Below are 56,634 nucleotides of genomic sequence, written 5' to 3'. Positions count from 1 at the left end.
AAATACGTTTAATGTACGAAAGTGAAAAGTTTGAACGTTTTAAAGAAAGGGATTGTATAACTTTCTTATTTTTACAAAAAAAATCTCCACCCGCTCTATGAGTACATCTTTTGAAAGGTATCAAAAACGTAGATTGATCTCTTCTTATTTTTCTGTAGTTATAAGTATATCTCTCGTATTGTTCTTACTGGGTTTGCTGGGACTTTTAGTACTGAACACCAAGAAGGTGGCAGATCATTTTAAGGAACAAATAGCCCTCACCGTTTACCTGAAAGATACCGCAAAGGAAGTGGAAATAGAACAGCTGAAGAAAAGCCTGGCTATGGCTGAATATACTAAAACCAGCACCTATATTTCCAAAGAAGATGCAGCTGAAGAGCACAGCAAGGAAATTGGAGAAGATTTTATGGAATTCCTGGGATACAATCCGCTGCAAAATTCCATAGATGTTTACATGAAGGCAGACTATGTTTCCCCGGAACAAATAGATGAAATTGCTGAAGACCTTACCGCAAAGAATTTTGTAGACGAAGTGGTATACGACAAACCCCTTATCGCCCTGCTTAATGACAACGTGAAAAAAATAAGCTTCTGGATCCTGGTGGTAAGCGGGATCTTCACTTTTATAGCTGTGCTATTAATAAACAGTTCCATTCGCCTTGCCGTATATTCCAAAAGATTTATCATCAAGACCATGCAAATGGTGGGTGCTACCAAGAATTTTATTAGAAGCCCGTTTATCTGGCAAAGTGTAAAGCTGGGAATTATAGGCGCAGTTCTGGCCTTAATAGGGATGGGAATAGTGCTTTACTACCTAAACAGTACCTTTCCGGAACTGGAATTATTGAAAGACCTTAGTTTACTTTCAGCATTGTTCATCGGTATCTTTTTAATGGGAATTTTGATCACCTGGCTTAGTACTTTCTTTGCTACTTCCAGATTTTTGAATCTTAAGACAGATGAGCTTTATTATTAAGGGTTTTTTAGCCACTAATGCACGAATGTTTTTTGGAAAGGTTCTCCTGGAGAATTAAAAAACGAACTAAATTGGTTATAAATTAAAATAAACATCTTGTTTTTTAATTTATTAGCCACTAATGCACGAATGTTTTTCTAGTAGCTTCTTCTGAAGGTTGGTGCACAAAACGGAAAATTTATTGCAAATGAGTAATCTACTGTATAAGGAAGAAAGTTACAATATACTGGGAGTCCTGTTTGAGGTTCATAATAATTCACCCACACCCACGATGCTCATATAGCTCAGTGTATTAATTATCTAAAAATTTCAGGAAAGAAACTAGCCATCCTGGTCAATTTCGAGGCAGATAAATTGATCCACCAAAGAATCATTTTATGAGGCCTCAGGCCGAATAAGATAAAAAAACATTCGTGCATTCCTGGCTAACTTTTTTTTTCAGTAAGGATTAAATTCAAAAATCACGAGAAGAATCCAAAAGAAGTTCAGACATTTAACAGCGAAAAAAAATTGAATCACTAATTTTGCACCTGAGTCAAACTAAAACCCGGAAGTTGTGCCTAAAAACAGAGAAATGAACAAACAGAAAAAACCATTACACAGGCAGGATCTAAATTTTGTATTTGGGAAGAAAAATTATGTCGTGATGTTCATTGGGCTGGCTGTGATAGCGCTTGGTTTTATTCTTATGGCAGGCGGGGGAAGTGATGACCCCAATGTCTTTAATGAAGAGATCTACAATTTTAGAAGGATTCGATTGGCTCCCACTCTTGTTCTTATAGGCTTTGCTATTGAGGCTTACGCGATTTTATTAAACCCCAACAAAAAGTAATCATCCTTGAGCGAATTTGATGCTATCATCCTTGGAATCATCCAGGGATTAACTGAATTTTTACCTGTTTCTTCCAGCGGACACCTGGAACTTGGAAAAGCCATTCTTGGTGATACCAGTGTCCCCAGTGAATCTTTACTTTTCACAGTTGTGGTCCATTTTGCTACAGCATTAAGTACAGTTGTAGTTTTTAGAAAAGATGTTGCTGATATTTTTAAAGGATTGTTTCAGTTTAAATGGAATGAGGAAACCATCTTTTCTCTTAAGATCATTATTTCAATGATCCCTGCGGCGATTATTGGGGTGATGTTCAGCGAAGAAATGGAAATACTTTTTAGCGGGAATATATTGCTGGTTGGTTTTATGCTCATCATCACTGCGTTGTTATTGTACCTGGCAGACAGGGCTAAAAGCACCGGCAAGCCGGTAAGCTACAGGAATGCTTTTATAATAGGGGTTTCACAAGCATTAGCCCTACTTCCCGGGATCTCCCGTAGTGGGGCAACTATTTCCACTTCTGTACTTTTAGGAAATGATAAGAACAAAGCAGCAAGATTTTCATTTCTTATGGTAGTGCCGCTTATTCTTGGAAAGATAGCGAAGGATCTTTTGAGTGGAGAGTTGGCAGGCAGTAGTACAGATAGCTCTATTCTCATCCTGGGATTCCTGGCAGCCTTTATTTCAGGTATTGCTGCCTGCACCTGGATGATAAGTATAGTGCGTAGGAGCAAACTCACCTGGTTCGCGATATACTGTTTTATAGTTGGAATTATTGCAATAGGATTTGGATATGCGGGATACTAAATACACAGCTGAAGATTTCATGGAAGGACAGGTATTGCTTTTTGACAAACCCCTTGGCTGGACCTCCTTCCAGGTGGTCAATAAAGTGCGGTGGCTTATAAGGAAAAGCTGCAAAATTAAAAAGATAAAAGTTGGTCATGCCGGAACCCTGGATCCTCTTGCCAGCGGACTTCTAATTATCTGTACCGGGAAATTCACAAAGAAAATTGATGAATACCAAGGACAGGAAAAGGAATATACCGGCACATTTACTATGGGTGCCACCACCCCGTCCTATGATCTGGAGACTGAAATAGATAAGACCTTTCCAATCGATCATATCTCCCAATATGATATAGATGTTGCAACAGCAGAGTTCATTGGGGAAATTGAACAAATCCCTCCTGTATTTTCGGCATTGAAAAAAGATGGAAAACGCCTTTACGAATATGCCCGAAGCGGCGAGGAGGTGGAGGTAAAGGCCAGAAAAGTGGAAATTACAGATTTTGAGATCACAGCGAACCGAATGCCTGAACTTGATTTTAGGGTCGTATGCAGTAAAGGTACATACATACGCAGCCTGGCCAATGATTTTGGACTCGCTTTAGGAACAGGGGCTCATCTCTCTGCACTTCGCCGTACAAAAATAGGCACGTTTCATGTTGATGATGCTATGGACATACCAACATTTGAAAACTTTCTACCTTAGGCAGGAATAAAAGCCAATTTTGGTAGTTTTACATCTATGGACTTCTTTGACCGCCATAAAGCCCTTATCATAACCCTGTTAATATTTGGAATATTAATATTGGGGTTGTATAATTTTAATCTTTCCAACAGTAATAAAAAAGCACGGGAGTTCCTAGTAGACCTCGATAATTACCGGCTGGAAGAGCAGGTAGAAAAGGAACCTGAGACTGAAGAAGTAGAACAGCAACCTCAAACCCGGCCCTCCAGGCAAACCCATAGGGCTTTTAATGAAGAGCAGGAAGCCAGGAACGAGAATTTTGACAGGCAGCTCAATGAGATCCTGGAACGAAATAGCGCAAACAGGGAAGAGGCTTCAGAAAACGAAAACAAATCATCTACCGGAGATTATAACATAGCCAATACTCCCAGGGAGAAGCCACAACAACGATCTGACGGGAATAACACCAGTGATCAAACTTCTACTCAAAGCAGTGGGATAGACAACAGCTCCATCAGTTTCTCCTTGCTGGGTAGAACCGCATTACATATCCCCAATCCTGTTTATACCTGTGACCGTGCTGGGAAAGTAGTAGTTAATATCACAGTAAATGCACAGGGAAGGGTAACTTCCACCTCCCTGAACAAAGGAAGTTCTACATCTTCCAATGAATGTTTAACAGAGAATGCCCTGCAGTACGCGGCAGGGGCTGTTTTTAGTCAGTTACCGGGGAGAAATTCACAGCCGGGAACAATAACTTATTATTTTCAACCCTAAATTATGGAAAAGAAAAAACGTTGCGGCTGGTGTGAGGGCGACGATCTTTACGAGCTATACCACGATAGAGAATGGGGTGTACCTGTATACGATGATGAAAACATCTTCGAATTTCTTGTTCTGGAAACATTTCAGGCGGGGTTAAGCTGGATCACGATCCTAAGGAAACGGGAAAACTTCCGTAGGGCTTTTGATGATTTTGATTACAGGAAAATTGCCGGATATTCCGAAGATAAAATACAGGAACTGCTTGGAGACGCAGGAATTATACGAAATAAGTTAAAGGTGAGGGCAACCGTTTCCAACGCCGCAGCTTTTATGAAGGTGCAGGAGGAGTTCGGTAGTTTTAGCAAATACATCTGGGGGTTCGTTAACCATGAACCTAAGCAAAACCAAGTGGTGAATTATAAAGAAGCACCACCAACAACTCCTACCAGTGATAGGTTGAGCAAGGATCTAAAAAAACGCGGATTTAAATTTGTAGGCTCAACCGTGATCTACGCGCATATGCAGGCTACAGGAATGGTGAATGACCACGAAATAAGCTGTTTTAGATACGATGAAGTGCAATCTTTACAGGGTATTAAACCCGGAAAGGGTAATAGGTAAGATTTGGTTATTCCAGAAAGTGCAAAAATTCCTTTCTTGAAATTTCTTCGGCCCCAAGGCTTTCCAGATGGGCAGTGTAAACCTGGCAATCAATGAGCCTCACCCCATCTTCCCTCAACTTGCGCACAAGGCTTATAAAACCGTATTTGGAGGCATTGCTTTTCCTTGCAAACATACTTTCACCACAAAATATTTTCTTCTCCTTAAGATAAATTCCATACAGTCCTCCCACGAGTTCGCCATCCTGCCATACCTCGACAGAATGGGCAATATTCAGCTTGCTCAGGGTAACGAAGGCTTCCTGAAGTTCCGGGGTGATCCAGGTTCCCTGCTGCCCTTCCCTTTTAATTTGTGCACAGTTTCTTATCACTGCTTCAAAATCCTCATTAAAAGTGACGTTGAAAGCTTCTTTTTTAAATAACTGCTTCATGCTTTTCGAAACCTTCAAATTATCAGGAAATAGGACCATGCGAGGATCGGGGCTCCACCATATCACAGGCTGGGAAGGGTCATACCAGGGAAAGATCCCCTTACAATAGGCATCCAACAGTCTCTTTGGTGCCAGCCCGCCACCAACTGCAAGCAAGCCATCACTGTTGGCTGCCTCCACAGGCGGGAAATCCTCATGTTCCTTCAAAAACAACATTGGGTTAGATTTTAAGTTTAATTTACATCAAACCTTATAAAAATAAAAGCTTAGAACCGCAACGCAGTACTAAGCTTTTACTAAATTTTTTCCTGGATCTAAACAGGAGAATTCCCTAGAAAGGAAGATCGTCGTAATCCTCATCATTAAGATCCTGTGCAGGCTCAAATTGATCTGCCGGTGGTGGAACGTTTCCTCCCGGTGCACCCTGCTGCAGGTTCTCGATTCTCCATCCCTGGATTGAATTAAAGTATTTTGTTTCACCCTGTGGATTTACCCACTCACGGCCTCTTAAATTCACTCCTATCTTTACAGGCTGCCCTACCTGAAAATTGTTCAAAAGGTCTGTCTTATCCTGCACAAATTCCACCATAATATGTTGTGGGTATTGCTCCTCTGTAGTCACCACTACTTCTCTCTTCCTGAAACCGTTACTTCCAAAGGTTTGGGTTTCTCCAATCATTTTGATCTTTCCTTGTACTTCCATTTTAAAATTGTTTTGCTAATAATAATTTCCAGGCTTTTGCCGGTTCGTTGTTCTCAAGATATTTTTGAGCAGCCAGATGTAATTTTTCTGTATCTCCTGTTTGTAACAGGCTTGCTGCATTCTCTTCTTCTTTTAAAAATACTGAAATTTCTTCTTCTGTGGGCAGTGCTTCCACATTTCCTAATTTCCCATAATCATTCCCCGTGAGTATGGTACTCTCCCGAATTTCCCTTGGAATACTATCCACCCCTATACCCAGGGTAGATAAAGGTTTTGGAACCTCAAACATTCCCATATTGGCACGCGAATACCAGTTTCCTCCCATACGGGCCACCTGGTCTATCTTATGTTGATCTATACCTCCCGTTTCATCCAGGATTGATTCAAGAAAATGCATTTTCACGACCTCGCATATTACAAGATTCCCCGCACCGCCTTCTTCTCCCAGCTCGATTACCTCATTAATTTTGCATTCAAACTGTGCCGGAGATTCTGCTACGCGAAAAGGCTTAACCTTATCTGATTTCAGCATTGTAAATCCTGCTTTCTCAAATTCATTCACCCCTGCATCATACTCTGTACTTGACAGTGACATTTGCTGCACCATATCAAAATTGACAATATTGATCACCACTTCCCGGGTTGCCTTTGCATTGAGATAAGTGTGTTTCACTGTATTATCCCTTCCCCTTCTCGCAGGTGAAAATACCAGAATTGGAGGATTTGCACTAAAAACGTTAAAGAAACTGAAAGGGGAGAGGTTTGGTCGACCCTGCTCATCTAATGTACTGGCAAAGGCTATTGGGCGTGGCCCAACAGCTCCAAGGAGATATTGATGGGTTTTTCCCGTGCTAATTTCTTTTGGATCAATGGAAAGCATTCAGCGATTTTTGACAAAGGTAACGAATAGCCGTAGTATGGAAAAACCTCATAGCAACAATAATATTAACAGAAAGTGGTTATCTTTAATCTACATTAAAACTGTTGCATGAATTTTACTGACGAACGAAACCTGGCACGTTGGTTCATAATAATTTCCTCCCTCTTCATTGTCGCACTCATCCTGTGGAATACTTCGATATTTTTTGAAAGACTTAAGGAAGATGAACGGGATAAAATGGAAATTTGGGCGAGCGCCCAGGCCTTCCTGGCCGAAACAGATAATGAATCTGAAATTGCGCTTACCCTGCAGGTTTTAAACAGTAATACCACCATCCCCACCATTTGGGTAGATGAGAAAGGGGAGATCATTGACGGGCTAAATCTTCCTGAAGGTGTAAACAGGAACGAGGATGAGCTAAAAAACTACCTCAACAGGCTGGAAAAAGAAAATGAGCCTATTGAAATGTATCTTGGGCAGGACCAGGTACACAGGATCTACTACGGCGACTCGCCGCTACTAACCAAGATCAAATATTATCCAATAGGTTTGTTACTCATCATTTTCCTATTCATAGGAGTGGTATATTTTTTCTATACCACCACCAAATCCAGTGAACAAAATAAGCTTTGGGCCGGGATGGCAAAGGAAACTGCCCATCAAATAGGAACTCCCCTTTCCTCATTGATTGGCTGGACAGAGATTCTTAAAACCGAAAATGTAGACCAGAGCTACATAACAGAAATGGAAAAGGACGTGGACAGGCTGCGCACAATTACAGAGAGGTTTTCCAAAATAGGATCTTCTCCTTTGCTTTCTAAGACAGAACTCGTGCAGGCTACCAGGGAGAGTTTTGAATACCTAAAATTACGTAGCTCAGATCTTATTGAATTTAAACTTACCACTCCATACACTCCTATTTACGTTAGCCTTAATGAATCCCTTTATAGCTGGACGATAGAAAACCTGGTGAAGAATGCCGTTGACGCGATGAGAGGAAAAGGTAAATTGTCCATAGAGATCAAGCAGGATAATACGTGGGTGTATGTTTATATTAAAGATACCGGAAAAGGAATTCCCAAAAGTAAATACAGGACTGTATTCGAACCGGGATACACCTCCAAAAAAAGGGGATGGGGTCTTGGTTTATCGCTGGCCAAAAGGATAATAGAACAATATCATAAAGGCCGGATCCAGGTACAGCACAGCGAACTTAATAAAGGTACTACCTTCCAGATCGCCCTTAGAAAATTACCTCCTGAATCATAAACCGCTAATCCTTTGGAATATAAGGAATAATCTTACCGTTTTTTATCAAAAATGCCTTTTCTGCACGATCAAGTATCTCCTCCTTGCTATCTGAGTATGCCTCAATGATCCTGTAGGGTTTTCCTTTGAGAAACAGCTCCAGGCGCCTTATTTTCTCCTCATCTTTACAGGCTTTCCCCAATACTTTGTAGGTCTCTCCTGTATAGGAGACCTGGGTACCGGCGAAACCGTCAATTTTATAAATCCCAAAAAGAGGTTTTACGTATAGTTCAAAACCACCCGTGGCACAAAAAAGAGGCACACCCTTCTTTCTAAATTCATCAAACCTTTCCAATAATGCCCGGTTAAACTGCTGCGGAAATTCTCTTTCCCAAAATTCCTGCGCATATTGTTTAACCTCTGGCGGCGGGATATCATCGAGATAATTGAAGAAATTTTCCTTGAATTCGGTTTGCTTGATTTGATGTAATTTGAGCTGAAGATAATAATAGCTCATTTCCCATAGATACTTTAATCGACTGGGATTTTTACTCACCAGGAATTTATAAAATTCTTCTTTTGAGCTTCTATTGTAAAAGGTTCCGTTAAGGTCGAAGACAACGACTTCTACCGGCTGCTCACCTGTATCTTTTATCATTATAAGCCGCTGTTATTAATTTTTTAGAAGATCAAATTTGAATGTTAGCTTTGATCTTTTTTGTAAGCGCTTCGAATTCCTCGTCAGTCATATTCTTTTTCCTTGAAAAATCCATATCTCCCATTGAATTAAGAGGAATTAAATGCACATGTACATGAGGAACTTCCAAACCAACCACAGCCATACCTACTCTTTTACAGCTTACACTCTTTTCAAGGCCAATTGCGACCTTTCTCGAAAATTCCATAAGTCCGCCATAAGTATCTTTATCAAGCTCAAAGATTTTATTGACTTCCTCTTTAGGAATACAAAGAATGTGTCCCTTTGCATTGGGATTAATATCCAAAAAGGCCAGGAATTCCTCTGTCTCTGCAACCTTATATGCGGGTAACTCCCCGGTGATGATCTTTGAAAATATGGAAGTCATAAAATTATTTTTTGAGTTTACTTCATTCAATAAAAAATCCTTTTCGAAAAGGACAGTTCCAATTGTGAAAAGGATTCCATAAAAAGGAAAATTATTCCCTCCAGATCTTAAGGATCTCAAATTTCAGGTTGCCGTTGGGCACAGAGATCTCTGCTACATCTCCCTCCTTCTTTCCAAGCAATCCTTTCCCAATAGGGGAATCTACAGAGATTTTCCCGGTCTTAAGATCGGCTTCGCTTTGGGCTACTAGTTTATAATTTACCTCCATCTTATTGGCAAGGTTCTTTATTTTGACGTGAGAATGCACCAGAACTTTGGAGGTATCCAGCTGGGACTCATCAATAAGCCTCGCATTGGCAACTATTTCTTCCATTTTGGAGATCCTCATTTCCAATAGGCCCTGGGCCTCTTTGGCCGCATCATATTCGGCATTTTCGCTCAAATCACCTTTATCTCTGGCTTCTGCTATTGCTTCTGAAGCTTTGGGTCTTTCTACATCACGTAATTGATTAAGTTCATCTTTCAGTTTTTTGAGACCTTCAGCTGTATAATAAGATACTTTGCTCATAATTTTATCGTTTAAGATTAGAGTCCCGGGATTTTTATATCCTTTTCTCTAACACTGTCTTTAATTTTATTTGATTTTATTAAGACCAATACCTGTAAGTTAAAGGAATGGTGAGATCTTAAAAAGATCGTTTATGTATAAAAAACTATTTTTGTAGCTGTCAATAAATACAAAAAATCCCACGTATGACGGGATTTATCCTAACAAATATAATAAATATAAAGATTGAAAACAATTAAATTCGTCCCCTTGAAATTATCCCAAAAAGCCCTGTGGCCGTTAATTTTTAGCCTGGCTTTTCTATTATTAACCGGTTGCTCGCAAGATGATAATATAAGGTACAATAATCCTTATCTTCCTAATGAGAGCTTTCGACTAAATCTTAACCTAAGCCTCCCTGAATATAATAACCTTAATTTCCCGGGAAACAGCTTCACTACTTACAATTTTGGCATCAACGGCGTTGTAGTCTACAATATCAATAACAACCAGTATACGGCTTTTGAATTAAGCGACCCAAACCATCCCCTTCAAGATTGTTCAAGATTAACAGTTGAAGGGATAATTGCCAAATGCTCCTGCGGGGACGGTAATTCCTATAATATACTTACAGGGGAGCTTAGTGCCGGCACAGGACAATATCCATTAAAACCCTACAGGGTTCGCAAAAACGGCAATGTTTTAGAGATATTTAATTAAACCGGCTGCTAAAAGCAGCCGGTAATTAAATATTAGAATTTAAGGGTGGCCCCTACAAGGAAGTTGATTTCTGCCTGCGGATAAAAGCCCGCTCCTTCTATTGTTGTAATTGATCCCGGATTTGACCAGTCATCATCATAAGTGAAAAAATATCCATTGGATACATACTTCACGTCAAAAATATTATTTACAAGCCCCGAGAACACAATAGACCTAAACACCGGCACATTTGTAAGCTCATAATTGATATTGAGATCATTGATAAAGAAACTATCCAGCAGGGAAGCCTCACTGTCTATATTCCCCATATATTGCTCACCTACGTATTTAGAGAGTAATCCTACCTGAAAATTTCGGGAAGGTTGATACACCAGCATATTTGAAGCTACAACTTCCGGAGAAAAGGATATATTGGTTTTCCCGAGATTTCTTAATTCTCCATCAATGGAAGCAACAAAATCCCTGTTCTTATTGGAGCTAAAAGCTACGTTTGGCTGCAACCTCCAATTAGGGTGCAGTTGGATAACTGCATCAATTTCCAAACCTATACGATAACTGCTGCCACTCGTTGTTCTCAATGGGGCACCAACATCATTCAACTCACCAGAGAGCACAAGCTGATTCTCGTAATCCATGTAGAATACATTGGTGTTAAGCTGAAATCCAGGGGAATTATAGCGATAACCAAATTCATAATCATCCAGTTTCTCTGCCGTGGTAATTCCTTCTTCAAAATCATTCCTTGTAGGCTCACGGTGGGCACGCCCGTAATAAGCGAATAATTGATGTTGCGAATTAAAATTATAACTCACACCAGCCTTGGGATTGAAAAACTCATAAGTAGCTCCCACATCAATTGGAACAACATCTGAGGTTATACCCCCGGTATGATAGTCAATAAATCTTCCCTGAAGATCTCCAAATACCTGCCACTGGTCATTGATCCTGTAGGTAGCTTTGGAGAATATGGTATATTCATTCTTTGAAGCATCGCTAAAGTAATACCTGTCATTTATTTCAGAATCTGAGGCGTACCTGGTCCATATCACTTCTCCAAAGTGGTCACCGGCATAATGGCTGTAGAAAGCGCCCGAGGTTAATTCAAACCCGTTATTCCTGTAGGTGACATTGGCATTGAGCACATAATAATCATTCTCCAGCCATCTCCTTCGAATAAGATCTGTCCTGTCAATTGTTTCACCTCCTATTTCAATTGGAGTAAAGCTATAGGTCGAAAACCTTTGGTTTTCCCTGTATTGTTCAAAAAAACCTCTTCCATAGGTATAGTTAAGAGCGAGATTACTGGACCACCTGTTATTAAATCGCTGGTTCCAGTGGAACTGAAAATGGTCCTGCTTATAATCATCTACTTCATTCTCATGGAATCGTATATTACCATCTGCATCTGTATACATTCCGGCAGAATTGAACGTCCTGTTGGTCTCCAGGGTTTCACGATCAATCCCATTCCAGGCCTGGTAGGTTACTTCGTGTCCTCCAAAGGTAATAGCCTTAATTAAAGTGTTATCATCAACATAGGAAGCCTGCAGGAAATAGGATTTAAGATCTGAAGAAGCCCTGTCAATATATCCATTTGATGCTATTGCTGAAAGTCTTCCGGCGATTTCCACCCTGTTATTAAGCAACCCGGTGCTGAATTTCACATTGTGCCTGCGGGTATTAAAGGAGCCAAAAGAATTTGTAATCTCCCCGTATGCTTCAGGAGAAACAGCATCTGTAAGCAAATTAAGGCTGGCACCAAATGCACCCGACCCATTGGTAGATGTCCCCACCCCACGTTGTAACTGAAGGTTTTGTACAGATGAGGTGAAATCTGGCAAATTGACAAAGAACGAGCCCTGGCTCTCCTGGTCATTAAAGGGAATTCCATTTAGGGTAATATTAACCCGGGAGGCATCGCTTCCACGAACCCTAAAGGAAGTATAACCAATCCCGGCACCGGCATCGGAAGTACTTACAACAGAGGGTAAGAAATTAAGCATAAAAGGAATGTCCTGGCCCAGGTTACGTTTTTCCAGTTCTTCTTCGGTCAAATTGGAATGGGTAACGGGAGAGTCGGCATTAACCCGTACAGAGCGAACCAGGACCTCATCGAGAACTTCCTGCGTTTTGGGAAGCGTATCCTGTTCTGTGGTTTGTGAATACCCGCTAACAGAAATTATAAGTAAAGCAGATAAAAGGAATAAAAGTTTCATTCGTAAAATGTAAATTATACGAATAAAAGGGGCTGTTATTCTTTGATTAGTGATTAAAAAAAGTCATTTGAATAAAAAAACCCTATCAAGACCTCTCGAGCGATCTAAACAGGGAGCGTATCCAAATGGCAAAATCCTTTGGATTTTGCTATCCCTTGGCAGCATTACCTGCCCAGGTTCTTTGGGTATGATCTCAGCTTTCCCCCGGTAAATTACCGGAAGTAGGCACCCCTTTGAGATGTGGCGCAAATGTAATAAGGATTTTTGAATTCCCTAAGCTTTTATGGTTTAAAAAGAATTGGCGTAATTTTAGCAAGAATTTTCAAAAAGTATCGTTTAGAATAAATATTTCGGCGGCTTAAAATTTATGGAACACTCCAGGAGATCATTAACTTTCAAGGTCATAATTGGTTATCTGCTCGTAGCCATTCTTGCCGGTGCTGCAGTATGGTATACTTATAACCAGGTGGTGACATTTACCAAGGTAACCCAATCAACCAGCTTAAGCAACCAGCAGCTGGTCCTGGTGAGCGAAATAGCAACAGAGCTTTATGAGACTGAAAGTATGGGCCGCAAGTTCATCCAATCTGGCGACACCACAGATCTTCAAATCTATAACACGCAAATCGAGGATATCCAAAGCAGTATCAATTCCCTGCGAAGAACCTATAAGGATTCCTCCCTGGCATTAGAGCTGGATAGTATCACCTCGCTCCTTTCCCGAAAAAGTGAGAACCTTGAAGAGTTGCTGGAACTGCGAACCCGGGACCGCAACACAAATTATTACAGGGAGGTTATAAGGGAACTTCAAAAGGTGGACGAAACCTTTAACCTTCCAAATTATGACAGGCGTTTTGCCAATATGGAGCCCCACCAGCGAAGGGTACTTATAAAATTGCTGGAATTCTCCCAGGAAGAGCAGCAAATCTCAACCGTAAGTGCAGATTCCCTAATCCAGTCTGTGAGACAGGTTTTAAGTGAACTGGAACAGGAAAACCAAAAATTCAGGGAGGTCATCAATAAAAAGGAGAATGATCTTCTTGTTAACGATATGGTTCTCAATGAACAGCTGCGCAATCTCTTAAGGACGATAGAACAGGAAGAACGAGAGATCTCTGTAGCCAGGGTTGAGGATTCCCAGGAGCTGCTTAATGATATAGTAATGACTATTATCGTTGTTGGGATTGCCTGTATCATAATTATTCTCTTATTCCTTTTTCTTATCGCGAGTGATATAAGCCGCAGCCAGCGATACAGGATGCAACTGGAGGAGGCAAAATCCTTTACCGAAGCTTTAATGCATCGCCGGGAACAATTCATCGCCACGATAACCCACGACCTCAGGTCCCCACTCAATACGGTGATGGGATATACCGAATTAATGGACAGGACAGACCTTTCCTCAAAACAGGAGCATTACCTGGGGCACCTAAAGAAATCAACTTCCTATATTCTTCACCTTGTAAATGATCTTTTGGACCTCTCCAAACTGGAGGCAGGAAAGATGCTGGTGGAGAACCTGCCCTTCAATCCAAAGAATTTACTGGAAGACACCTTTTATAATACAATTCCAGAGACCGATAATAAAAACCTGAAACTCACAGTAGAGGCAGGACCCGAAACAGATTGCCAGGTTTTAAGCGACCCTTTTAGAATAAAACAGATCCTTTCCAACCTTATAGCCAATGCCTATAAGTTTACAGATTCCGGAGAGATCAAAGCCAGTATTTCACTTGAAAAGAAGATCGAAGACAGCTGTGTCTTGATTTTTATCATAAAAGATACAGGGATAGGCATCTCCCGGGAGAAGCAAAAGGAGATCTTTGAAGAGTTTTCCCAGGAACACGGGGAGATCGAAAAAAAATATGGGGGCACCGGCCTTGGACTGGCAATTACCAAAAGACTGGCAAAACTCCTGCAGGGGGTGGTAGAGTTAAAAAGTGAGCGAGGTAAGGGAAGTGAATTCATTGTAAAGATCCCGGTAAAAAAAGTAAAAACCGTGACCTACGATGTCCCTGCACCACAATTACCAGAGGTAGACCTTACCGGAAAAAAAGTACTGGTAGTAGATGATGAGTCTTCACAATTGGCATTAAGCAAGGAGTTAATAAAATCTCTTGGCTTAAAATGCGAAACCGCACCCAATGGGAAAGAAGCTCTTAAAAAACTTAAAAATGACAGGTACCACCTTGTACTTACAGATATTCAAATGCCGGTAATGGATGGTTTCCAATTGGTAGAAGCAATCAAAGCTAATTCCAGGATCTCGCATATACCGGTTGTAGCTATCTCCGGAAGGACTAACGTTCCTGCTGAAAAATATGAAGAAGCGGGATTTGCTGGAAATTTGCTGAAACCCTATAAACCTACAGATCTTCTCTATAAAATTGGAGAGATCCTGAAGATCGAACTCGAGAGAAAAGCAGGAAAAACAGCAGAGGCCAATCCTTCAATAACAGATTATTCGCTCGAAGAGATCTCAATGTTTGCAGGTGATGACCGGGTTGCCTTAGATACAATCCTGGTTGCGTTTATTGATAGCACAAGGCTTAACCTTAAGGATATAAAAGCAGCGGCAAAAATAGATAATTGGGAAAAAATCGCTCAAATTGCCCATAGAATGCTTCCTATGTTCAAGCAATTAAAAGCGAGAGATATTATTCCTAAACTGGAACTGCTGGAAGAAAGAAAGACTAATGCGTTCCAGAATGGGGAACTGCAATATCTAATCAAAGAAATAGACCAGTTTCTTCTCCTGCTTGAGCAGGAGGTTAAAGCTTAATATTGTATTGCTTTAATTTATTATACAGGGTCTTCCTGTCTATGGATAATAGCCTGGCGGCCTTACTTTTATTCCCATTGGCTTTTTCCAGGGCATCCAGAATAAGAGATTCCTCATTCTTATTTTTAAACAGGCCGTAATTTTCTTCTGTTTGAGGAGTATGTGCTATCTCGTGCGGCAATACCTTTAAGGGAATAATGGATTCCTGGGTTAACAACACAGCCCTTTTCACCATATTCTTAAGTTCTCTAAGGTTCCCGGGCCAGCCATAATTTTGAAAGGCTTCAATGGCCTCATCGCTGAAGCCCACCACATCCTTTTCAAGTTCCTCATTGGCCTCATCAAGGAAGTGTTCAGCAAAAAGCATAAGATCTTCCCTTCGTTCTCTTAATGCAGGAACTTCTATGGAAAACTCATTAAGCCGATGATAAAGATCTTCTCTAAAATTTCCTTCCTTTACTGCCTGGCTTAGGTCTTCGTTTGTAGCGGTAACTACTCTAATATCTACCTTTATCTCATTATTACTGCCCACAGGTTTTATTTTTCTTTCCTGTAGTGCTCGTAAAAGCTGTACCTGAAGGTCATATCCCAGATTTCCTATTTCATCCAGAAACAATGTACCACCATTTGCAGCTTCAAAATGCCCTGTTTTGTCCTGTATAGCTCCTGTAAAAGATCCTTTTAAATGCCCAAAGAATTCACTGGATGCGATCTCTTTTGGAATTGCACCACAATCTACTGCAATAAAAGGTGCTCCCTTTCTTTTACTTTTATCATGAATACTCTTTGCTACCTGTTCTTTCCCTGTACCACTTTCGCCAATGATTAAGACAGACATGTTCGTTGGTGCTACCAGGTCAATATAATCATTGAGTTTACGCGCCGGGTCACTTACTCCCCTAACAAACTCAGAGTCTCTTACGGGTTTAGCTGAAGATCTTTTAACCTCAGCCGGGGAAGCCTCATTATTCGGACTTACCGCTGCAGTTTTTTCCACAGTAGCAGTTCTTTTATTTAAAGCATTATTAATGGTTTGCAGGATGGCTTCAGGCTGGAAAGGTTTGGAAACATAATCAAATGCACCATTTTTCATTGCCTTGACTGCCATATTTATTTCGGCATAATTGGTCATTACGATGACCTGGGTATTGGGGTAATTTTCCTTTACCCTAAAGAGGATCTCCAGTCCATCAAGATCTGGCAGGCGAACATCTGTCAATACAATATCAAAAGATGATTCACTAAGCTTACTAAGACCTTCGGCGGCAGAGAATGCACTATCTACTTTATAATCCCTTTTTTCAAAAAATGTCTTTAACATCGTAGCAAACGCCACATCGTCTTCAATTATAAGTATTGACACCATAGATCCTTAATTGCTATAAATAACAAATTTACAAATTAAGAACCTTAGACCCGTCACATATTTAACAAAAAAAGCTGCCCCATTTAGAGAGGGCACTGAAAAACTATCTCTTTTGAGATGAACTTATTGAAGCGATCAAGCAAAAATCTATTTTTGACTCGATCGCTTTTTTATTTAGGATTTCCGGTGGCGGTTTTTTTATTGATGACCAATCCCTTAGGATGATTAATCTGAGCTCTTAAAGCTCATTTTATTTCGAATCTGAAACTTATATGGTTAATTTAAGGATTCTCTTAAGGTTTACGGTGAATATTGCCAAAGCCCCCTGCATTTGCATGCTATTAATGCCATATGCTATAGCACGATCATAACCGTGAACATTTTTTAGTTCGCTATTTTTAGCCTCGATCTTATAGCGGTGTTTAGATTTTTCTTTATAATATTCAGACTCCTGAAACACTATCTGTTCCTGGTGTAAGCTTGACTTTATAGAGACCGAATAAGTTTTAGTTTTAGCTCCCGGTTTATAACAGCCATCTCGTAATGGACAGGTCTTGCATTTCTCTACATCAAAATAATAAGTATCTACCTGGTTCTTGCCTCGTTCCTTTTTCCCTTGTCGTGCTTTTCTGATGGCCAGGTGTCCTGCCGGACACACAAACATATCAGCATCCTTGTTATAATCAAATTTATCCTCATTCTTTCTAGAGCCTTGTGCGATTGCAGGGTTCAGCTTTGCTACGATTTTAATATTCTGATCATCTTTATCCTTGAGCTTAAGGTTTTCCTTACCTGAATATGCGCTATCACCAATTACTGTATCCACCTGAATTCCATTGTTCTGGCTTATTTTTACAAGCATTGGCAACTCAGGACCATCACCTTTTTCACCCGAGGTGACAACTGCAGCCGTAATAATGCGTTCCTCTGTCATGGCCAGATGGGTCTTGTAACCAAAGAATTTACTGTCAGCTGATTTATGGCCGGTTTTGGCATCTGTATCCTTAGAAAGAATGTAGTTTTCCTGGGTATCTTCCACAGTCTCCTTTAACAGGTTCAACTTCTCTTTGACTGCAGGAATTAAACTTAATGTTTGGTCTGATTCAATACACTTCTCCAGTTCCTTGCAATAAGCAAGTTCCTTTTCCAACTCACCCGAAGCGTTCTTTTCCGGGAAGCGTTCTTTCATATTTTCATCTACAGCGTAAACCACTTTGCGAAGCAGCTTTGAACGCTCTCTCAGGACCTCAAGTGCTGAATATGGATTTGATCTGGATAGAGAATGTGTGGCATCAACAATAAGGGATTTAGATGTAATGATTCCCTTTTCAATGGATATTGAGACAGTTTTATTTATAAGCAGATTCAATAAATCGGTATCTTTTAAACGCAGCTTACGAAACTTAGTCAATGAACTGGAGTTTATGACTGCATCCTCGGGTGCCATTTCAAGGAAATATTTGAAGGACATATCATATCTGGAACGTTCAACTACATCAACATCTGAAATGGTATAGATCGTTTTTAATAGTAAATACTTGAACATCCGGATAGGACTTTCTGCGTTACGCCCATTATTTAAACAATAGTTGTTCACTAGTTCATCGTAGATGAAAGTAAAATCTATTAATTCGTTGATTTTTCTAAGAAGATTATCTTTGGGTATAATTAAAGCATATAAATCAGAATATGCACTTAATTGCATTTTTTGCTGCGGTAACAACATATGGGAGACATTAGAAATCAGTCATGAAAATACAAAAAAGGAGCGAAACCATTATGATTTCGCTCCTTTTTATTTATCCTAAAATGTAATTATTTAGAGGACTTTTTCAGTGCCCTCCATTTAGAGCAGCTTTTTTTTTAATCCTAATAGTAGGGTACTAGGATCTATCTTTATCCTTTTTATCTTTCATGTCGATCCAGTTTCCTTCTTCATCGGCATAAACTTTCTTCTCTTCTCCGCTTACATTAAGTTTGATCTTGTAAACTTTTTTGTCATCTTTCTCTTTTACCCAGGCTTCCTGAACGGTAGCTCCGTCGAAATCTCTTGTAATGGCTTCATTCACTGCAGCCGGGATCTCAGTAACATCAATTTCCTCAAAATCATCACCTACTACGGCTACTTCTGTTTGAGAATCTACGTACACATCTGTATTCGCCTCAGCTACCTGTGCTTGTGTGGTCGTAATGAATAAACCAAGAGCTGCGAAGGTTAAAACTAACTTTTTCATAATCTTTGTTTTTTATTGTTTGTAATAAGTTTCAGTTACCAGTTATAAAGGAAGAATTGTACCAAAACAATTTTAAGATTGATGAACGCGGTAAAAGCCTGTATTCAAAGGCCTTCAAGATTTGTTAATTAACTCATTAACAAAATATTATGTAGAAGATTGATAATTTAAGAGTTTTTATGTGGTAATTTTCTACATATCTCAATGAGCAAAGACTTTTATTGAGGATGTGCTGCAAAGAGAAGAATTTAAAGAGAGGGCTTTTGGCGGTTGCTTTTCTTTTCTGAAAGGGCTTTCTTCTCTCTTAAACGTTTAAGTTTTGAAGCTTTTGAAGGTTTGGTCTTCTTTCTGGGTTTGGGTTTTTTAAGCCCCTGGATTATTACCTGGCGCAGCCGGTCCAGCCCGAGTTCTCTATTTTTATGCTGGCTTCTGGAAGAACTGCTCTCAATTATTAGGATATGATCCCCGGTAAGCCTGGAATCCAGCTTTTTAATGAGAAGTGCTTTTTCGTCCTCTGTGAGAGCAGATGAATTAGGTATATCGAAATTAAGGACCACCTTGGAGGCCGTTTTATTTACATGCTGTCCACCCGGACCAGAACTTTTTACAGCTTTCCAGGACACTTCCTCCATTAAAATTTCGAAATTGGCCATTACCTCACCTGGTGTGAAGGTTTTAAAAGGTCGGCTACAGTTTTTACAGGGTTGAATGTCTCTACGGGAACCTCCACGAAGACAGTATTCCATTTCGCCATAGCTCCATTCCATAAGCCTGGCAGCTCGAGGGCTTTTAAAGGCTTACCATCCTTTGTTTTATTGGCAATAAAACTGGTAGAGGGATCTATGAATTGCTCCAGGTCGAAGATCTCCCCACGGTAATTTTTGAATCCGCATACAATATCCACAGGATTAAAGTGCGTGGCATGACGTGCAATTTTTTCCTGTTCGGGATTATTAGTATCGATTTGTGCGCCCTCGATGATCTGTAAGGATTTGGTTCCGTTTGGCATATTTACCAGGAATGGTCCTCCTCCCGGCTCACCTTCATTCTTTACCATGCCGCATACCCGTATTGGCCGGTTGAGCCTGTCAATTATTTTCTGTATCCTCTCTTCTTCTGAGAGGGTTTCAAAACCTTCAGCAAAAGCCGCAAAAAGCTCTTTATTGATAAATTCAGTTATTTCCACCAGCTCTTCAGAAGTTGTATTCCCTTCTTCCAGGCGATTAAGATACCTGAAACTTTTTTCCTGAAGTTCAAGCATTTTACCTCCCAGCATCTTTTTACATTCTGCCAGTTTATTAATCCTGGAGGAGATTACGACATTATCAATGTTTTTAATGAAAACAACATCGGCTTTTTGCTCGTTGAGATTTTCTATTAGAGCCCCGTGTCCACCAGGCCTAAAGAATAATTCCCCCTGCTGTGTACGAAAAGGATCATTGTTCTCATCTACGGCAATAGTATCGGTTTTTGGGTTTTGAAAGGAATAAGATACAATGAATCTCACTCCTGTCTTTTCCTCTACCCGGGAGCTTATCCTGTCACATTCCTCCTCGAATTTCTCTTTATCCCCGGGGGCAACAGTAAAATGTAATTTGGCAACTTTATTGGCAGCAGCATATTCCGCAGCTTCATAAAAATGTTCTTCAAATGCAGTGGCTGTATACTCACCGTAGTTATGGAAAGGCACAAGTCCTTTGGGAAGCTCACTAAGACCAAGGCCGGGAGTAGACATCATAGCCTTTACAAGATAGTATTTCTTTTCATCACCATTGAGATGCTGAAAGTTCCCAGTTAATTCTTTCGCTTTTTTAAAGGCCTCTTCATAAAAAGGCAAATTCTCTATTCCCTGAAAAAAGGACCTCAGGCTATTGTCGCCCTTTTCATCTATATAGTTATTGAGGTTGTCCTCACCCGGTTCAAATTCATCAAGAAAGAGATGAAGGGCTTTGAACATCCTGGTTGCAGCACCAGAAGCCGGCACAAATTTGAGAATATCAAGATCTTCCATCCTCTCATTATACACCTTTACGAGCTCCTTCATCTGCTCCCTGGTATATTGATTTATCCCATTCCCCACCGTTGCAGCTGCTTCTATATTTACCGGCACGTTTCCTCTCTCGAAGATCTTTAACTGCTCCTTTATCCTATCTGGATCTAACCCATTCTTTTCTATACTTCCAATATCTTCCTTTGTAAGTTTCAAATTTTTGGCTTTAAAAGTTCATTAATTGCTGAAACGGCTTTTTCAAAACGCTCGTCTTCACTACCCGTAAGGGTAATATATGGTCTTTTATAAAGCTGTAGGGTGCTTTTAAACCTTTTGAACATGCCTTCCCTGTCGTGAGGTTTGTCCCTTAAATCATCGGGAACCCAGGGTGTGTCAATATTAGTTAAAAAGTATATATCATACCAATTGTTTAACGCATGTTTAAGAAGCACAGGGTTGCAATAACCGTTATAGTAAGCTTCAGAATAAACTACAATCTCCAGTAGGTCTGTATCACAAAAAAGTATTTTGTTGGCATCCTTTGCGAGTTCGTTTTCCCGGTGCATTTGTCCTTCAGCAATAGGAAGAAGATCGCCGGGCCGGCATAACCTGTTATATTTATCCCATTTCTTTTGCAGGTAAATGCGCATATATTCCTCTACCCAGGTTGTATTAAAATGCTTTGCCAGCCTGGCTGCCAATGTAGTTTTCCCGGTAGATTCAGGTCCAAAAAGGACCGCTTTCATGCAGTTAGTGGGTTGTTGTGATAACTTTTCTTCCATGCTCTGTAACCGTAAAAGGCAATTATGGTGAATAAAAGGTATTGAAAACTGGTAAAAGTGAGGCCTTTATAGAAATAAAGTGGGATAGAGATTATATCTCCTATGATCCAGTAGATCCAGTTCTCTAGTTTTTTGCGCGCCATAAGCCACATTCCCACGAAAAAGATCCCTGTAGTAAAAGTATCCACGTAGGCAGTCCAGTCTGTCCATTTATCAAAATATTCATATACGGCATATACAAAAAGAAGGGTAGCCACAAAGATCCCGGCAGATAGGAAATGCTCTTTTTTTGACATAAAAGTAACGGGGGTAAAATGCACCGCATCTACTTTCCTGGTCCAGACATACCAGCCATAAATACTCATACTAAAATAGTAGGCGTTGATCATCATATCGCCCAGCAACCCCCACTGCCAAAGCAGATACACAAATATCGCCGTGCTTATTATTCCCGTGGGATATACAAGAATATTCTCCTGCTTTGAAAACCAAACAGAGAGGAATCCAAATAGAACTGCAATGAGTTCAAGAACTATAAAGAGTAAAGGATAATCGTAATATTGCTCAAAGAGAATATCAAAAATCGGCTGCATAGTCGCTTCTGTCAGATTTTACGATCTTCATATATAATAATCCGCGGTCAATAGCTTCAAAAGCGTCTTTAATTTCTGTATTCAGCAATTGCATTACCTCATCATAATCGCCATACACCTGGGTGCTAAGCGGGTTTTCTTTTACGGTAAGGCCGGAGTTCCTTAGTTTTTTTATGAAGTTTATTATCGCAGGTTCAAAATTATCCTGCAGGGGGGTGAGGGTAAGTTCTACTGAAATTTTCATTGTGATTTCCAATTTAAGTTTTAAAGATACAATTTTTGAAATGACACCCCTGGCAGTGCCGCCTAGAAGTTATAATTTCCATTTTCAAAGGCTGTGCCTATAACAACCAAATCTGCACCGGCATTATAGGCTTCCTCGAGTTGCTCCCGGTTTCGAATCCCCCCTCCCACAATGAGTGGAATGGATAGAGCTTTTCTAACAGCAGCTATAATTTGAGCAGAAACGGGGATCTTTGCCCCACTACCCGCTTCAAGGTAAATAAGTTTCTTACCAGAGTATTCGCCGGCAAGTGCCGTTTCCACTATATAATCTATTTCTTCCCGGGCAATAGGCTGTGTGTGGCTAACCCTTTGAACTGTACAATCTTTTCCACCATCTATAAGGATATAGCCGGTTGGGATTATTTCCAGGGAAGACTCTCGTAATCTCCTTACAGCCTTCACCTGTTGTTCAATTAGATATTCCGGGTTTCGCCCTGAAATAAGACTTAAGAACAACAACCCATCGGCCAGGGAAGTTATTTGTGTATGATCGCCGGGAAAAATTATTACCGGCAGGGAAGAGTTAAGCTTTATAGCCTCTACTGCATCCCTGGTTTCAGCAGAGCCTGCGGTACTTCCCCCCACAAAAATGTGGGTAACCCCTGGAGGTAATGCTTTAAAAAAGCTTGTAGCATCACCTATTATAAAATTTTCCGGATCTATAAGAACAGCGAGAAATTTACTTTTTTTAGCAGCGGCTTTTTTAATTTCTTTAAAGATCGTACCCATTATTTGCTCTTAGCCGGTGCATCTTCAAGTGGCATGGCGTAAACACAGGTGAACCCCTCGAACTCCAGGAATTCCATATAATATTGCGAAGTTTTTCCTTTAAAAAAGACCTTCCCGGTGGTGCTTCGGTCGTCAAAATCAAAATCGGTAATATTAATGTGCTGGAGAAATCCCAGGCCGGGCTCTGCATACATTTTATAAATTGATTCCTTTCCTCCCCAAACAATAGTGAGCTTTCTTATAAGGGCTTCTTCATTGGCAACAGTATGGTACTCTTTCAATGGAGTAAATTTATTGGCAATTTTAAGGATCTTTTCACGCTGCATTTCTATATCTATCCCTACCTTTTTATCACTTACAATAATGCCTGTAAAATTGAAGGAATGCGTGATAGAGATATTCTTACCATCCTTTAAATGCGGCTTGCCCATGTCATCATAGTACAGATCCTGGTCTACGTAACCTGCTTCTGCCAGTAAATGTCTAATACTCATAAAGCCCCGGCGGTGTATCTCACTTTTCATACCGGCTACCCGGTTCTTGCAGTTAGGTGTGAGTTCAATTCCATTACCAAGCCATTCCAGGGATTCTTCTACCTTCCAAATGAAGACATTAGTATGCTCATCAACTGTTATTCTTTTGTAAAGGGGCATAAAATTTTGTTAGATATTGTTTACTTTTGCGACTTAAATTGCACAAATCAAATATAATAATATGTCAACTAAAACGGTGCCTTATACGGCCTATAAAGTTAAAGATATTTCCCTTGCAGATTGGGGAAGAAAAGAAATAGAACTTGCTGAGGCAGAAATGCCCGGGCTCATGTCCCTTAGGGAGGAGTTTGGAAATGAACAGCCCCTTAAAGGAGCACGCATTGCAGGTTGTTTACACATGACTATCCAAACTGCAGTTTTAATTGAAACTTTGGTGGCTCTGGGTGCTGAGGTTACCTGGAGCTCCTGCAACATCTTTTCTACACAAGACCAGGCTGCCGCAGCAATAGCAGCAGCAGGTATCCCTGTGTATGCGTGGAAAGGTATGAATGAAGAGGAATTTAACTGGTGTATCGAGCAAACTTTATTCTTTGGAGAAGATCGTAAGCCGTTGAATATGATCCTTGATGATGGAGGTGACCTTACAAATATGGTTTTAAACCAGTATCCTGAACTTGCTGAAGGTATTAAAGGACTATCTGAAGAGACCACCACAGGAGTTCATCGTCTTTATGAGCGTATGAAAAAAGGAACACTTCCTATGCCTGCGATCAACGTTAATGATTCTGTTACCAAATCAAAATTTGACAACAAATATGGATGTCGTGAAAGCGCTGTAGATGCAGTAAGACGTGCTACAGACGTTATGCTTGCAGGAAAAAGAGTTGTGGTTTGTGGTTATGGCGACGTGGGTAAAGGTACCGCTGCATCTTTTAGAGGTGCCGGCTCGATAGTTACAGTTACAGAAATAGATCCTATTTGTGCCCTGCAGGCTGCAATGGATGGTTTTGAAGTTAAAAAGCTGGAGACCGTACTTCCAAAAGCAGATATCGTTATTACAACTACAGGTAATAAGGATATTGTGCGCGGCGAACATTTCGAGGCAATGAAGGACAAAACAATTGTTTGTAACATTGGCCATTTTGATAATGAGATAGATGTTGCCTGGTTAAATAATAACCACGGAAACACTAAAAATACTATTAAGCCTCAGGTAGATAAGTACACCATTGACGGGAAGGATATTATTCTTCTTGCTGAAGGTAGACTGGTAAACCTTGGATGTGCAACAGGACATCCAAGTTTTGTGATGAGTAACTCCTTCACAAACCAAACTTTGGCTCAAATTGAACTCTGGAAGAATACAGACCAATATGAGAACAAGGTTTACATGCTGCCGAAGCATCTTGACGAAAAGGTTGCAAAACTACACCTTGAAAAAATCGGCGTGGAGCTTACTGAACTCTCTGAAGAGCAGGCAGAATATATTGGAGTAACCGTTGAAGGACCTTTCAAACCGGAGTATTACAGATATTAGTCTTTAGTCTTTAGTCTTTAGTCTTTAGAAATTTAAAAAAACCTCTTTAACCCTGCGTGGTTGAGAGGTTTTATTATTAAAGATTTCCTGAAAGTTTAATTAGGATTGAGATAATTACGATTAAAAAAAGAGCCATGCTCAGGTAGATCCAGAACCTGGAGAGCATATGTGAATCTGGGGCAGGCTCAGGGGTTCCCAGGAAACCGTGGTTTTTCAAAATATTCTTCGCCCTTTCCCCGTGTTTTTCTGTAACCTGGATTCGAAAACCAACCGGAACGGCGCTATACTTTGGCTCCTTAAGCACCCTGTAATCTATATGATGCTCCTCAAAAAGTTGTTTCAGGATAATGATCTTCGTTTGTCGCGAAGTAGTATATATAGTGAAATAACTCATTGGGAAATCAAATTAAAACAATACGTAAGCGGGAAGCAGCTCAAAGGCAATAATCAAGACCAGCCTCTTCTTATTCCACATTCATGAACCACGTAATAAGCAATGCAACCAGCACCAGTACAAGGGCGGCAAGAAAAATAAGCACCCACCTGTTTACTGCAGGGCCGCTTCTTCTTTTGGTGTGATGATCCTTCTTATGGCCTAAGAAACCACTTTCCACAAGGATCTCTTTTGCTTTCTCCCTTTCGTCTTCCCTTACCTGTATCCTTATTCCTGTATTGCCGGAAGCAGCGATCCCGGCAGAAGAGGCTGTGGCTTCTCCCAACACTTTATACTCTATGCCTTCTTTATCAAAAAGGTTCTTAAGTATAGAAACTTCTGTAGTATCATGAGTGTTATAAATCGTGATGAATTCCATACAAGAGGTTTAGACTTAAATATACAAAAAAACCCTCTCTGTTAAGAAAGGGTTTTTTAAATATCTTAAAAAGAATGATTAAGCCTCAAACGGTTCGATAGAAACGTATGATTTATTGTTTTTCTTTTTAGTAAATTTTACAAGGCCGTCAACTTTGGCATGTAAAGTATGGTCTTTTCCTGCATACACATTCTCTCCTGGATTGTGAGCAGTACCTCTTTGTCTAACGATGATGTTTCCTGCTACGGCAGCCTGTCCTCCAAAGATCTTAACACCTAAGCGTTTCGATTCAGATTCTCTACCGTTCTTGGAACTACCAACTCCTTTTTTGTGAGCCATTTTATTTCGTTTTTAACTATTAACAATTAACTTAAAGCGGCAACAAGCTCTGCCTTCTTCATTGAAGAGTAACCTTCAATTCCTTTTTCTTTAGCCATTTCCCTTAATTCCACAACTGTATGGTCGTTAAGATCATTGGAAGCTTTTGTCTCTTCTTTTTTAGTTTCCTCTTTCTTAGAAGAAGATTTCTTAGAACCAGGCAAAGAAATTCCTGTAATAGAAATTTCAGTCAATGACTGGCGGTGACCATTTTTCACACGGTAACCTTTTCTTCTTTTCTTTTTAAAGACAATAACCTTGTCTCCCTTAACGTGCCTGGTGATCTTAGCGTCTACCGAAGCTCCGTCTATAGCTGGGGCGCCTAAAGTAATATCGTCACCATCACCTGTAAGAAGAACATTATCAAAAGAAATACTGTCCCCTTCTTCACCGGTCAAACGGTTAACAAACACTTTCTGGTCTTTTGCAACCTTAAATTGCTGCCCTGCTATCTCTACAATTGCGTACATAGCGTATCTATTAATTAATTATTTTAAAGAAAAACCCACCCTAAATTTTTTTAAGGCGGGTGCAAATATACTTCGAATTAATTAATTCACAAAGTCTTTATTATTTTTTAAAAGGTGTGCTCTCTACCTTCCCGGGTGTTCCAGCTATCCTTAAATTTTTGCATAAATGCCAGGGTAAGAACCACACTGGTGGCAAACCCCATCAATGCCACAGTGAACACCACCATTCCTATATTTACGTACCAGTCACTATCCCACATGGACAATAGCCTGTCAATAAAATTGGGCTCTATTTCAGTCGCATAAAAAGCAAAGAAAATCGTGAAAAAGATCGTAGCCATAAATCCTGTGGTTAAACCTGTACGAAAACCCTTTTGATATTTAAATTTACCGCCTTTTTTCTTTTTATAAGCTATGATGGCTGCATACATTCCAATTCCTACAATAACCGGATTGAATAAACTAAAAAAGGGATTTGTATGTGCACCAAAGATGGAAATAATTAAGAAATAGGCAATTAAGCCTGCTGAAATAAATAAACTGTATTTAACAGGTATAGACAAGTCTTTCATTTTTATTGCTTTTTCACTTACAAATCTCGAAAAAAAAGAGGAGCAAATGCCTTAATATGCTGTTAATATTAACATTTTGACCAAGCCCTCATCACCAATATAGGCAAATTTTTCTGTAACAAAGTATAGAAATTGGCTACTAATATTTCACATTAATAAAACCATACAAAATGATCAACAAATTTAAATTGTCAGCCTGCGCACTATTCCTGGCTATAACAGGTTTTGCGCAAGAAGTTGAATTCACCGAATACGAGCTGGATAACGGTTTAACGGTGATCCTGCACCAGGATAATACAGCTCCTGTTGTAACTACATCTGTAATGTACCACGTGGGAGCAAAGGATGAAGACCCTGAGAGAACAGGTTTTGCCCATTTCTTTGAACATCTTTTATTTGAAGAGACAAAGAACATAGAAAAAGGTTCCTGGTTCAAACTGGTTACTTCAAATGGAGGCAGCAACAATGCCAACACATCTGATGACCGAACTTATTACTATGAAAACTTTCCATCCAATAACCTGGAACTTGGATTATGGATGGAGTCTGAACGTATGCTTCATCCTATCATAGATCAAAAAGGTGTAGATACTCAAAATGAAGTTGTAAAGGAAGAGAAAAGGCTAAGGGTTGATAACGCCCCTTACGGTCAAATTCTTGCCGAGGTAAAGAAAAACCTGTATACCAAACATCCATACCGCTGGGCAACCATAGGGTCTATGGATCACCTTGATGCTGCTACCCTGGAAGAATTCCAGGCCTTCAATGAAAAATTCTATGTTCCAAACAATGCAACCCTGGTAGTTGCGGGGGATATTAATATAGAGGAAACCAAAAAAATGGTAGAGGACTATTTTGGTCCAATTCCAAAAGGAGCACCTGTGGAAAGGGTTAATGTAAAGGAAGATCCAATTACAGAACAAATCAATGCGACTTACGAGGACCCTAACATCCAGCTTCCGGCAATCGTAACTGCATACCGTACACCCTCTATGAAGGAAAGGGACGCTTATGTATTAAATATGATCTCCTCTGTATTATCTGACGGGAAATCATCCAGGTTGTATAAAAAACTGGTAGATGAGCAAAAACAGGCACTGCAAATTGGAGCTTTTAATATAAGCCAGGAGGATTACGGGCAATATATCGTTTTTGGAATTCCAATGGGAGACACCCCACTTGATACACTTATCGAAGAAACAGATGAGGAAATTAAAAAGATCCAGAATGAACTTATATCTGAAAGAGAATTTGAGAAGCTTCAGAACACTTTTGAGAACCGTTTTGTGAACTCAAACAGCAGTGTTGCCGGTATCGCAGGATCACTTGCCACTTACTCTATGCTATATGGGGACACCAATCTTATCAACAATGAGATAGACATCTACCGTTCAATCACAAGAGAAGAAATTCAGGAAGTTGCAAAGAAATATCTTAATCCAAATCAAAGACTTGTATTAAGATATATGCCGAAAAATTCAGATTCAGAGTAAATAATAATAAGAACAAAATATGAAAAACAATATAAAAGCTTTAGCAGTTTTATTCCTGGTATCCTTTGGATTGCAGGCACAAATTGACCGTAGCAAGCAACCGGAAGCAGGACCTGCTCCCGAGATCAACCTGGGAACCCCTCAAACCTTCACCCTGGATAACGGGCTTAAAGTACTTTTGGTAGAAAACCATAAATTACCAAGGGTTAATATGACCTTAACCCTGGATAACCCACCTGCACCTGAAGGCACTAAGAAAGGAGTTGCCTCTCTTACTGGTAGCCTTTTGGGTTCAGGCTCTAAAAATATTGGCAAGGATGAGTTCAATGAGGAGATAGATTACCTTGGAGCAAATGTAAACTTCTTTTCCAGCGGGGCTGCTGCCAACTCACTTTCAAAATATTTTCCGAGAATATTGGAACTGGTAGCTGAGGCTGCTTTGAATCCTCAGTTTACTCAGGAGGAATTTGACAAGGAAAAGGAAAGATCTCTTGAAAACCTGAAATCGAATGAGAAAAATGTGGCTGCAAATGCAAGCAGGCTTCGCTCTGCCCTGGCCTATGGCAAGGATCATCCATATGGTGAGATGCAAACTGAAGAAAGCACACAGTCATTAAATTTGAAAGATGTCCAGTCTTACTATGACACCTATTTTAATCCAAACAATGCTTATTTGGTAATAGTTGGTGATACTAATATGGACGAGGTAAAACCACTTATCCAAAAACATTTTGGGAGCTGGAAAAAGAAAAACATCCCTACTTTCACACTTCCTGAACCTAAAAATGTTACGGCAACACAAGTGAACTTCCTGGATATGCCAAACGCTGTTCAAAGTGAAGTAGCCGTTGTAAATACGTTGAAATTAAAGAAGGGTGATAAAGATTATTTTCCTGCAATCGTTGCCAACCAGATCCTTGGTGGCGGTGGAGAAGGAAGACTTTTTCTAAACCTGCGTGAGGATAAAGGTTATACCTATGGAGCATATTCCAGGACTGGGGACGATAAGTATGTTTCTACTTTTGTAGCCAGCGCCAGTGTAAGAAACGCGGTTACAGACAGTGCTGTGGTTGCTTTTCTTGATGAGATCTACAGGATAAGAAATGAAAAAGTTTCACAGGAGGAGCTTGAAGATGCCAAAGCCAAATACGTGGGTAACTTTGTAATGGCTCTTGAGCAACCAACTACAATCGCGAGATATGCCCTAACTGTGGAAACTGAAGGACTTTCTAAGGATTATTATCAAAACTACCTTAAGAACATCAATGCAGTTACTGCAGATGATGTACAAAGGGTAGCAAAGAAATATTTCATGGCAGATAATGCCAGGATCGTAGTTGCAGGTAAGGGAAGTGAAGTGGCAGAAAGCCTTGAAAACCTTAGCTACAATGGAAAGAACATTCCTGTAAAGTATTTTGATAAAAAGGCAAACGAGATTAGTCGTCCAGAATTCAACAAAACAGTTGACGCATCTGTAACAACCAAAACTGTTTTTGACAATTACATCAAGGCAATTGGTGGCAGGGAAGCAGTAGAGGATGTTGAAACCGTTCTTATGAAAGCTCAGGCAGAGATACAGGGACAAAAGCTGGAATTGGAACAAAAAACTACGGTGGCAGGCCAGTCGGCAATGAGTATTGCTATGGGAGGAAATGTAATTTCCAGGCAGGTATATAATGGTGAAAGCGGATTCATGGTAGCCCAGGGTCAAAAAATTGCTTATACAGAGGAGCAGCTAAATGCAGCCAAAGCAGAGGCAAATCCTTTTCCAGAGCTTACCCCGGGGGATGCAAAGGTATTGGGCATAGAGCAAGTGGAAGGCAAAGACGCCTATGCTGTAGCCCTAAGTGATGATACCACTGCATATTATGATGTGGAAACAGGCTTAAAAGTACAGTCTGTAAAAACAGTTTCCCAAATGGGACAAACTATGACAGTTCCTACAGGATTTAGCGAATATAAGGAGATAAACGGGGTTAAGTTCCCTCATAGAATTTCCCAGTCTTTTGGGCCGCAAAGTTTTGAATTCAATGTTACCTCGATTCAGGTTAATGAAGGGGTAACAGATGCCGATTTTGAATAGTTGGTTTAATTAATGTGGAACGGAGGCTGTCTTTTTAGGCAGCCTCTTTTTTTTTCAATGTTTTTTCTGAAAAATGTTACCTGTTGATTTTTTCTGAAGGTCATAAAGGCTAATTGCAGTTTTATCTTCAGCAGAAATACTTCAGATTATACTCTATTTCACGAAAGGTTGCGACTGAAGCATCACCTAAGACCTGAAGTTCAATTGATCACGAAGATTTTTCAGCAGATACTTTTTTAGAATACAAATTCTTTGGCCTGTTCACTATGAATACCCCAAGAAGGATAATAGCGGTAGACAGAAGCTGCAACCAACTGAAGATCTCCCCGTCAAGGATCCCCCAGGCCAGCCCCACCACAGGGATAGTATAGGTGACAGAGGAAGAGAAGACAGGGTCTGAGATCTGGATAAGACGGTTAAAAATTATTAGCGCAATCCCTGTTCCTATCACCCCTAAAATGGCAACGTATAGTACAGATAGTTTTACTTCTTCACTTGCCGCGATATCTACTATGGAAAAGTCGGTTAAAAACAGAACTGCCAAAGCAGGTCCAAGCAGCACCAGGAAATTACCGGCCGCTATCCCCAGGGCAGAGATATCGTTCATATACTTTTTAAGAATATTTACATTAACGGCATAACAACCGGCCGCAAGAACCACAAGGCCCGAATAGAGATAATTCTGGTCTGGGTTTACCTGTGCCCCGCTTATTATGAGGCCAAGGGTTCCTATTAAACCTATGATAACCCCGGTTATCTTATTCTGCGTGTACAACATCCCGAAGAATATAACTCCAAAGATAAGGGTCATTAAAGGTGTCGTGGCATTAAGAATAGAAGCTACAGCGCTGTCAATCTCGGTTTCAGCAAAAGCAAACAGGTACACTGGAAAGAAAGAACCCAAAAACCCGGAGATCACTATCCACTTCCACTGTTGCCTTTTAAGGCGGTAGATGCTTTTAAAACCGACTATAATTAGAAAAGCAGCTGCAAAAATTATCCTGAAGGAACCCAATTGCAAGGCTGTTAAACCAACAAGACCTTTTTTTATAAGAATAAAAGAGCTCCCCCACACCAGGGATAGAAGTATAAGATAGATCCACTTGAGGTTCTTTACGGGCATTTTCAGAAATTAATTGAGTGGTGAAACCGGCACAAAGAAAAGACTAATCCTGCCATTTGAGGGTTTCCATAAGATGTTTCATATCTTTTTTGAGATAGGCTGCAGCCGGCATAATGGAATCAAAGTTGGGCTTTTTGTTAAAGTACAGCGAGCCGGTCAAAAAATGACTAACACTATCTGTCACATAAAATTGCGCCTGTGAAGCAGCATCTCCATCTACTTCGTAGAACATTCCGTAGGTGTTGTGTCCAGGATTGGTGTAGATATCACCTTCGATAAAATCGGCTTTTATGGTGTGTTGCAGCGGCAGCCGCTGTGCGTCCATAAGCAAGGAGTCTATATTGCCATTCACGCTTTGGTAAGTGATAAAAACAGTAGCATTTAACAGCTGGTAGTCCAAATTTATCCAGCAAGGATTACTGCTCCGGGCCGGTCTTGCAATGCTTAGATCGTTCTTTTCAAAACTAAACGGACAATTGAGGCGGAAAGGCAGGTAATTGGCTTCGGGATACTCCAGGGCTAAAAATGCCTTTGGTTTGGGTACTGCCTCATCCCCACAGGAGGCTAATAAGAATAAACACAGGATATAGGGTAAAACGTTCTTCATGAAAATTTAAATGGGGCAGGCACCTTGCTTTAGGAAACCGGCTCAATACTTAGCTTTATTTGTTTGATCCTTTTATCATCAATTACCTCAACAGTAAACTTGTAGTTTAAAAAGGTAATTATCTCATTCTTTTTAGGAAAACCTCCCGATATTTCCAGTAAAAATCCTGCCAAAGTCTCAGATTCCCCCTTGTTTTCTTCAAAGGCAACAGGATCCTCGAGACGTATTATCTTATAAAAATCTTTTAAAGGGGTTTTCCCTTCAAAAACGAAATTACTGTCATCAAGTTTAGAAAAGATCAAATCCTCATCATCAAATTCATCACTTATATCCCCCACAATCTCTTCGATAATATCCTCTAAGGAAATAAGACCACTGGTGCCACCATATTCATCTACCACAATAGCAAGGTGAATTTTCTTTTCCTTGAATTCCTTTAGAAGATCATCCAGCTTTTTATTTTCAGGTATGAAATAAGGATCACGTAATAATGAGGTCCATTCAAAATTCTTTTTATCCAGGTATGGGAGCAGGTCCTTAACATAAAGGATTCCCACTACCTGGTCTATATTCTCTTTATATACAGGAATACGGGAATAACCATTCTCAATGATCTCGGGGATTATCTCTTTAAAAGATTGGTTTTGATTAAGAGCAAAAATATCCATCCTGGGCCGCATGACCTGCTTGGTATCTGTGTTCCCAAAGGACACAATCCCCTTTAGTATCTTTTGTTCCTCTTTGGTCGTGTCTTCTTCTCTGGTAAGCTCCAGAGCTTGTGAGAGCTGGTCTATGCTAATATAACTTTTCTGTTTTCCCAATCTTTCATGTATGTACAGGGTTACAGCTCTCATTGGGGTACTTAACGGTGCAAAAAGAGTGTCAAGCACGTTCATAGGATAGGCCATGAAATTGGAGAATTTCACATTGTTGCGGCTTGCATATACCTTTGGAAGGATTTCCCCGAACAGGAGAATGAGAAAAGTTATAACCCCAACCTCCACGATAAATTTAAAATCAAGTCCAAAGACCACGGTATTCATCCTGCCAAAGAACTCATCTGTAAGCAAATCAAAAAGCAGGACAATCGCAATATTAATAGTATTATTTGCTACCAGTATGGTGGCAAGCAACTTCTTTGGTTTATCCAGCAGCCTCACCACTATCTTTTGTGCATTGCTGCGTTTGCCCGACTCTGTAATGAAATTTGCAGGGGTAAGGGAAAAGAAAGCCACCTCTGCCCCGCTTATCAAAGCAGAACAAATGAGCAGGACAAGAAGCATCAACACACTTATGACCTGGGAATAATCAAAACTTAAAAAGAGGGAAATTAAACTGGGAGGATCCGGATCCAATAGCTTATAATTTAGTTAAACTTAGAAGGGCAAATCATCTTCATCTTCATTGCCCATCGAATTACTGGCAAAAGTATCATTTTTTGCGGGGGATTGCTGCCTTGCAGCTCCCGGATTTTGAGATCCGGTTTCCTGTTGTTTATTACCCTGGGAGGAGCTGCCCTGTGAGGCATTTCCCTGGGAGGTTCCACTTCCCGGAGGAGGGGTAAGGAATGTAAAATCTGTACACTGTACCTCTACAGTGTATCTTTCCATCCCCTTGTCATCTGTCCATTTCCTGGTTTTAAGACGGCCTTCGATATAAACCTTATCGCCTTTCTTAAGGTATTTTTCACAAATCTCTGCAGCTTTGTTCCGTACCACAATATTGTGCCATTCTGTATTCTCAACCCGCTGCCCTGTAGCTTTATTTGTATAAACCTCGTTGGTTGCCAGGGGAAACCTGCCTATGGAATTACCACCTTCAAAATAATGCATTTTCACATCATCACCCGTGTGGCCTATAAGCATTACTTTATTGAGAGTTCCAGTCATAGTTGAAAAATTTAATCTGCTAAATTACAGCATTTTGTTTAATAATAATTTTAAAAATAGCTAAAAAATCCTCAGCAGGCATTAAGATAGGACAGAAATCTCAATATGTAAAATCATACTCCTTCAGGAAATTGGCTATAAGCACCGGTACAGGATACTCCTTTAATTGTTGAGCAGGAATTCCCTCCCCATCCAATTCCTTCTTTTCGATAAGCCAAAACCGGGTATAAAGATGTTGATGGGACAATTTATGAATGACAGGGCTTTCATTAAATAGGGTTATTTCCCGCACTTCCTTCCCCGCCATTTCCAGAAACCTGGAATCATTAAATATCTCCTCCGGCTTTAAAAGATCTTTTGTCTCTAATAAAGGGAATTGGAACAGGCCTTCCCATATCCCCCTGCCTTCACGTTGCTCCAATATGGTCTTGTTCTCTTCTGAAAGAAATACCAGGTAATTAAAATAGCGTTTCTTCACTTTGGCTTTTTTCAATTTCACCGGCAGATCCTTAATTTTTCCGGTCTTTAATGCAAGGCAACTTCCGGAGAATGGGCAGGTGTCGCAAAGAGGTTGTTGAGGCTTACATTGAATGGCACCAAATTCCATTATCGACTGGTTATGGTCCCCGGGATTCTCCCGGTCCAGAAGTTCCCGGGCAAGTGCTTTAAATTCCCTGATCCCTGCGGTACTATTAATAGGTGTATCAATTTTAAAATATCTGGCCAGGACGCGGTATACATTCCCATCTACCACGGCGACCGGTTCGTGGTAACAAATCGAGGCAATTGCACTTGCAGTATAATCCCCCACTCCCTTTAATTCTTTTAACCCCTTATAATTTAGAGGAAATACTCCGTCAAGTTCTTCTACTATATATTTTGCAGCTGTATGCAGGTTTCTGGCCCGGGAATAATAACCCAGTCCCTGCCAGTTTTTTAGAACATGCTCAAGAGGTGCGCTGGCAAGTTCAAAAACGTTAGGATAAGCATTAATAAATTTCAAATAATAAGGCAAACCTTGTTCGATTCGCGTTTGCTGAAGTATAATTTCACTAAGCCAAATGTGATATGGATCTTTTTTTTGCCTCCAGGGTAATTCCCGCTTATTCTTTAAATACCAAAAAATGAGGGTTTTAGCAAAATCCATGTATGCAGAAGTTTGTTTGCAAGTATAAATCTTTATTTGGTTACTATTTAATGAATTAGGATTGAAATATTGGAGATTTAATTCTTATATTTGCCCCCTTGAAAATTAAGAAACCCCAATTATAAAATAGTACGAAAATGACGAAAGCAGATATCGTAGCAAAAATTTCTGAAAAATTAGGAATGGAAAAAGGAGATGTTCAAGCTACTGTGGAAACATTCATGGAAGAAGTAAAAACATCTTTAGAAAGCGGTGATAATGTTTATTTAAGAGGATTTGGAAGCTTTGTGATCAAAACAAGAGCTGAAAAGACCGGAAGAAACATTTCAAAGAACACTACAATCAAGATCCCGGCACACAATATACCGGCATTTAAGCCTGCACGAGTATTTGTGGATGGTGTTAAGACTAACGTAGAAGTAAAATAAAACTCTCTTATAAGAGATAAGAAATAGAATACTAATTTAAAATCGACACTATGCCAAGTGGTAAGAAAAGAAAAAGACATAAGGTAGCTACTCACAAAAGAAAAAAGCGAAGCAGAGCTAACCGCCATAAGAAAAAGTAGTGCTCTCACTACTTTTTTTAGTACAAGACGTTCTTTGAAATTGAAACCTGGTTTACATTATTTAAGCCAAAGGTTTCTTCAGGCTTAAAAACCCTGTGATAAAAATATTGTTTAATCCATCCCGACTAAAGCGGGATAAAAATCTAATAGAGTGGACAAAGAATTGATTATAAGATCTGGTTCCTCTGCTGTAGATTTTGCCTTATTAAAAGATGGAAAACTTGTTGAACTAAACAAGGAAGAAGACGACAGTAATTTTGCCGTTGGTGATATATTTATTGCCAAGGTGCGAAAATCTGTTCCCGGGCTAAATGCCGCATTTGTAAATGTAGGCTATACCAAAGATGGTTTTTTACACTATCACGATCTGGGCCCTCAGGTCTCTTCATTGTTGAAATTCATAAAACGTGTAAGCACAGGTAAATTAAAAGATTATTCCTTACAGAATTTTACTTTTGAAAAGGATATTGATAAGGACGGTAGTATAACTGACGTTCTAAAATCAAATCAGTCGTTACTGGTACAGGTAATGAAAGAACCCATCTCCACCAAGGGTCCAAGGATAAGCTCAGAGCTTTCCCTGCCGGGCCGCTATATAGTGCTGGTTCCTTTTTCCAACCGCGTTTCTGTCTCTCAAAAGATAGAAAGCAAGGAAGAAAAGGACCGTCTAAAAAGATTGGTGAAGAGTATAAAACCAAAAGGTTTTGGGATCATTGTTCGTACAGTGGCAGAAGGCAAAAAAGTAGCAGAATTGGACAGAGATCTCCAGAATTTACTGGATCGCTGGACAGGCATGTGCAAAAAGCTGTATAAAGCGCCCCACCCCTCCAAGGTACTTGGAGAATTGAACAGGGCATCATCAATATTAAGAGATATCTTTAATGATACCTTTACATCCATATGGGTGGACGATGAAACGCTTTATTCACAAATCAAAGATTACGTGGCAGAGATTGCCCCGAACAAAGAGTCAATAGTAAAATTGTATCAATCAAACGTTCCCGTTTTTGAAAAATTTGGTATCGAAAGACAAATAAAAACTTCATTTGGCCGCACCGTTTCTATGAGTAAGGGTGCATATCTCATAATAGAGCATACTGAAGCCATGCACGTTATAGACGTGAACAGTGGCAACAGGTCCAACAAAGCAAAAAATCAGGAGGATACCGCATTGGAGGTGAACCTCATAAGTGCAACCGAAATTGCCCGCCAATTGCGATTACGCGATATGGGAGGTATCATTGTTATCGACTTCATAGACATGGGCAATCCTGACAACAGAAAGGCCCTCTACGATCACCTTAAAAATGAAATGAGCGATGATCGTGCAAAGCATAAGATCTTACCGCCAAGTAAGTTTGGCTTGATACAAATTACAAGACAACGAGTAAGGCCGGAAACTAATATCAAAACCCGGGAAGAAAACCCCAATGGTGATGGTGAAATTGAAGCACCAATCATTGTTATTGATAAAATAAAGACCGACCTGGAAAGGATCATTAAGAAGGATTATAAAAAGATCACCCTTAGTGCTCATCCATTTATTGCAGCCTTTTTAACAAGAGGCTTTCCATCGCCCCGCTCCCAATGGTTCTTTGACCATAAGCGCTGGGTAAAAATTTTACCAAGAGATGCTTACACGTACCTCGAATATCACTTCCACGATAAGAACGGGGAAGTAATAGAGTAAACAACATATATTGTTATAAACGCCTTTCATTTAATTGGGAGGCGTTTTTTTTTGTTTATAGATGTTAGTATTGAGAAGTGAGTATTGAAAAGTGAGATGTCTTTTTAAATAGAATCTGGACCGCTAACGCTTCTAGAGACTAGAGACTAGAGACTAGAAACTAGAAACTAGAGACTAGAGACCAGAGACTAGAATGTAAGGTTAATCCAGACAATCTACAATACTCTTCTGCCGGCCAGGAATTATATGGTGCTTGGGATTTGGAATTTTCGGTTTTGGGATTTGCTGCTTAAAATTTGTTCGTATCTTCCATTCATTTGAAAGACCTCCTCACATGAAATATTCCTTATTCTTTCTTTGTTTTTTCTTATACCTTAATGCTTATCCCCAGGAGGATATGTCTGTACTGTACAAAGACAGTCCTTCCATAGAGGGGACAGAAGCATATCTCTCTTCGCCGTATGTAACCGCGGGAAACCGAATTTATATGGTGGGGCATCAGGATGGTAGCTTTCCGGATCTGGGTTGGCATATCCCGGGAGAAATGGGAGGGATCTGGAACCATCCTATTAAATTGATGGATGGGTTTGAGGCGACTCTACGCATTGGCGATGGTAGTTATGCCTTAAATAATGCCACTAAATTCATCAATTATCCTACTGCAAATCGGCACATCTTTGATGTAAAGAAAGGCCTCGAGGTAGAACGGTGGCAATTTGTCCCGGACAATACCGAAGGAATTGTAGTCCAGTTTATTTTACACAATAACTCCGCAGATAAAATAGATCTTAATTTTTCTTTTCTGGGCAATGTGGATCTCCGTCCCACCTGGTTGGGCGAGGAAACCAATATGATAAACGCCAGAGACACCATCTGGTTCCTTAAGGAGCAAAACGCTGTTATGGCCAAAGACGTTAAAAACCCTTGGTTTGCATTATATGGTAGCCATTTGAACGTTAAGGAAATCCCTAAGCAGACCAGCTCCTCTGCGGCTGGAGAATTGAAGTATGCACTCCAAATCCCTGCAGGAGAAAAAGAAATCATTAATTTCTTCCTCACCGGCTCCTACACCTCTGCAGATGCAGCAATAGCAACCTTCAATTCCCTGAAGGAAAATTACGCTGCACTTATTAAAGAAAAACAGGAACGGTATCAAAAGCTGGAAGAAAGATCACGCCTTCGCATTCCTGATAAAAAAATGCAGCAAACCTTTGAGTGGCTCAAATATAACAGCGACTGGCTGGTGCGCACCGTTCCTCAAATTGGCAGCGGGATAGGTGCGGGATTACCAGATTATCCCTGGTGGTTCGGCGTGGACAGCGAGTATGCTCTGCAAGGTTATATGGCGGTTGGACAGGTGGAGCCGGTGTATAACACAATTAAACTTTTGGACAGCGTATCCAATGCTGTAAACGGCAATGGCCGGATCATTCATGAAATGTCTACCAACGGTTATGTTTTCAATAAAGGAAATATCAATGAAACCCCTCAATTCGCCTCTCTTATCTGGGAGATCTATAAATGGAATGGGGACCGCGAATTTTTGCAAAAATATTATCCCACTATAGAAAAAGGACTGGACTGGCTGCTTACAGAAAAAGATGAGAACAAGAACCTGTTTCCTGATGGCTTCGGAATGATGGAAATCCACGGACTTGACAGCGAAATGATAGATGTGGCTGCCTATACCCAAAAAGCCTTTGCAGACGCCTCTAAAATGGCTGCTGAACTGGATAAAACACCTGCTTCAAAACAATATGACAGTATCGCCGGTTTACTGAAAGAGAAAATAAGAACCCAATTCTGGTCTGAAGATCATAACTCCTTTGCCGATTTCATTGGAACAGATGAACAGGCCCTAAGGCTAATAGAAGATGCCATTGTAAGAGCAGATACTCTCCATAAACCCTGGGCGGTAAAAGAGCTCCAACAAACAAGGAAATTTATAGAGGAAAACCCTTCCATAGAGGCCAAGCCTTTCGTGTTACATCACAACTGGGTAGTGAACACTCCTATGGAGATGAAGATCGCAGATACCACGCAGGCAAGAAAGGCGCTCTCCACTGCAGAGAAATTCGTAAACCCCTTTGGGGTCTTTGTAACCGGAATAGACCGGGATTCCCTTGCGGGCACAGATGAAGGTTCTTTTAAAGGCAGCAAAGCCTTTTCCTATACCGGAGCCGTTATGACCTTACCTACAGGAGTGCAGGCAATAGCTGAAAACAACTACGGAAATCCTGATAAGGCCCTGGATTACCTGCAGCGAATGACAAGGAGCTTTAGCTATGCCCTGCCGGGAAGTATGTACGAGGTTAGCCCCGATTACGGGATGGTGGTACAGGCCTGGAACATCTACAGCTTTGCAGTACCAATTATAAAACAGTTCTTTGGAGTAGATCCCAAGGCTTCTGAAAAAAGGGTGACTATCACTCCACTTATGCCCTCTTCCTGGGATGAGGCCTCGCTTGAAAATGTTCATATTGCAGAAAATGAATTGGATATTTTTTATACCAAAAAAGAAGGCAGGCTGAACATTGAGATTCTTCAGAAGGATCCTACCTGGACCCTGGTGCTCGAACTTCCTGAAGCATCCTTTCCCGGAATAAACATTCTGGATTCCACAGTCCCTTCAGAAGAAAGTAAAAATGCCAAAAGATTTACATCCAAAGGGAATAAACTGGTAATTCAGGCAAGTTATCCTCAATAGGAAATTTCAGTATTTTACACGCATTAGGCTTGACGCTCTCTTGAGGAAATATTTATCTTTGAATAGATGAAATCAAACCAGGACCAAAAATCCTACACCGTAAAAGAGGCTACCATCAAACTTATGCAATACTGTGCATACAGAGACAGGTCGCATAAGGAGGTGGAAGAAAAATTACGCGAAATGCGAATGATCCCGGCTGCACAGGAACAGATCATCATACAGCTTATGCAGGAAGATTTTCTAAACGAGGAACGCTTTGCCAGGAATTTCGTGCGGGGAAAATTCCGGATAAAAAAATGGGGAAGGATCAAAATAAAGCAGGAGCTAAAGGCAAGGGAGATATCCGCCCCCATTATAAAATTAGCTTTTAGTGAAATCGAAGAAAAGGATTATCAAAAGACCTTATACGAAGTCGCAGAGAAAAAACTCCGACTCATAAAAGAAAGTGATCCATTTAAGAAGAGAAAAAAACTAGCCGATTTTTTGCTTCGGAAGGGTTACGAATCAAATTTCGTTTATGAAGCGGTGAGCAGTCTTATACCTTAATTTTATTCTTCTTGTGGGTTTTCACAATTGCCTGCTCATTCTTGTAATCTATCCACTTTTGACCCCTCAACTTTCTCATATAATTATCAAAATACCGCATAAAGGCAAGGTTGTAAACCGCTTTGGATAAATTAGTAAGGGTTCGTGGTGCTGCACGCAGGCTCATTGAAAACCCCGGGGTGAGATATGTCATTTGGTGCCAGTAACCTTCAGGCATATAAAGGGCTTCCCCGTGTTTTAATTCAGTTATATAACCCTCTGCCATCTTAAGGGCTGGGAACTTGTTGTAGTCGGGACTGTTAAAGTTGATATCCTGGCGGGAGATCAAAGCATGTGGAACTTTATAGAGAAACCTGGTTTGTGAAGGTGCAAAGAGGATACATTCCTTTTTGCCATGAAAATGAAAATGAAAAATATTGGCAAAATCTATGTCGTAATGCATAAAAACGGTAGAGTTCTCCCCTCCAAAGAACAACATTGGCAGTTGTTTAATAAAGTTGAGACCAATCTTAGGATAGAAAAAATCCTTTTGAAGCGCCGGCACCTCCTTCATTAGATGATAAAGGAAAATGCGGTACTTGGTAGGCTTTGATCTTAAAAGATCAATATAATCTGCCATCTTCATTTTAAGATGTGGCTCGTTGAATTTATATTTAGAGCTTATTGGCCGGTCATCGTACAAAGGCACTTCCTTCTCTCCCGCGATCTCTTTGATATAATCCAGATCCCACTTCTTATAAGCAGGCCAGTCCTCGATAAGCTCCTCTATAACCACGGGTTTTTGGGGCCTATAGTACTTCTCAATAAAGTCGGCCTTTGAAATTTTCTTTTCCCTTGGAATTTCAGCTAATTTCATTCTATCATTTATTTGTCAATTCCTGCAAATTTATGGGTGCTTTGGATTGCCCTTTTATTCTTATAATCTATCCACGCCTGCCCTTTGATCTTCCTCATTAAATTATCATAGTTCCTGGTAACTATCAAGTTATTAAGTACCTCCAGGATCTTTCCAGGGGTGGTGGGAAGCGAACGCAAAGTTAAGGATAAACAGGGAGTTTCGTATTTAATAAAATGCCACCATTTGCTGGGAATATACAGGGCATCTCCATGCTCCAGTATGACTTCATAGCCTTTTGCCAATGCCAGTGCAGGGTATTTTTCTAGATCGGGGTTATCCATATCTATGATCTCCATACTTACTATGGAGTACGGGACCTTGTAAAGATATTTTGTCTGATCCGGCGGATAAAGGATCACCTTCTTTCTCCCCGCAAAATTAAAATGAAAATTATTTGCCAGGTCCATATCGTAATGCATAACAACCTTAGCGCCTTCTCCACCCACAAATAGCACCGGAAGTTTTTTAAAGAATTTCACTCCCAGGTCCGGATAATGGAAATCTTCAACAAGTTCAGGACAATTCTGCAGTAGATTAAAAAAGAACATTCTAAGATCTGTAGGACCTGCCTGAAGGATGTCTATATATTCCTTCATCTTCACCTTCATTGCAGGGCCGTGAGAATTCTGTCTGCCTTTGGCTGGCTTTCCGTCATAGAGAGGTACTACAATCTCACCGGCTTTTTCCCGAAAATAGTCAAAATTCCACTTTTCCGTTGCAGGCCAGCCTGCACTTAGATCTTCAAATACCACAGGTTTCCCGGGTTTAAGATATTCCTCCCGGAATTGTGCCCCGCTTATACCTTTTACCCGTGGGATAGATGCTAAATTCAGTTTCACGGTAGAGGATCTATTAAATTATAGCTTGGCCTTGGCTTTCTTTTGAGCTTCAAGGTTCTTTTCAATTGTATGGCCGGGACGGGACCAGCGTGGTTTTTCTCCGAGGTTTTGAAATTTAGAATCCTTTGCTGCCACAGATTCCGGCTGTGCTTTCTTCACAAATGGTTTCTGCGGATTTAATCCCAGTTCTTTGAACATTTCCATATCCTCATTCACATCAGGGTTCGGTGTGGTGAGGAGCTTATCCCCGGCAAAAATAGAATTTGCTCCGGCAAAGAAGCACATTGCCTGTCCTTCCCTGCTCATTTGCGCTCTCCCGGCAGAAAGTCTTACCTGGGTCTCCGGCATTACGATCCTGGTGGTCGCTACCATACGAACCATCTCCCAAATAGAAACCGGTTGTTGTTCTTCCATTGGAGTTCCCTCAACAGGAACCAAAGCATTGATAGGTACCGACTCCGGTTGCGGATTCAAAGTAGCCAAAGCAACCAGCATTCCTGCCCTGTCATCAATGCTCTCACCCATTCCTATAATACCCCCGCTACATACGGTCACATTGGTCTTCCTTACATTCCCTATAGTATCCAACCTGTCCTGGTAACCTCTGGTTGAGATCACCTCTTTATAATACTCTTCACTGGAGTCAAGGTTGTGGTTATAAGCGTACAATCCAGCCTCTGCCAAACGCTGGGCCTGGTTCTCTGTGATCATCCCAAGGGTACAACAAACCTCCATTTCGAGTTTATTGATAGTACGCACCATTTCCAGTACAGAGTCAAATTCCTCCCCATCCTTTACGTTTCTCCAGGCTGCTCCCATACATACCCTGGAACTACCGGAAGCCTTTGCACGTAAAGCCTGAGCTTTAACCTGGTTAACACTCATAAGATCATTTCCCTCAATATTGGTATGATATCTTGCTGCCTGTGGGCAATACCCGCAATCCTCAGGACATCCTCCTGTTTTTATGGAAAGCAGTGTTGAAACCTGTACCGTGTTTGGATCATGATGCTCCCTGTGAACCTTAGCTGCTTCATAAAGCAGGTCCATAAAAGGTTTATTATAGATCTCAAGTATTTCTTCCTTTGTCCAGTTGTGTCTAAGAGTCATTTAAAAAAGTATTTATTATCAAAAATAGCTAAAACAAAACGTTCCTTTATATTTCAGCTTAAAAGATTTTTATTGGGTCTTCCTCAAAATTTGAAATTAAAATTCCCTGCTCAGCAAAATGCTCACTGCATTTCCTCCAAATCCAACGGCATTTACCAGGATCTTTTCCAGCTTATTTGGTTTATTAAAGTCATTTACGAAAGGGATCCCGATGAATTCCTGATGCTCCATCATTAATAGCGCAAGTTCTAAACTCAGTATCCCTGAGGCGCCAAAACTATGGCCTATTTTCCACTTATTGCTGGTTAATGCCGGCAATTGTTTTCCAAAGAGGGACCTTATAGCATTGAATTCGGCCATATCCCCTTTCACTGTGCCCGGGGCGTGCATTACAATTGCATCAACATTTGAAAGCTGCTGGTTTCCCACCGCCATTTTCATTGATTTCTGAAGACAATCTGCATTGGCAGAAAGGGATACTGCGTGTTTTAATTTTTCTGTAGCGAAACCTATCCCTTCAATTCTTGCCAGTGGTGTTCGGGGGCTTTTCGATAAACCAAGCACGCCCGCTGCTTCTCCCAGGATCATAGTGTTCCTTGTTTTTTCAAGGTCCAGGGCCCTGCAGGGAAAATCGGCATCTTGTGAGGCATAGATCTTCATTGCCTTCATCTGGGCAATAGTAAAGGGGGTAAGTGCAGCCTCGCTCCCTCCCACCAGAAATTTCTCTGCCATTCCTGCCTGTAGCCAGGCTACGGCATTTAAAATAGCGTGTAAACCGGTAGAGCAGGTCACACTATGGGAAATTTCAGGCCCGCTGGATTGCAGGTCCTGCGCCACCCATGAAGATATATTTCCAAGGGTTGTAGCAGGAGATGCCAGGACTTCAGCTTTCCCGCTTTCTAAAAAGGAGCGATGGTATTTTTCAAACAATCCAGTTGCTCCCCTGGAACTGCCAATGTTAATCCCAATATTTTCCTTTTTATTCCAGCCATTTTCCCCGGCCAATTTTCGAGAGGCATAAACGGCAAAAAGGACGGTCTCGTCCACGTTCTTTAACTCATCTTCCTGTCTTAAACTTATAACCTTCTGCTTAAGCCAGGTTGGAAGAAAACCTGCATATTCCCCGGCGCCGTTAAAATTGGCTTTTGTAATAAAATGGCTGGAAGACTTGTAATTATTCCATATCCCTTTCCTCTCCTCACCAAGGGGCGAAATGGTGGAAATAGAATTTATATAAATGGGATTATTCAAATTTGTTTTTTCAGCAAAAATAAGGGCTAAGTTGGGTTATGCTAAGAAACATATCTTAAATTTTGATTATTTATTTTCAGCAAAAAACCCGTACACGAATACGGCTATTCTACATAGAATTTTTGAATGTTCCGTTGCTGATAAACAAAACCATCCCGTTTGCCACCAAAAATTATTCGTGCATTCGTGGCTATCATTTATATTGAGTATTCAAAAAATTTATGGCCTTCTGAACAGAACTAGTTTGATTGCTGAATCTTTGTTTCCTCCTGATAGTATACACTTAAAATAGATTCCATTTGTTTTTCCCCGTTAAGCACCATTTTTATCTCCTGCTGAATTTTGTTGCTCACCAGCGACATTAATGGCTGATCCACCTGCGGAAGAAAGGCGATCGTTTCCTGCAGGATCCTGTCCCACTCCTCATGGTAATTTAAAAGGTCATCTGGGTACACAGTAGTTCTTGATGTTCCCTCATCTTTGGCTTTAAAAGCATCTGTAACGTTAAGATATCCATAATCATCTGTAAGTTCTTCTCCCGGTTGTATATCTCTTACCGCTATTTCAAAATCATAGGCCGTAGAAAAACAGTTCGATTTAAAGCTGTGGTTCACATATTTTGAGATATCCCAGCAGAGAACGAAATTTCCCTGATTATTCCTGAAGGTATATTTATCTATCATTTGTTTGGAAAAATCCTTCATTTTCTCCACCTGCTGTGGCGTATAGATTTGATCCAGCTCATCCTGAACCCAGGTAATGGTGCCCCGTGGGATAAACTTTTTGGCTACCACGCCATATCCAATTTCTTCGCTAATGAATTGTACTTCAGTATCGGGATGCATCATAATCTGCTGATTTTTCTACCTAAATTAGCTAAATAATCCCTTGAAAAAATAGATTTATAAAACTTCTAACATTTAAAATTCCTGCAGCGCCTCCTCTATGCTGTCGTGAATTTTTGCAAGTTGATCATTCGTGATCACAAAGGGTGGGAGGATATAGATAGTATTTCCCAGCGGGCGGAGAAAAACACCTCTTTCCATAAAAAATTTAAAGAGCCTGTCCCTCATATTGCCATAACGTTCCATATGCACATCCAACTCAAACGCCAGGATAACCCCCAACTGCCTCAGGTTTTTTACTTTTTGGTGGCCCTTTAGCTTTTTAAGAAATGTTGCCTGCAGGTTCATAACCCTTTGAACATCCTGCTGAATTTCTTCTGAAATAAGCAACTCAATCCCTGATAGGGCTGCTGTACAGGCAAGTGGATTGGCAGTGTAGGTATGGCCATGAAACAGACCTTTTGAAATATCATCTGAGTAAAAAGCATCATAAATCTCCTGTGTGCAGGAAGTTACTGCCATAGGGAGAACCCCGGCGGTTAATGCTTTGGAAAGACAAATGATATCAGGTTTAGTGGGGATATATTCTGAAGCAAAATTCTTCCCGGTTTTTCCAAAGCCGGTCATTACCTCATCTGCAATACAAAGGATCTCATTCTCCTTACATAATTTCAGGATCTCATCAAGCCCGGCAGGGTCGTGCATTTTCATTGCAGCTGCTCCCTGCACCAGTGGTTCGTATATAAATCCCGCGATGTTGCTCCCTGCGATCTTATCTTTTAAAGACTTGATCACATCTTCATTATTCTTCCCGGTAGGAACAGGAATTCTCGTCACCTCGATAAAGTGATCTTCAAAAGCCCCGTTATAAACCGATAATCCTGAAACAGACATCGCCCCAAAAGTATCTCCATGGAAACCTTCTTCAAATGCCAGCATCACCTTCCTGTCATTTCCACGGTTATAATGGTATTGCAGGGCCATTTTTATACCCACCTCTGTAGCTGTAGAGCCATTATCACTAAAAAATAGTTTCTGCTGATTGCCGGGCAGGATCCTTATTAAGGCCTCAGACAACTTAACTGCAGGTTCATGAGTGAATCCGCTGAAGATCACGTGGTCCAGTTGCTGCATTTGTAGAGTGATCTTATCAATTATATAAGGATGGCAATGACCGTACATTGAGGTGTACCACGAAGCTATCCCATCAATATATTCCTTACCTCCCTCATCATATAAAATTGCACCCTTAGCCTTTACAATTGCCAACAAATCTGGTGACAATTTATGCTGGGTGAGAGGATGCCACAGGTGTGCTTTGTCACGACCGGAAAGGGAGTTCCCCCTGAAGTTATTTTCTTCCTGCATGAATTTTGTGTTTTCTGCTCCCTTTAAGGAACAAGAATTTGTAGAATTTTTATCCTTACTATTTTAATTTAACCTGAAAAGCTTCAGCATATTCCCTGATGACATTTTTGTCAAAATAAGGTTCAGGTTCAATCCTGCCAAGAAAACTGGCTCCGCTCATTTTAAGAATAACCTCTTCTGAAGATGGGTTTTCCTCCCCGTTAAAAATTATTCCGAAGCAATTAAGATCGCGGGATTTAAGAGCCTCCAGCGTGAGCAGAGTATGATTGATGCTTCCCAGGTAATGCCTGGAAACTACAATTACCCTGTCCCCGGCCTCGACAAGGTCCAGAATGGTTTTCTCTTCATTAATAGGCACAAGGACCCCACCGGCACCTTCTACAACAAGATGATTATTAGTGACTGGCCGTTCTATTTTTTGAACCTCTATTTCTATCCCGTCAATCCTTGCTGCCGCATGCGGGCTCATTGGAGTGTGCAGGGCATAGGCGTTTTTGTGAAAGGTGGTCTTACTATTTGAAATTAGGTTTTTGACCTTATGAGAATCTGAATTCTCGAGGTCACCCGCCTGGATGGGTTTCCAATAGTCCGCTTGCAAAGCCTCTGTGACAATTGCTGACGCTATGGTCTTTCCTACTTCTGTACCAATACCGGTTATAAAATATGTATGTTTAGTCAAGATCGAATTTTTGTTTACAATTATTACAATGATATTCGTGTGTGGTATGAATAGGCAGGGAGATCGTTAAAAATGAAAATAGAAAGGCAAAGAAGGATCTTATGTCCCTTATCGAGGTCATCAATTCAACTTTGGCACTGCCACAAATTGGGCATATTATTTCCTGCCCCTTGTCATCCAGGGAATATTCACTTATAGATTCGAGTATTGAGAGAGCCCTTTCCTCATCCTCTGCCCACACCTTCAGCTTAATTCCTCCTATGGCATTGCTCACCAAAGGGTCTGTATCTATAGTGAACTGGTCAAATAAAAACACTTCAACCCCTTCTGCCTCCAGCCTTGACTTCACTATTTGAGCCTCGGCGGAATATTGAAAAACCGCTACTTTGGAAAATGTTTCTTTCATCTTTACAAGGTTCCCAATACATAAGAGGGATAATTATTTTATAAAGGTAGCCAATAGCTTCAAGACCTTATTAATTTCTGCCTGAGAATTATAGCTGTGAAGGCAGAACCTGAGCCTTTCTTTACCTGCGGGAACAGTGGGAGAAAGAATAGCTTTTACGGCAAATCCTTCAGCTTCAAGATTCGCAGCTACAGATTTTACTCTCGCGTTCCCCGGGATTATACAGCACTGGATTGCAGTCTTACTATTTATAAAGTCGATTTCCAGATCGTTTTTTTTACCTCCTGCCTGAAGTATTTGATATTATCGTGCAGCAATCTATAATTATCATTTCCGGGAAGCATACTGTAGGCTGCGATTATTGTTGCCACCGAATGTGGAGGCAAGCCGGTGGTATAGATAAAACTCCTTGAAAAATTCACAAGATAATCCTGTAACTCCTTGCTGCCAAGAATAGCTGCCCCGTGGGCCCCAAGGGCTTTCCCGAAGGTAACTATTCTGGCAAAAACTTTTTCCTGCAATCCAAGTTGGTGTACCAGTCCCTCACCGTTTTTCCCCAACACTCCTGTGGCATGTGCTTCATCGACTATTAACCGGCAGTGAAGTTTATTTGTAAGGTCGGCTATCTTGATTAAATCGGGTTTATCTCCATCCATTGAAAAGACAGACTCTGTAACAACAAAGATCTCTCCTTCATAAGATCCAGCCTGGTACTTTTCGATTAGTTGCAATAAGTGATTTACGTCGTTATGTCTAAATTTAAAGGCCTTGGCAACCCCCATTGATATCCCGTCCCTAATTGAAGCATGAGAGGATTCATCATATAAAATTATGTCCCCCCGCTGGGCAATTGAGGATAACAAGCCCAAATTGGCATCATATCCGGAATTAAAAAGCAAGGCAGCCTCTGCATTGTGGAATCTGGCTATTAAAGCCTCAGCCATTGCAAACAGAAAGTGATTTCCTGAAAGCAACCTGGAACCTGTGGAACCGTTCAAAAAACAGCTATTCTCCTTCATTATCTCCAGGCTGTGATCATAGATCTTTTTACATTTTGCCAGCCCCAGATAATCATTGGAAAAAAAATCAATAAGTACCGGTGGGGGCATAAGCTGCCTTAGAGCATCAAGCTCCTTTCTCCCCTCCAGTTTTTTTTCCATTTTTTGTGTTAACTTCATATCGTAAAAATAGAATAATACTTTACTTCATGGAGATGGATACTGCCGTTTTTGCGATCAAGGCCTGTCTTGCAGTCCTGGCCGGACTATTAATTGGACTAGAAAGGGAGCTACGGGGGAAAGATGCAGGGCTTAAGACCAACGCCCTGGTTGCCCTGGGCGCCTGTAGTTTTGTCCTTATGTCACTGGAATTTCGTGGTGATGAATTTGTTGATACCACCAGGGTTCTGGGACAAATTATTACAGGGATTGGTTTTATAGGGGCGGGTACTATCCTGCAACAAAGAGGGAAGATAGAAGGCCTTTACAAGTGCAGCTACCATTTGGTGCAGTGCCGCCGCAGGATGTCTTGCTGCCTTTGATATGTATTGGGAACTGGCTATTATAAGTTTCCTGGTCCTCTTTATCAATTTTTTCTTCACTATAATAGAAAACAAATTAATAAGGAAAAGAGAATTGGATGCTAACAGGGAGAAAGCTGGATTGCGAAAGGATTAATCTACCGCTTTATCCTTTTTAGACCCCTTAATGTCCTTTTCATCTTCTTCACCACTGCTAAGTTCCTGTGTATTTTTATCATATTTTCCGTCCAGGTCATCCATTATGGAATCCTTCCATAGTTTTACCCCGGCAAAATAGGAAGTCCGCCCAATTAGGTGGGCGCTTACAGGTGCAGTTAACAAGATAAAAAGAATTATGGCCATAACCTTTGCTGTTATAGCCAGGTCATAGGAATAAATAGCCCCTGCGATTAATAATAACCCAATTCCTAAAGTTGCAGCCTTGGTAGTAACAGAGATCCTTAAATAAGTGTCTGGCATACGTACCATACCCACTGCAGCCAGGAAGACGAACACAGTTCCAAAAAAAGAAAGAACTCCTACAACTATATCTACTACCATCTATTTATTTCTTTGTTGAATATAATACGTAAAGGCCACAGTCCCTAAAAATGCAATTAGACCCAGAATAAGAGCAACATCAAGAAGCGCAGGCTGATTAAAGAGGATACTATATGCACTTATAAAGCCAATACCGGTGGTTATTATAAGGTCCAGCGCGATCACCCTGTCCACCATCTTAGGCCCTTTGATGAACCTTATAAAAATAAGGAAGATCGAAACCGAAAGCACCGGCAGCACAAAATAATATATAAAATCAAGTAATGTCATCTTAAAATTTCCAATAAACGTCTTTCAAATCCATTTTTAATACCGGCAATAAAACTCTCCCTGTCTTTAATATACATGGAATGCACGTAAAGCACTTTTTTATCATCTGATACGTCAAGGCTAAGGGTTCCCGGTGTAAGCGAGATCAAATTGGCCAGAAAAGAGATCTCAAGGTCAGACTTTGCCGTAAGAGGAACCTTTACAATTCCGGCAGTCATTCCATAACCCGGGGTCATAACCTCATATGCCACCTCGATGTTGGCTTTTACCAACTCTTTGATAAAAAGAAAATAAAAGCGATGACCTTAGGCAATAGCCTGAAATATTTTGCATCTTTCTTTCCACGGGTTATAAGCCTTAGGATGAAAAAACTTACAATAAACCCAAAAATGTAATTGGAAAATGTAAAATTCCCCGTAAGAGCCACCCAGATAAAGGTCAATAAAATATTTGATAAAAACCTGTTTTTCATGGTCTCGTATTTTGGCCGTTATCAAAGACAGCATCTATGTACTGTTGATTATCCATAAGTTCTCCTGCTACCCGTGCAGAAAGCTGCTGTATATGTTCTGCTCCAAATCCAATATATAAAGATACAAGGGAGAGAAAAACTATAGGTACTATCAATTGAGATTTTCGAATATTATTTAACTTATCAAAATATCTAAAGTTGAGCCTCTCCGGCAATTCCACTTTATCCTTCCACACCACATTTGCCCATACCCTGGCAATGATGACCATTGTGATCAAACTTGCAAATAATATGGCTCCTATTACCCACCAGTTCTCCAGGGAAAACCCTGCCGAAATAAGCGAGATCTTAGGCCAAAACCCAGATAGCGGAGGGATTCCAACCAATGAGAATAATGGTATAGCTATGAGCAGGCTAAGCCTTGGATATTCAGAGTATAGCCCCCCCAACGATTTGATATTGGTTGTACCTTTGATCCTGTAAATTAAACCTCCAACCATAAAAAGATTGGTCTTTACAACAATATCATGGATAAGATAAAAAATAGTACCCGCTATTGCTACCTCGGTATACATTCCAAGTCCTATGATCATATACCCAATGTGACATATGATAAGATAGGAAAACACCTTCCTTAAGTTTGTTTGGATTAATGCCCCTACTCCACCGCTAATAAGGGTGAGAATAGCCATTACAATGATCGTATTTTGCAGGAATACATCGCCTACAAAGATGAGGGTGAAAACCCTTAAAAGGGCATAGACCCCAACCTTAGTTAATAGGCCCCCGAATATCGCTGACACTGCAGATGGTGGAGTGTGATAGGATGCTGGAAGCCAGAAATACAGCGGGAAAACTGCAGCTTTAATTCCAAAGGCTATAAGGAACAAAATTGCGGTGATCTCCACCAGCCCGCGGTTCTCAATAGCAGCGACTTTCATTGCAAGATCGGCCATATTTAAGGAACCTGTTAAACCGTATAATACAGCAATGGCCGTAAGAAAGATCATCGAGGCCAGGATGTTCATAGTAAAATATTTCACCGCGCCTTCCAGCTGGGCTTTCTCCCCTCCCAGGGTGATAAGCACAAAGGAACTTATGATAATGATCTCAAACCACACGTACAGGTTGAAAATATCTCCAGTAAGAAAAGCCCCGTTAAGCCCCAGTAATAAAAAGTGGAAAATGGGAAAATAGCCGAACTTAAGCCTTGCCGCTACAATTGAAGAAGCCGAAAATATAGAAACTGCTACACCTGAAATTGCAGTAAGCAACACGAGGGTGGCAGAGAGGGAATCGGCTACAAAGGTAATCCCGAAGGGGGCTTCCCAGTTTCCGGCCTGCACAGTTTGTGTCCCGTTGTTCCATATATGCATAAAGAGCCATGCCGAAATCCCAAGGTTTACGATGCCTCCAACTATACTTATCACTCTTTGCCAGCTTATGCGCTGCCAGGCAAACATTAGGACAATGCTCAAAAATAACTGAAGCAATAAAGGGTATAAAATTATTTGTTGCATCATGAATCCTGGTCTATTGCGTTCATTTCGTCAAGATCGTCTGTCTTCACCACTTTATATGCTCTTTTTATTAGTATGATAGCAAAGGATTGTAATCCAAAGCTTATAACGATCGCAGTTAATATCAATGCCTGGGGGATAGGATCGGCATACGCTTCCTCGAACACCTTAAGGTTGCCTGGTATAAGTGGCGGCTTACCTTTTGTGATTCGTCCCAGTAAAAAAATAAGCAAATTGGCACCATTTCCCAGGATAATGATCCCAAGAATAAGCTTTACAAGACTGCGCCGCAGGATCATATATATCCCTGCTGCATACAGCACACCAATCATTATTGCTAATACTATTTCCATATTAAATAGTGTCTGCTATTGTAAAAATAATTGTAAGGGTAACCCCAATCACCACCAGGTACACCCCTATGTCAAAAAATAATGCCGAACCAAGGGATCCAATAACCGGAATAGAATCAGGATACCATAACCCGGTCATAAAAGGTAAACCGAATAAAAAGGGAGCCATCCCGCTCAAAAAGGCGAGAGCGAGCCCCACGGGCATCAAAAAGCCCGGGTGAAATTTTAAAAGTGTCTTTGTATTGGACAAGCCATTTGCAAATGCATGCAAGACAAATGCAATCGAGGCTATTAGACCTCCAACGAATCCCCCACCCGGCAAATAATGCCCGCGTAGAAGTATAAATACAGAAAATAACAGCAATACCGGTAAAAGATAGGAAGAGGCTGTTTTTAATATTATTGTTCTCATTTTTATTTCTTTAGCGTTGGTCTGTTTCCTTTAACCTTAGTTTCAGTAAAGCAAACACTCCTATTGCAGCAATTGCAAGTACTGCGATCTCCATAAAGGTATCACTCCCCCTAAAATCGACCAATATAACATTCACCACATTCTTTCCATGGGCAAGCACATATGCATTTTGGGCATAGTAATCACTAATTTCAGACCCCACAGGTTCTGCAAGGACTTCCAGCACAAGCACAGTTATAATAGCCCCAAAGGCAATGGAAAGCACCCCGTCCTTTATCCTGGTCTTATAATTTGATAGCTTAAGATATCTTGGCAACCTGTATAATACAAGTACAAACAGGATCACGGTAAGAGTATCTATGGAGAACTGTGTCATTGCAAGATCTGGCGCACTGTAAAAGACGAACACTAAACATATCGCCAATCCAACCACCCCCATTGAAGCTACCGCAGCTAGTCTTGACCTGGTAAACACCGTATAGATCACAGCTATCATCATCATTCCTACCACAGCCACTTCGTAAAGGGTAATATCTGTTAATGTGGAGAAGTTTATTGAAAAGGTAGCTGTATTCCAGAGTGCATAACCTGTAAGCCCAATCATAAAGACCATAATTGTGCTTACATAATTTCTTAAATATCCATTTTGAAAAGTCCCGGTCCAAAAAGAGGAAATAGTATTAAAAATATTCCAGGCTCCGGTCATAAGGGATTTAGGCGATAGAAATTCAACTCTCGCGGCAGTGGCAACCAGCCGTTGAGAAGGTTTTAATACAAAATACAGCACTGTACCTATTACGATAGTAGCAACGCTTAACCACAGGACAGTATTGAATCCATGCCATAATGCCAGGTATTGATCTCCTACATTTTCACCCATTGCAGTTACCACAGGTTTTATAAGCGGTCCATCTATAAGACCGGGAAAAATTCCCAACAGAATTCCACCTGTTGCTAAAATTAATGGAGGAACCCATAACAGAGGCCCGGGAGTTTTTGTATTTTGAAGTTTGGCGGGTAATTTCCCCATAAAAGGACTAATACCGGCCACGAATCCTGCGTGTAGCAAAAGAATCTTCGTAATAAGAATAAGCGCAATCCATAAAATTGGGGTCCCCACCACCGCCAGGGTACTCTCATAGGTGAGCTCCTTCCCAAGGAAACCAATGGTTGGAGGAACTCCTGCACTGGAAATTGCAGCCAGAAAACCGGCTATGGCTACCGGCAGCATAACTTTGCGCAAACCTTTAAGAAAGGTTACATCCCTGGAATGGGTTTGATGATCTATTATTCCTGTCACAAGGAATAGTGTGGCCTTATAAAGAGCATGAACAACTATAAAGACAGCAGCTGCAAGTAATGCACCTTCTGTTCCCTGACCAATAAGAAATACCAGGATCCCCAGGGCAGAGATCGTGGAATATGCCAATATTCCTTTAAGATCTGTACGAAAGAGGGTGTGGACAGCTGCATAGGTCATGGTTATGGCCCCAACAATTAAAAGGGTAGAATTCCAGAATTCTGTACTACCCAACACAGGGGTTAATCTCATAAGGAGATATATACCTGCCTTTACCATCGTTGCAGAATGCAGATAGGTAGAAACCGGAGTGGGCGCCTTCATTGCCCCCGGCAACCAAAAATGGAAGGGAAACTGGGCAGATTTTGTAAAGGCAGCCATGAAAATCATTACCGCGATCAAAATGTAATAAGGACTATCTGCAATAGCCTCACTTGAGCTTAAAAGTTCTGTGATACTATAACTACCTCCCACAGCTCCCAGGAACAAGGCACCTACCAGGAGAAAAAGTCCTCCAAAACCTGTAATTGCCAATGCCATGACTGCGCTCCTACGGGATTCAGGATTGGAATTATTAAAACCTATGAGAAAAAAGGAACTTATACTCGTAAGTTCCCAAAAGATGAACATGGATATAAGATTATCTGACAATACCAGCCCCAGCATGGCAGCCATAAACATCCCCAAATAGCCATAGAACCTGTCCAGATATTCGTGACCCTTAAGATATGATGCCGTATAAACAAAGACCAGGAATCCAATTCCCGTGATCATTAAGGAGAAAAGAAGGGAAAGCCCATCCAGGTTAAAATCGAGATTCACCCCGAATGCAGGGACCCAGGAATAGCTATGAACCACCAGGTCACCGTTAGATACCTGTGGTATGAATTGAGCAAAATATGCGAACAATACTAATGGGACTAAGGAAGAAACGATGGCAAATTTCCCTTTAAAGAACTTTCCTGCCACCGGCATTAACATTGAAAATATAAATCCTAATAGTATTGCTACGAGCATGTGGTAATTTAAAATGTCTGTAATACGCAAATATAACAGTTATTATTGAAGTTCAATAAACAAAAGCGGCTTATAAGAATTGCAAATAAAGGACTGGAGTTCGAGATGGATATGAAAAAATGGTAATTATTTTTTATGTAATTATTGAGAAAATCTTCGTGTGAATTGCCGAAGTTTTATGTTTTTTGAAATATCTTCCCTAAAACTACAAATATGCGATCATTATTCTGTGTTTTCCACTAATGGCACAGGAAAATTCAAATCCCGAGATCTTTGTGTTTGATATAGTTGCTGAAGGCAAGGAACTGCAATTCAAAAACGGAAAAAATATTTCCAATAATCCCGGGTATGACAATCAGCCATCCTTTTATTCTAACGATATTATCTTATACTCCAGGACCATTAATGGCCAAACTGAAATTGCAGCACATAATATTGGC

61 protein-coding genes and 1 pseudogene (1 of these 62 only partly in view) are annotated in these 56,634 nt (G+C 40.6%); 19 read left to right on the top strand and 43 right to left on the bottom strand.

The window, feature by feature from the left end; all coding sequences use genetic code 11:
- The first annotated feature begins 97 nt into the window (after positions 1-97).
- The 7 genes from FHG64_RS10835 to FHG64_RS10805 all read left to right on the top strand — a co-directional run bounded on the left by FHG64_RS10835 (position 98) and on the right by FHG64_RS10805 (position 4,665).
- Positions 98-976 carry a cell division protein FtsX gene (locus FHG64_RS10835; RefSeq protein ID WP_139066422.1) on the top strand — a complete coding sequence of 293 codons (879 nt, stop codon included), beginning with the start codon at positions 98-100 and terminating at the stop codon, positions 974-976.
- A gap of 279 nt (positions 977-1,255) precedes the next feature.
- Positions 1,256-1,357 (top strand): GxxExxY protein, encoded by a 102-nt coding sequence (locus tag FHG64_RS19990; protein WP_394344220.1) that lies wholly within the window; start codon positions 1,256-1,258, stop codon positions 1,355-1,357.
- Between the two features lie 193 nt (positions 1,358-1,550).
- Positions 1,551-1,808, top strand: coding sequence for a DUF3098 domain-containing protein (locus FHG64_RS10825; RefSeq protein WP_139066421.1), 258 nt, complete (start codon positions 1,551-1,553; stop codon positions 1,806-1,808).
- Between the two features lie 6 nt (positions 1,809-1,814).
- The gene (locus FHG64_RS10820; protein WP_139066420.1) at positions 1,815-2,612 is read left to right on the top strand and encodes an undecaprenyl-diphosphate phosphatase; all 798 of its coding nucleotides are present in this window, start codon (positions 1,815-1,817) and stop codon (positions 2,610-2,612) included.
- Positions 2,599-3,300, top strand: coding sequence for a tRNA pseudouridine(55) synthase TruB (gene truB / locus FHG64_RS10815; protein WP_139066419.1), 702 nt, complete (start codon positions 2,599-2,601; stop codon positions 3,298-3,300). The genes FHG64_RS10820 and truB overlap by 14 nt, the downstream gene beginning before the upstream one ends.
- 36 nt (positions 3,301-3,336) lie before the next feature.
- A complete protein-coding gene (locus FHG64_RS10810) occupies positions 3,337-4,056 on the top strand; it encodes a TonB family protein (RefSeq protein WP_139066418.1) in 720 nt (239 codons plus the stop codon).
- A gap of 3 nt (positions 4,057-4,059) precedes the next feature.
- Positions 4,060-4,665 carry a DNA-3-methyladenine glycosylase I gene (locus FHG64_RS10805; protein ID WP_139066417.1) on the top strand — a complete coding sequence of 202 codons (606 nt, stop codon included), beginning with the start codon at positions 4,060-4,062 and terminating at the stop codon, positions 4,663-4,665.
- A gap of 7 nt (positions 4,666-4,672) precedes the next feature.
- Here the strand turns inward: FHG64_RS10805 and aat are convergent, their stop codons facing one another.
- The 3 genes from aat to FHG64_RS10790 form a co-directional block, all read right to left on the bottom strand.
- Complete coding sequence (aat, locus tag FHG64_RS10800; RefSeq protein WP_139066416.1) at positions 4,673-5,311, bottom strand: leucyl/phenylalanyl-tRNA--protein transferase; 639 nt, start codon at positions 5,309-5,311, stop codon at positions 4,673-4,675.
- A 115-nt stretch (positions 5,312-5,426) separates the two neighbouring features.
- On the bottom strand, positions 5,427-5,798 hold the full coding sequence (locus tag FHG64_RS10795; protein WP_139066415.1) for a DUF3127 domain-containing protein: 372 nt from the start codon (positions 5,796-5,798) through the stop codon (positions 5,427-5,429).
- Position 5,799: 1 nt separating this feature from the next.
- Positions 5,800-6,678 (bottom strand): flavin reductase family protein, encoded by an 879-nt coding sequence (locus tag FHG64_RS10790; protein WP_139066414.1) that lies wholly within the window; start codon positions 6,676-6,678, stop codon positions 5,800-5,802.
- Between the two features lie 108 nt (positions 6,679-6,786).
- On the opposite strand from FHG64_RS10790, the gene FHG64_RS10785 reads away from it, so the two are divergent.
- Positions 6,787-7,947, top strand: a complete 1,161-nt coding sequence (locus FHG64_RS10785; protein ID WP_139066413.1) for a sensor histidine kinase — start codon at positions 6,787-6,789, stop codon at positions 7,945-7,947.
- 4 nt (positions 7,948-7,951) lie between these two features.
- Here FHG64_RS10785 and FHG64_RS10780 read toward each other — a convergent pair whose 3' ends face one another.
- The 3 genes from FHG64_RS10780 to greA all read right to left on the bottom strand — a co-directional run bounded on the left by FHG64_RS10780 (position 7,952) and on the right by greA (position 9,579).
- Entirely contained in the window at positions 7,952-8,584 is a 633-nt protein-coding gene (locus FHG64_RS10780) for an HAD family hydrolase (protein WP_139066412.1), read from the bottom strand.
- 31 nt (positions 8,585-8,615) lie between these two features.
- Positions 8,616-9,011, bottom strand: coding sequence for an HIT family protein (locus tag FHG64_RS10775; protein ID WP_139066411.1), 396 nt, complete (start codon positions 9,009-9,011; stop codon positions 8,616-8,618).
- Between the two features lie 91 nt (positions 9,012-9,102).
- Positions 9,103-9,579, bottom strand: a complete 477-nt coding sequence (gene greA / locus FHG64_RS10770) for a transcription elongation factor GreA (protein WP_139066410.1) — start codon at positions 9,577-9,579, stop codon at positions 9,103-9,105.
- 249 nt (positions 9,580-9,828) lie between these two features.
- Here greA and FHG64_RS10765 point away from each other — a divergent pair, with 249 nt between their 5' ends.
- Positions 9,829-10,278, top strand: coding sequence for a Rieske (2Fe-2S) protein (locus FHG64_RS10765; RefSeq protein WP_246054073.1), 450 nt, complete (start codon positions 9,829-9,831; stop codon positions 10,276-10,278).
- A 32-nt stretch (positions 10,279-10,310) separates the two neighbouring features.
- Here FHG64_RS10765 and FHG64_RS10760 read toward each other — a convergent pair whose 3' ends face one another.
- A complete protein-coding gene (locus FHG64_RS10760; RefSeq protein ID WP_139066409.1) occupies positions 10,311-12,494 on the bottom strand; it encodes a TonB-dependent receptor in 2,184 nt (727 codons plus the stop codon).
- A gap of 367 nt (positions 12,495-12,861) precedes the next feature.
- On the opposite strand from FHG64_RS10760, the gene FHG64_RS10755 reads away from it, so the two are divergent.
- Entirely contained in the window at positions 12,862-15,276 is a 2,415-nt protein-coding gene (locus FHG64_RS10755; RefSeq protein WP_139066408.1) for a hybrid sensor histidine kinase/response regulator, read from the top strand.
- Here FHG64_RS10755 and FHG64_RS10750 read toward each other — a convergent pair.
- The 10 genes from FHG64_RS10750 to FHG64_RS10705 form a co-directional block, all read right to left on the bottom strand.
- Entirely contained in the window at positions 15,266-16,642 is a 1,377-nt protein-coding gene (locus FHG64_RS10750; RefSeq protein ID WP_139066407.1) for a sigma-54-dependent transcriptional regulator, read from the bottom strand. The genes FHG64_RS10755 and FHG64_RS10750 overlap by 11 nt on opposite strands.
- 268 nt (positions 16,643-16,910) lie before the next feature.
- Positions 16,911-18,368 carry an IS1182 family transposase gene (locus FHG64_RS10745; protein WP_139065236.1) on the bottom strand — a complete coding sequence of 486 codons (1,458 nt, stop codon included), beginning with the start codon at positions 18,366-18,368 and terminating at the stop codon, positions 16,911-16,913.
- A gap of 157 nt (positions 18,369-18,525) precedes the next feature.
- The gene (locus FHG64_RS10740; RefSeq protein WP_139066406.1) at positions 18,526-18,876 is read right to left on the bottom strand and encodes a hypothetical protein; all 351 of its coding nucleotides are present in this window, start codon (positions 18,874-18,876) and stop codon (positions 18,526-18,528) included.
- Between the two features lie 248 nt (positions 18,877-19,124).
- Positions 19,125-19,529 (bottom strand): alternative ribosome rescue aminoacyl-tRNA hydrolase ArfB, encoded by a 405-nt coding sequence (arfB, locus tag FHG64_RS10735; protein ID WP_139066405.1) that lies wholly within the window; start codon positions 19,527-19,529, stop codon positions 19,125-19,127.
- Positions 19,529-21,082 carry a DUF4301 family protein gene (locus FHG64_RS10730; RefSeq protein ID WP_139066404.1) on the bottom strand — a complete coding sequence of 518 codons (1,554 nt, stop codon included), beginning with the start codon at positions 21,080-21,082 and terminating at the stop codon, positions 19,529-19,531. Before FHG64_RS10730 ends, arfB begins: the two co-directional genes overlap by 1 nt.
- A complete protein-coding gene (locus FHG64_RS10725) occupies positions 21,079-21,648 on the bottom strand; it encodes an AAA family ATPase (RefSeq protein ID WP_139066403.1) in 570 nt (189 codons plus the stop codon). The genes FHG64_RS10730 and FHG64_RS10725 overlap by 4 nt, the downstream gene beginning before the upstream one ends.
- The gene (gene pnuC, locus FHG64_RS10720) at positions 21,609-22,241 is read right to left on the bottom strand and encodes a nicotinamide riboside transporter PnuC (RefSeq protein WP_139066402.1); all 633 of its coding nucleotides are present in this window, start codon (positions 22,239-22,241) and stop codon (positions 21,609-21,611) included. The genes FHG64_RS10725 and pnuC overlap by 40 nt, the downstream gene beginning before the upstream one ends.
- Positions 22,225-22,485 carry a thiamine-binding protein gene (locus FHG64_RS10715; protein WP_139066401.1) on the bottom strand — a complete coding sequence of 87 codons (261 nt, stop codon included), beginning with the start codon at positions 22,483-22,485 and terminating at the stop codon, positions 22,225-22,227. Before FHG64_RS10715 ends, pnuC begins: the two co-directional genes overlap by 17 nt.
- 62 nt (positions 22,486-22,547) lie before the next feature.
- On the bottom strand, positions 22,548-23,255 hold the full coding sequence (locus FHG64_RS10710; protein WP_139066400.1) for a phosphoglycerol geranylgeranyltransferase: 708 nt from the start codon (positions 23,253-23,255) through the stop codon (positions 22,548-22,550).
- Complete coding sequence (locus tag FHG64_RS10705) at positions 23,255-23,908, bottom strand: 4'-phosphopantetheinyl transferase family protein (protein ID WP_139066399.1); 654 nt, start codon at positions 23,906-23,908, stop codon at positions 23,255-23,257. Before FHG64_RS10705 ends, FHG64_RS10710 begins: the two co-directional genes overlap by 1 nt.
- A gap of 61 nt (positions 23,909-23,969) precedes the next feature.
- Here FHG64_RS10705 and ahcY point away from each other — a divergent pair, with 61 nt between their 5' ends.
- Entirely contained in the window at positions 23,970-25,286 is a 1,317-nt protein-coding gene (ahcY, locus tag FHG64_RS10700) for an adenosylhomocysteinase (RefSeq protein ID WP_139066398.1), read from the top strand.
- A gap of 76 nt (positions 25,287-25,362) precedes the next feature.
- On the opposite strand, the gene FHG64_RS10695 is transcribed toward ahcY, so the two are convergent.
- The 5 genes from FHG64_RS10695 to FHG64_RS10675 form a co-directional block, all read right to left on the bottom strand.
- Positions 25,363-25,680 (bottom strand): DUF2007 domain-containing protein, encoded by a 318-nt coding sequence (locus FHG64_RS10695; RefSeq protein ID WP_139066397.1) that lies wholly within the window; start codon positions 25,678-25,680, stop codon positions 25,363-25,365.
- 70 nt (positions 25,681-25,750) lie between these two features.
- Positions 25,751-26,098: a putative signal transducing protein gene (locus FHG64_RS10690; RefSeq protein WP_139066396.1), complete on the bottom strand. Its 348-nt coding sequence runs from the start codon at positions 26,096-26,098 to the stop codon at positions 25,751-25,753.
- Between the two features lie 78 nt (positions 26,099-26,176).
- Entirely contained in the window at positions 26,177-26,437 is a 261-nt protein-coding gene (gene rpmA / locus FHG64_RS10685) for a 50S ribosomal protein L27 (RefSeq protein ID WP_139066395.1), read from the bottom strand.
- A 26-nt stretch (positions 26,438-26,463) separates the two neighbouring features.
- Positions 26,464-26,946, bottom strand: a complete 483-nt coding sequence (gene rplU, locus FHG64_RS10680) for a 50S ribosomal protein L21 (protein WP_139066394.1) — start codon at positions 26,944-26,946, stop codon at positions 26,464-26,466.
- Between the two features lie 107 nt (positions 26,947-27,053).
- Positions 27,054-27,518: a DUF4199 family protein gene (locus tag FHG64_RS10675; protein WP_139066393.1), complete on the bottom strand. Its 465-nt coding sequence runs from the start codon at positions 27,516-27,518 to the stop codon at positions 27,054-27,056.
- Between the two features lie 170 nt (positions 27,519-27,688).
- Between FHG64_RS10675 and FHG64_RS10670 the strand changes: the two genes are divergently transcribed.
- Complete coding sequence (locus FHG64_RS10670) at positions 27,689-29,011, top strand: M16 family metallopeptidase (RefSeq protein WP_139066392.1); 1,323 nt, start codon at positions 27,689-27,691, stop codon at positions 29,009-29,011.
- Positions 29,012-29,030: 19 nt separating this feature from the next.
- Positions 29,031-31,094, top strand: a complete 2,064-nt coding sequence (locus FHG64_RS10665) for a M16 family metallopeptidase (protein WP_139066391.1) — start codon at positions 29,031-29,033, stop codon at positions 31,092-31,094.
- Positions 31,095-31,302: 208 nt separating this feature from the next.
- On the opposite strand, the gene FHG64_RS10660 is transcribed toward FHG64_RS10665, so the two are convergent.
- The 5 genes from FHG64_RS10660 to mutY form a co-directional block, all read right to left on the bottom strand.
- Positions 31,303-32,217: a DMT family transporter gene (locus tag FHG64_RS10660; protein ID WP_139066390.1), complete on the bottom strand. Its 915-nt coding sequence runs from the start codon at positions 32,215-32,217 to the stop codon at positions 31,303-31,305.
- 43 nt (positions 32,218-32,260) lie between these two features.
- Entirely contained in the window at positions 32,261-32,824 is a 564-nt protein-coding gene (gene gldD / locus FHG64_RS10655) for a gliding motility lipoprotein GldD (protein ID WP_139066389.1), read from the bottom strand.
- 29 nt (positions 32,825-32,853) lie between these two features.
- On the bottom strand, positions 32,854-34,179 hold the full coding sequence (locus FHG64_RS10650; RefSeq protein WP_139066388.1) for a gliding motility-associated protein GldE: 1,326 nt from the start codon (positions 34,177-34,179) through the stop codon (positions 32,854-32,856).
- A gap of 21 nt (positions 34,180-34,200) precedes the next feature.
- Entirely contained in the window at positions 34,201-34,713 is a 513-nt protein-coding gene (locus FHG64_RS10645; protein ID WP_139066387.1) for a single-stranded DNA-binding protein, read from the bottom strand.
- 100 nt (positions 34,714-34,813) lie between these two features.
- Positions 34,814-35,860: an A/G-specific adenine glycosylase gene (gene mutY / locus FHG64_RS10640; RefSeq protein WP_139066386.1), complete on the bottom strand. Its 1,047-nt coding sequence runs from the start codon at positions 35,858-35,860 to the stop codon at positions 34,814-34,816.
- A 137-nt stretch (positions 35,861-35,997) separates the two neighbouring features.
- On the opposite strand from mutY, the gene FHG64_RS10635 reads away from it, so the two are divergent.
- From FHG64_RS10635 to FHG64_RS10620, 4 genes are all read left to right on the top strand, one after another.
- Positions 35,998-36,288, top strand: a complete 291-nt coding sequence (locus FHG64_RS10635; protein ID WP_139066385.1) for an HU family DNA-binding protein — start codon at positions 35,998-36,000, stop codon at positions 36,286-36,288.
- Between the two features lie 291 nt (positions 36,289-36,579).
- Positions 36,580-38,118 carry an Rne/Rng family ribonuclease gene (locus FHG64_RS10630; RefSeq protein ID WP_139066384.1) on the top strand — a complete coding sequence of 513 codons (1,539 nt, stop codon included), beginning with the start codon at positions 36,580-36,582 and terminating at the stop codon, positions 38,116-38,118.
- Positions 38,119-38,452: 334 nt separating this feature from the next.
- A complete protein-coding gene (locus FHG64_RS10625) occupies positions 38,453-40,825 on the top strand; it encodes an alpha-L-rhamnosidase-related protein (protein WP_139066383.1) in 2,373 nt (790 codons plus the stop codon).
- Positions 40,826-40,891: 66 nt separating this feature from the next.
- Complete coding sequence (locus tag FHG64_RS10620; RefSeq protein WP_139066382.1) at positions 40,892-41,374, top strand: regulatory protein RecX; 483 nt, start codon at positions 40,892-40,894, stop codon at positions 41,372-41,374.
- Here FHG64_RS10620 and FHG64_RS10615 read toward each other — a convergent pair.
- The 9 genes from FHG64_RS10615 to FHG64_RS10575 all read right to left on the bottom strand — a co-directional run bounded on the left by FHG64_RS10615 (position 41,364) and on the right by FHG64_RS10575 (position 49,930).
- Entirely contained in the window at positions 41,364-42,230 is an 867-nt protein-coding gene (locus FHG64_RS10615; protein ID WP_139066381.1) for a cupin-like domain-containing protein, read from the bottom strand. The two genes, FHG64_RS10620 and FHG64_RS10615, sit on opposite strands and share 11 nt — an antisense overlap.
- A gap of 8 nt (positions 42,231-42,238) precedes the next feature.
- The gene (locus tag FHG64_RS10610) at positions 42,239-43,111 is read right to left on the bottom strand and encodes a cupin-like domain-containing protein (RefSeq protein ID WP_139066380.1); all 873 of its coding nucleotides are present in this window, start codon (positions 43,109-43,111) and stop codon (positions 42,239-42,241) included.
- 18 nt (positions 43,112-43,129) lie between these two features.
- Positions 43,130-44,221 carry a biotin synthase BioB gene (bioB, locus tag FHG64_RS10605; protein WP_139066379.1) on the bottom strand — a complete coding sequence of 364 codons (1,092 nt, stop codon included), beginning with the start codon at positions 44,219-44,221 and terminating at the stop codon, positions 43,130-43,132.
- 96 nt (positions 44,222-44,317) lie between these two features.
- Complete coding sequence (locus FHG64_RS10600; RefSeq protein WP_139066378.1) at positions 44,318-45,472, bottom strand: beta-ketoacyl synthase N-terminal-like domain-containing protein; 1,155 nt, start codon at positions 45,470-45,472, stop codon at positions 44,318-44,320.
- Between the two features lie 239 nt (positions 45,473-45,711).
- The gene (locus FHG64_RS10595; protein WP_139066377.1) at positions 45,712-46,320 is read right to left on the bottom strand and encodes an SET domain-containing protein; all 609 of its coding nucleotides are present in this window, start codon (positions 46,318-46,320) and stop codon (positions 45,712-45,714) included.
- 72 nt (positions 46,321-46,392) lie between these two features.
- The gene (gene bioA, locus FHG64_RS10590; protein WP_139066376.1) at positions 46,393-47,685 is read right to left on the bottom strand and encodes an adenosylmethionine--8-amino-7-oxononanoate transaminase; all 1,293 of its coding nucleotides are present in this window, start codon (positions 47,683-47,685) and stop codon (positions 46,393-46,395) included.
- A 58-nt stretch (positions 47,686-47,743) separates the two neighbouring features.
- On the bottom strand, positions 47,744-48,364 hold the full coding sequence (gene bioD / locus FHG64_RS10585; RefSeq protein ID WP_139066375.1) for a dethiobiotin synthase: 621 nt from the start codon (positions 48,362-48,364) through the stop codon (positions 47,744-47,746).
- On the bottom strand, positions 48,357-48,770 hold the full coding sequence (locus FHG64_RS10580; protein WP_139066374.1) for a putative signal transducing protein: 414 nt from the start codon (positions 48,768-48,770) through the stop codon (positions 48,357-48,359). Before FHG64_RS10580 ends, bioD begins: the two co-directional genes overlap by 8 nt.
- 248 nt (positions 48,771-49,018) lie before the next feature.
- Positions 49,019-49,930, bottom strand: a complete 912-nt coding sequence (locus FHG64_RS10575) for an aminotransferase class I/II-fold pyridoxal phosphate-dependent enzyme (protein WP_317133566.1) — start codon at positions 49,928-49,930, stop codon at positions 49,019-49,021.
- A gap of 47 nt (positions 49,931-49,977) precedes the next feature.
- Here FHG64_RS10575 and FHG64_RS10570 point away from each other — a divergent pair, with 47 nt between their 5' ends.
- The gene (locus FHG64_RS10570; protein ID WP_317133565.1) at positions 49,978-50,310 is read left to right on the top strand and encodes an MgtC/SapB family protein; all 333 of its coding nucleotides are present in this window, start codon (positions 49,978-49,980) and stop codon (positions 50,308-50,310) included.
- Between the two features lie 132 nt (positions 50,311-50,442).
- Here the strand turns inward: FHG64_RS10570 and mnhG are convergent, their stop codons facing one another.
- From mnhG to FHG64_RS10535, 7 genes and pseudogenes are all read right to left on the bottom strand, one after another.
- On the bottom strand, positions 50,443-50,850 hold the full coding sequence (gene mnhG / locus FHG64_RS10565) for a monovalent cation/H(+) antiporter subunit G (protein ID WP_139066373.1): 408 nt from the start codon (positions 50,848-50,850) through the stop codon (positions 50,443-50,445).
- The gene (locus tag FHG64_RS10560; RefSeq protein WP_139066372.1) at positions 50,851-51,120 is read right to left on the bottom strand and encodes a cation:proton antiporter; all 270 of its coding nucleotides are present in this window, start codon (positions 51,118-51,120) and stop codon (positions 50,851-50,853) included.
- A pseudogene (locus FHG64_RS10555) lies at positions 51,117-51,592 on the bottom strand (Na+/H+ antiporter subunit E). The gene FHG64_RS10560 and the pseudogene FHG64_RS10555 overlap by 4 nt, the downstream one beginning before the upstream one ends.
- Positions 51,589-53,115 (bottom strand): proton-conducting transporter transmembrane domain-containing protein, encoded by a 1,527-nt coding sequence (locus FHG64_RS10550; RefSeq protein ID WP_139066371.1) that lies wholly within the window; start codon positions 53,113-53,115, stop codon positions 51,589-51,591. The pseudogene FHG64_RS10555 and the gene FHG64_RS10550 overlap by 4 nt, the downstream one beginning before the upstream one ends.
- On the bottom strand, positions 53,112-53,465 hold the full coding sequence (locus tag FHG64_RS10545; RefSeq protein WP_139066370.1) for a Na+/H+ antiporter subunit C: 354 nt from the start codon (positions 53,463-53,465) through the stop codon (positions 53,112-53,114). Before FHG64_RS10545 ends, FHG64_RS10550 begins: the two co-directional genes overlap by 4 nt.
- 1 nt (position 53,466) lies before the next feature.
- The gene (locus tag FHG64_RS10540) at positions 53,467-53,877 is read right to left on the bottom strand and encodes a Na+/H+ antiporter subunit B (RefSeq protein WP_139066369.1); all 411 of its coding nucleotides are present in this window, start codon (positions 53,875-53,877) and stop codon (positions 53,467-53,469) included.
- Positions 53,878-53,887: 10 nt separating this feature from the next.
- The gene (locus tag FHG64_RS10535; RefSeq protein WP_139066368.1) at positions 53,888-56,194 is read right to left on the bottom strand and encodes a putative monovalent cation/H+ antiporter subunit A; all 2,307 of its coding nucleotides are present in this window, start codon (positions 56,192-56,194) and stop codon (positions 53,888-53,890) included.
- Between the two features lie 242 nt (positions 56,195-56,436).
- Between FHG64_RS10535 and FHG64_RS10530 the strand changes: the two genes are divergently transcribed.
- Positions 56,437-56,634 carry the 5' portion of a TolB-like translocation protein gene (locus tag FHG64_RS10530; RefSeq protein ID WP_139066367.1) on the top strand. Its footprint extends 642 nt past the window's final position, so 198 of the gene's 840 nt are visible here — the first part of the coding sequence; its start codon is at positions 56,437-56,439; the stop codon falls past the right edge of the window.

This window comes from Antarcticibacterium flavum (assembly GCF_006159205.1).
Classification (GTDB): domain Bacteria; phylum Bacteroidota; class Bacteroidia; order Flavobacteriales; family Flavobacteriaceae; genus Gillisia; species Gillisia flava.
This window is presented reverse-complemented; position numbering and strand designations above follow the sequence as displayed.

What these genes read in the sequence shown, in the direction of transcription:
- FHG64_RS10835 (WP_139066422.1), top strand. Translation starts at nt 98, where the DNA reads ATGAGTACATCTTTTGAAAGGTATCAAAAACGTAGATTGATCTCTTCT.
- FHG64_RS10825 (WP_139066421.1), top strand. Translation starts at nt 1,551, where the DNA reads ATGAACAAACAGAAAAAACCATTACACAGGCAGGATCTAAATTTTGTA.
- truB (WP_139066419.1), top strand. Translation starts at nt 2,599, where the DNA reads ATGCGGGATACTAAATACACAGCTGAAGATTTCATGGAAGGACAGGTA.
- FHG64_RS10810 (WP_139066418.1), top strand. Translation starts at nt 3,337, where the DNA reads ATGGACTTCTTTGACCGCCATAAAGCCCTTATCATAACCCTGTTAATA.
- FHG64_RS10805 (WP_139066417.1), top strand. Translation starts at nt 4,060, where the DNA reads ATGGAAAAGAAAAAACGTTGCGGCTGGTGTGAGGGCGACGATCTTTAC.
- aat (WP_139066416.1), bottom strand. Translation starts at nt 5,311, where the DNA reads ATGTTGTTTTTGAAGGAACATGAGGATTTCCCGCCTGTGGAGGCAGCC.
- FHG64_RS10795 (WP_139066415.1), bottom strand. Translation starts at nt 5,798, where the DNA reads ATGGAAGTACAAGGAAAGATCAAAATGATTGGAGAAACCCAAACCTTT.
- FHG64_RS10790 (WP_139066414.1), bottom strand. Translation starts at nt 6,678, where the DNA reads ATGCTTTCCATTGATCCAAAAGAAATTAGCACGGGAAAAACCCATCAA.
- FHG64_RS10785 (WP_139066413.1), top strand. Translation starts at nt 6,787, where the DNA reads ATGAATTTTACTGACGAACGAAACCTGGCACGTTGGTTCATAATAATT.
- FHG64_RS10780 (WP_139066412.1), bottom strand. Translation starts at nt 8,584, where the DNA reads ATGATAAAAGATACAGGTGAGCAGCCGGTAGAAGTCGTTGTCTTCGAC.
- FHG64_RS10775 (WP_139066411.1), bottom strand. Translation starts at nt 9,011, where the DNA reads ATGACTTCCATATTTTCAAAGATCATCACCGGGGAGTTACCCGCATAT.
- greA (WP_139066410.1), bottom strand. Translation starts at nt 9,579, where the DNA reads ATGAGCAAAGTATCTTATTATACAGCTGAAGGTCTCAAAAAACTGAAA.
- FHG64_RS10760 (WP_139066409.1), bottom strand. Translation starts at nt 12,494, where the DNA reads ATGAAACTTTTATTCCTTTTATCTGCTTTACTTATAATTTCTGTTAGC.
- FHG64_RS10755 (WP_139066408.1), top strand. Translation starts at nt 12,862, where the DNA reads ATGGAACACTCCAGGAGATCATTAACTTTCAAGGTCATAATTGGTTAT.
- FHG64_RS10750 (WP_139066407.1), bottom strand. Translation starts at nt 16,642, where the DNA reads ATGGTGTCAATACTTATAATTGAAGACGATGTGGCGTTTGCTACGATG.
- FHG64_RS10745 (WP_139065236.1), bottom strand. Translation starts at nt 18,368, where the DNA reads ATGTTGTTACCGCAGCAAAAAATGCAATTAAGTGCATATTCTGATTTA.
- FHG64_RS10740 (WP_139066406.1), bottom strand. Translation starts at nt 18,876, where the DNA reads ATGAAAAAGTTAGTTTTAACCTTCGCAGCTCTTGGTTTATTCATTACG.
- arfB (WP_139066405.1), bottom strand. Translation starts at nt 19,529, where the DNA reads ATGGCCAATTTCGAAATTTTAATGGAGGAAGTGTCCTGGAAAGCTGTA.
- FHG64_RS10725 (WP_139066403.1), bottom strand. Translation starts at nt 21,648, where the DNA reads ATGGAAGAAAAGTTATCACAACAACCCACTAACTGCATGAAAGCGGTC.
- pnuC (WP_139066402.1), bottom strand. Translation starts at nt 22,241, where the DNA reads ATGCAGCCGATTTTTGATATTCTCTTTGAGCAATATTACGATTATCCT.
- FHG64_RS10715 (WP_139066401.1), bottom strand. Translation starts at nt 22,485, where the DNA reads ATGAAAATTTCAGTAGAACTTACCCTCACCCCCCTGCAGGATAATTTT.
- FHG64_RS10710 (WP_139066400.1), bottom strand. Translation starts at nt 23,255, where the DNA reads ATGGGTACGATCTTTAAAGAAATTAAAAAAGCCGCTGCTAAAAAAAGT.
- FHG64_RS10705 (WP_139066399.1), bottom strand. Translation starts at nt 23,908, where the DNA reads ATGCCCCTTTACAAAAGAATAACAGTTGATGAGCATACTAATGTCTTC.
- ahcY (WP_139066398.1), top strand. Translation starts at nt 23,970, where the DNA reads ATGTCAACTAAAACGGTGCCTTATACGGCCTATAAAGTTAAAGATATT.
- FHG64_RS10695 (WP_139066397.1), bottom strand. Translation starts at nt 25,680, where the DNA reads ATGAGTTATTTCACTATATATACTACTTCGCGACAAACGAAGATCATT.
- FHG64_RS10690 (WP_139066396.1), bottom strand. Translation starts at nt 26,098, where the DNA reads ATGGAATTCATCACGATTTATAACACTCATGATACTACAGAAGTTTCT.
- rpmA (WP_139066395.1), bottom strand. Translation starts at nt 26,437, where the DNA reads ATGGCTCACAAAAAAGGAGTTGGTAGTTCCAAGAACGGTAGAGAATCT.
- rplU (WP_139066394.1), bottom strand. Translation starts at nt 26,946, where the DNA reads ATGTACGCAATTGTAGAGATAGCAGGGCAGCAATTTAAGGTTGCAAAA.
- FHG64_RS10675 (WP_139066393.1), bottom strand. Translation starts at nt 27,518, where the DNA reads ATGAAAGACTTGTCTATACCTGTTAAATACAGTTTATTTATTTCAGCA.
- FHG64_RS10670 (WP_139066392.1), top strand. Translation starts at nt 27,689, where the DNA reads ATGATCAACAAATTTAAATTGTCAGCCTGCGCACTATTCCTGGCTATA.
- FHG64_RS10665 (WP_139066391.1), top strand. Translation starts at nt 29,031, where the DNA reads ATGAAAAACAATATAAAAGCTTTAGCAGTTTTATTCCTGGTATCCTTT.
- FHG64_RS10660 (WP_139066390.1), bottom strand. Translation starts at nt 32,217, where the DNA reads ATGCCCGTAAAGAACCTCAAGTGGATCTATCTTATACTTCTATCCCTG.
- gldD (WP_139066389.1), bottom strand. Translation starts at nt 32,824, where the DNA reads ATGAAGAACGTTTTACCCTATATCCTGTGTTTATTCTTATTAGCCTCC.
- FHG64_RS10645 (WP_139066387.1), bottom strand. Translation starts at nt 34,713, where the DNA reads ATGACTGGAACTCTCAATAAAGTAATGCTTATAGGCCACACGGGTGAT.
- mutY (WP_139066386.1), bottom strand. Translation starts at nt 35,860, where the DNA reads ATGGATTTTGCTAAAACCCTCATTTTTTGGTATTTAAAGAATAAGCGG.
- FHG64_RS10635 (WP_139066385.1), top strand. Translation starts at nt 35,998, where the DNA reads ATGACGAAAGCAGATATCGTAGCAAAAATTTCTGAAAAATTAGGAATG.
- FHG64_RS10625 (WP_139066383.1), top strand. Translation starts at nt 38,453, where the DNA reads ATGAAATATTCCTTATTCTTTCTTTGTTTTTTCTTATACCTTAATGCT.
- FHG64_RS10620 (WP_139066382.1), top strand. Translation starts at nt 40,892, where the DNA reads ATGAAATCAAACCAGGACCAAAAATCCTACACCGTAAAAGAGGCTACC.
- FHG64_RS10615 (WP_139066381.1), bottom strand. Translation starts at nt 42,230, where the DNA reads ATGAAATTAGCTGAAATTCCAAGGGAAAAGAAAATTTCAAAGGCCGAC.
- bioB (WP_139066379.1), bottom strand. Translation starts at nt 44,221, where the DNA reads ATGACTCTTAGACACAACTGGACAAAGGAAGAAATACTTGAGATCTAT.
- FHG64_RS10595 (WP_139066377.1), bottom strand. Translation starts at nt 46,320, where the DNA reads ATGATGCATCCCGATACTGAAGTACAATTCATTAGCGAAGAAATTGGA.
- bioA (WP_139066376.1), bottom strand. Translation starts at nt 47,685, where the DNA reads ATGCAGGAAGAAAATAACTTCAGGGGGAACTCCCTTTCCGGTCGTGAC.
- FHG64_RS10580 (WP_139066374.1), bottom strand. Translation starts at nt 48,770, where the DNA reads ATGAAAGAAACATTTTCCAAAGTAGCGGTTTTTCAATATTCCGCCGAG.
- FHG64_RS10575 (WP_317133566.1), bottom strand. Translation starts at nt 49,930, where the DNA reads ATGGAAAAAAAACTGGAGGGGAGAAAGGAGCTTGATGCTCTAAGGCAG.
- FHG64_RS10570 (WP_317133565.1), top strand. Translation starts at nt 49,978, where the DNA reads ATGGAGATGGATACTGCCGTTTTTGCGATCAAGGCCTGTCTTGCAGTC.
- mnhG (WP_139066373.1), bottom strand. Translation starts at nt 50,850, where the DNA reads ATGGTAGTAGATATAGTTGTAGGAGTTCTTTCTTTTTTTGGAACTGTG.
- FHG64_RS10560 (WP_139066372.1), bottom strand. Translation starts at nt 51,120, where the DNA reads ATGACATTACTTGATTTTATATATTATTTTGTGCTGCCGGTGCTTTCG.
- FHG64_RS10550 (WP_139066371.1), bottom strand. Translation starts at nt 53,115, where the DNA reads ATGATGCAACAAATAATTTTATACCCTTTATTGCTTCAGTTATTTTTG.
- FHG64_RS10545 (WP_139066370.1), bottom strand. Translation starts at nt 53,465, where the DNA reads ATGGAAATAGTATTAGCAATAATGATTGGTGTGCTGTATGCAGCAGGG.
- FHG64_RS10540 (WP_139066369.1), bottom strand. Translation starts at nt 53,877, where the DNA reads ATGAGAACAATAATATTAAAAACAGCCTCTTCCTATCTTTTACCGGTA.
- FHG64_RS10535 (WP_139066368.1), bottom strand. Translation starts at nt 56,194, where the DNA reads ATGCTCGTAGCAATACTATTAGGATTTATATTTTCAATGTTAATGCCG.